Origin of the sequence: Pseudomonas sp. USHLN015, from assembly GCF_037153275.1 — a bacterium.
GTDB classification, from domain to species: Bacteria; Pseudomonadota; Gammaproteobacteria; order Pseudomonadales; family Pseudomonadaceae; genus Metapseudomonas; species Metapseudomonas tohonis.
Genome location: NZ_JBBCKP010000013.1, coordinates 114,801 through 171,776, shown reverse-complemented (window position 1 = coordinate 171,776; position 56,976 = coordinate 114,801). Strand labels below are relative to the sequence as shown.

The following is a 56,976-nucleotide window of genomic DNA, read 5'->3' as shown; positions in this document are numbered from 1 at the left end:
CGATGTAGGAGGTCAGGCTGGCCACCGCCGGGTCCTTGAGGATCACCTCGGCCGCCTGCTGCTGACGCTCGCCCATGGCGCGGAACGACACCGACTGCGGCGCTTCGGTGATGCCCTGGATGACGCCGGTGTCCTGCACCGGGAAGAAGCCCTTGGGCACCGCCAGGTACAGCACCACGGTCAGCGCCAGGGTGCCCAGGGCCACCAGCAGGGTCAGCACCTGGTGGCGCAGCACCCAGCGCAGGCCATGGGAATAGCGCTCGATCATGCCGTCGATGAAGGCGCCGCTGGCGCGGTAGAAGCGGCCCTGCTCCTTCTCCTCCGGCTCGGGCTTGAGCAGCCGCGCGCACATCATCGGCGTCAGGGTCAGCGACACCACCAGGGAGATCAGGATGGCCACCGCCAGGGTGATGGCGAACTCGCGGAACAGCCGCCCCACCACGTCAGCCATGAACAGCAGCGGAATCAGCACCGCGATCAGCGAGAAGGTCAGGGAGATCAGCGTGAAGCCGATCTGCCGGGCGCCCTTGAGCGCGGCCTCCAGCGGCGTGGCGCCCGCCTCCAGGTGGCGGGCGATGTTCTCCAGCATGACGATGGCGTCGTCCACCACGAAGCCGGTGGCGATGGTCAGGGCCATCAGCGTCAGGTTGTTCACCGAGAAGCCGGCCAGGTACATCACCCCGAAGGTGCCCACCAGGGACAGCGGCACGGCGATGGACGGGATCAGCGTGGCGCTGAAGCGGCGCAGGAACAGGAAGGTCACCATCACCACCAGGGCGATGGCCAGCATCAGCTCATGCTGCACGTCGCGCACCGAGGCGCGGATGGTCTGGGTGCGGTCGGTCAGCACCATCACGTCCAGGCCCGCCGGCAGGTTGGCGGTCATCTTCGGCAGCAGCGCCTGGATGCGGTCCACCACCTCGATGACGTTGGCGCCGGGCTGGCGCTGGATGTTCAGCAGCACGGCCTGGTTCTGGTTGGCCCAGGCGGCCAGGCGCTCGTTCTCGGCGCCTTCGACGATGGTGGCCACGTCCTTCAGGCGCAGCGCCGCGCCGTTCTTGTAGGCGAGGATCAGGTTGGCGTACTCGTCCGCCGACTTCAGCTGGTCGTTGGCATCCAGCATGGAGGTGCGCGTCGGGCCGTCGAAGTTGCCTTTGGGCTGGTTGACGTTGGATGCGGTGATCAGCGAACGCACGCTGGAAAGGTTCAGGCCGTTGGCCGCGAGCGCCTCCGGGTTGACCTTGATGCGCACTGCCTGGCGCTGGCCACCGGCGATGCTGACCATGCCGACGCCGCTGATCTGCGACAGCTTCTGCGCCATGCGTGTGTCCACCAGGGTGTGCAGCTGCGGCAGCGGCAAGGTGCGCGACATCACCGCCACGGTCAGCACCGGGGTGTCGGCGGGGTTGACCTTGTTGTAGACCGGCGGCGCCGGCAGGTCATTGGGCAGCAGGTTGGTGGCGGCGTTGATGGCCGCCTGCACTTCCTGCTCGGCCACGTCCAGCTGCACGTCCAGGTTGAAGCGCAGGGTGATCACCGAGGCGCCGCCGGAACTGGTGGAGGACATCTGGTCCAGCCCCGGCATCTGCCCGAACTGGCGTTCCAGCGGCGCGGTCACGGCGCTGGTCATCACGTCCGGGCTGGCACCCGGGTAGAGCGTCATCACGCGGATGGTCGGGTAGTCCACCTCCGGCAGCGCCGACACCGGCAGCAGGCGGTAGGCGATCAGGCCGGCCAGCAGGATCGCCAGCATGCTCAGCGTGGTGGCGACCGGCCGCAGGATGAACAGGCGGGAGATGTTCATACGCCTTTTTCAGCCTTGCCGCCCTGCTCGCCCTTGTCGGCGCCTTGCAGTTGCTCGCTCGGCGCGGCCGGCACGGCATCGCTGTCGTGCACCACCTCTACGTCGCTGCCGTCGCGCAGGCGGTCGGTGCCTTCCAGCACCACCCGCTCGCCGGCCTTGAGGCCACTGCGGATCACGGTGTGCTCGCCGTCGCTGGGGCCGGTTTCGAGCTTCTGCACGCGCACCTTCTTCTCGCCGTCCAGCACGTAGGCGAAGGTGCCCTGGCTGCCGAACTGCACCGCAGCCGAGGGCACCAGCACGGCCTGGGCCAGGGTGTCGGCCAGCAGGCGCACGTTGACGAACTGGTTGGGGAACAGGGTCTCGCTGTCGTTGGCGAAGCGCGCCTTGAACTTCAGCGTGCCGGTGGTGGTGTCGATCTGGTTGTCCAGGCTCTGCAGCACGCCCTCGGCCTGCTTCAGGGTGTCGCCCCGGTCCCAGGCCTCCACCGGCATCGCCTGGCCGCTGCGGAAGCGGCTGACCACGCCGGGCAACTGGCTCTCCGGCAGGGTAAAGGTGACGCTGATGGGGCGGTTCTGGGTGATCACCACCAGCGGCGTGGTGTCGCCGGTGCCGACCTGGTTGCCCAGGTCCACCTGGCGCAGGCCGACGCGGCCGGCCACCGGCGCGCGCACCTGGGTGAAGCTGAGGTTCAGCTTGGCCTCGGCGACGGCGGCCTGGTTGGCCTTGACCGTGCCCTTGTACTGGCCCACCAGCGCTTCCTGGGTGTCCAGGGTCTGCTTGGCGATGCTGTCCTCGGCGTACAGGCCGCGGTAGCGGGCCAGGTCGATCTCGGCGTTCTTCAGCTGCGCCTGGCTCTGCAAGAGCGTGCCTTCGGCCTGCTGCAGGGCGACCTCGTAGGGGCGCGGGTCGATCACCGCCAGCAGGTCGCCGGCCTTGACCTGCTGGCCTTCCTCGAAGGCCAGCTTGACCACCTCGCCGCTGACGCGGGCCTTGACGTTCACCGTGTTCAGCGCGGTGACCGTGCCGAGGGCCTTGTAGTAGACGGGGAAGTCACCCTGGGTGGCGGCGGCCACGCGCACCGGCACCGGGCCGCTGAACGGGCCGAAGCCCGGGCGCGCCATGCCGGCCGGCCCCGGACGGGTGCGGGGCTCCTCGGCCTTGTGGCCGGAGGCGGCGGGCCATAGCCACCAGATCAGCGCCACCAGGGCAAACAGGCAGACGAGGATGAGCGGCCAGCGCCGGGTGGGACGAGCGTGCGGGTCTTGGATCGAGGGCATGATTCTGCGGTCGGTTCGTGCGAGAGCGTGAACGATAAGCACTCGGCGTGGCCAGGCAAAGCCTCTTTACCGCCTATTTACCCATTCCTTACCCCTACGAGGGCGCGGCCTTGAGCGGTGGCGGCCCTCGGCGGCCCGCCGTGCAACTGTCACAACACCTTTCCGCGCGCGTTCTTGTCCATCCGCGCGTACCGCGCGACCATGCGCGCTCGCCTTTCCGCTTCCTGGGAGTGCCCCGTGTTCGAACGACTCAAGCAGCAGTTCTCCACCCTGCGCAGCCGCGCCGATTTCCACGCCCTGCGCATCGTCCGCCAGAGCGGCGAGCACTGCCAGGTACGGCGCAACGTCGCCGAGCCGCCGTTCTTCTCCAGCGACCTGGGCGCCATGCTCAGCGTGCGCATCGGCGGCGTCGAAGCCTATGCCGCCACCAGCGACCTCAGCACCGCCGGCCTGCAGCGCGCCCTCGACCTGGCCGAAGCGCGCGCCCGGCTGATCGCCCCGTACAACCTGGTGGACGCCCGCGTCGCGCCGCCCCAGGGCCGCGCCGACTACCGCTCCCCCGGCCTCGACCAGCCGCTGCCCGGCATCGCCGAGCGCATCGAACTGCTGCGCGAGGAATCCGCCGCGGTGCCCGCCGACCCGCGCCTGGTCAACTGGACCCTGCTGCTCAGCGTCGACCGCCACGAACAGCTCTACCTCAACAGCGCCGGCGCCGAGCACTGGCAGGAACTGCAATTCGTCTACCCCGGCGCCAGCGTCACCGCCTTCGACGGCCACGACAGCCAGACCCGCAGCTTCGGCGGCTACCACGGCGGCCAGCAGGGCGGCGCCGAGGTCATCCAGCGCCTGGGGCTGCGCGGCGCGGCCCCGCGCGTGGCCGACGAGGCGCTGCAGCTGCTGCTGGCGCCCAACACCCCGGAAGGTCCGCGCGACCTGCTGCTGATGCCCGAGCAGATGATGCTGCAGATCCACGAATCCATCGGCCACCCGCTGGAGCTGGATCGCATCCTCGGCGACGAGCGCAACTACGCCGGCACCAGCTTCATTCGCCAGGAAGACTTCGGCCACTACCAGTACGGCTCGGCGCTGCTCAACGTCAGCTTCGACCCGGGCATCCCCGAGGAGCTGGCCAGCTACGGCCACGACGACGACGGCAGCGCCGCCCGGAAGACCCTGCTGATCGAGAAGGGCCTGCTCCTGCGCCCCCTCGGCGGCGCCCTCTCGCAGCAACGCAGCGGCCTGCCGGGCGTGGCCAACAGCCGCGCCTGCAGCTGGAACCGCGCCCCCATCGACCGCATGGCCAACCTCAACATCGAGCCCGGCGACCAGCGCCTGGAGCAGCTGATCGGCGGCATCGAGCGCGGCATCCTGATGACCACCAACCGCTCCTGGTCCATCGACGATGCGCGCAACAAGTTCCAGTTCGGCTGCGAATGGGGCCAACTCATCGAGAACGGCGAGCTCAAGGGTGTGGTGAAGAACCCCAACTACCGGGGCATCTCCGCCAGCTTCTGGCGCAGCCTCGCGGCGGTGGGCGATGCCAGCACCTTCGAAGTGCTCGGCACCCCCTTCTGCGGCAAGGGCGAGCCCAACCAGGTGGTGCGGGTGGGCCATGCCTCCCCCGCCTGCGTATTCAGCCAGGTCGACGTATTCGGAGGTGCCGCCTGATGAGCGTCCATATCGACACCCGTGAAGCCGGCTTCGCCGCCCTCGCCGAATCCCTTCGCCAGGCCCTGCACCCCGGCGAGGACTTCACCCTGTGGTACAGCGCCGAGTCCTCCGACTTCATCCGCTTCAACCACGCCCGCGTGCGCCAGGCCGGGCACGTGTCCCAGGCCGGCGCCACCCTGCAGCTGATCGCCGCCGAGCGCCAGGCGCAGATGGCCGTCACCCTCTCCGGCCAGCCGGAGGAAGACCGCCAGCGCCTGGCCGACGGCCTCGAACGCCTGCGCGCAGTGATCGGCCAGTTGCCGCCCGATCCCTACCTGATGCCCGACCGCACGCCCTGGCAGCGGCGCCACGTCGACACCCAGCCGCTGCCCGACCCGGCCGCCGTGCTGCCCTGCATCAGCGCCGCCGCCGAAGGCCTGGACCTGGTCGGCATCTACGCCGCCGGCCCGCTCTACCGGGGCTTCGCCAACAGCTGGGGCGCCTTCGGCTGGCACAGCGCCCACTGCTTCAACTTCGACTTCAGCCTGTTCCACGCCAACGGCCAGGCGGTGAAGGCCGACTACGCCGGCCAGGGCTGGAACGACGACGAATTCCATCGCCGCTTCGCCGCCGCCCGCGCCCAGCTGGAGCACCTGGGCAAGCCGCTGCGCGTGCTGGCACCCGGCGGCTACCGCGCCTACATCGCCCCGGCGGCGCTGGAAGAGATCACCGGCATGCTCTGCTGGGGCGGCTTCTCCGCCCGCGCCCTGGCGACCAAGGAAAGCCCGTTGCAACGCCTCGACGGCGACGGCGCCCGCTTCAGCCCGCTGCTGGGCCTGCACGAGCAGGTGGCCGGCGCCCTGTCCCCGGCCTTCACCGCCGAAGGCTCGCCGCGCAGCGATGTCGCCCTCATCGAACAAGGGCGCCTCACCGGACGCCTGGTGGGTTCGCGCAGCGCCCGGGAATACGGCCTGGCCGGCAACGGCGCCAGCGGCGACGAGAGCCCCCAGGCCCTGGTGATGGACGCTGGCACCCTGCCCGAGGCGGACGCCCTCGCCGCCCTCGGCACCGGGCTCTACATCGGCAACCTCTGGTACCTGAACTGGTCCGACCTGCCCGCCGCCCGCATCACCGGCATGACCCGCTTCGCCACCTTCTGGGTGGAGGACGGCCGCATCCAGGCGCCGGTCAGCACCATGCGCTTCGACGACAGCCTCTTCGACCTCCTCGGCGAGCAGCTCGAAGCCCTCACCGCCGAACGCCAGCTGCGCCTCTCCGCCAGCACCTACGGCGAACGCCAGACCCTCTCCTCCCTCCTGCCCGGCGCCCTGGTCAAGCGTTTGCAGCTCACGCTATAGCGCCACACCATCCGTAGCCCGGGCTTCAGCCCGGGAGCGGACACGCCCCACGCGGGTTCCACCCGCCCTACGAATCCGACCGGTGCGTAGGGTGGACGACGCCTCACCCGTCCACCATTCGCGGCCGATCCAGGCACCGCTGGTGGAGGTAAAAAGCGACCTCCACCCTACACACGGCTCAACCCCGCAACCGGCCTTGCGGCACTAGGCACATCCCAACTCCGTCGATCGGCCCTGGCACGCCCCGTAGGAGCGAATTCATTCGCGATGGACTATCCGGCCACTCGCAGCCTGGTGCCAACGGCGGGCCTTTCGCGGCTGAAGCCGCTCCCACAGGGAGTACCTGCCACGGCCGAACATCTCCGCGTTGGGCCTCGCTACGCTCGGCGCCAACCTACGGCACCACGCCCCTCGCAGGTCGGGTGCAACCCGACACCCCGGCGCCATACCACGCGGGTTCCACCCGCCCTACGAATCCGACCGGTGCGTAGGATGGACGACGCCTCACCCGTCCACCATTCGCGGCCGATCCAGGCACCGCTGGTGGAGGTAAAAAGCGACCTCCACCCTACACACGAATCAACGCCGTGCCTGGCCAAGGAATCCCGCCCAAAGAAAAAGGGAGGCCAATGGCCTCCCTTTCGTCACCCTCGCCCGATCAGAGCGCGGCGATGGCGGCTGCGTAGTCCGGCTCGTCGGCGATTTCGCCTACCAGCTCGCTGTGCAGCACCTTGTCGTTCTCGTCCAGCACCACGACGGCGCGGGCGGCGATGCCGGCCAGGGGGCCGTTGGCGATGGCGACGCCGTAGTCCTTGAGGAACTGCGCGCCACGCATGGTGGAAAGGTTGATCACGTTTTCCAGGCCTTCAGCGCCGCAGAAGCGCGCCTGGGCGAACGGCAGGTCGGCGGAGATGCACAGCACCACGGTGTTGGCCAGCTTGCTGGCTTCGGCGTTGAACTTGCGCACGGAGGTGGCGCAGGTGGGGGTGTCGACGCTCGGGAAGATGTTCAGCACCTTGCGCTTGCCGCTCAGGCTGGCCAGGGTCACGTCCGCCAGGTTGCCGCCGACCAGGCTGAAAGCCGGTGCCTGGGCGCCCTTGGCCGGCAGTTGGCCATCGACGCTGACGGGGTTGCCCTTGAGGGTTACTTGAGCCATGGAGTTGATCCTTTTATTGATGGGTTGTTCTGTACTGCAAGCAAGAGTGCCGCAGGATAATGAATTCCGACCGGCAAGTCAGATATTTAATCCAAACGTCACACGCACCCGATGGCTCCCCCAGAAACGACAATGCCCGGCTCATCGGGCCGGGCATCTGTCACGTCGAGCGGCTGGGCTCAACCGTTGGAGCAACCATTGCCGAACACCATGTATTCGAGGCGGTGGACCTTGCCCTGGTGGTCCTCGTAGGTCAGGTAGGCCGGCACCACGCCGCAGACATCGGGGATCTCGCTGCGGGAGATGACCCGGGCGATGTCCAGCTCCATGCCGTAGTGGTACTGCTCGGCCTGGGTGGTGGCGGGTTGTTCGGGGGTGGCAGCGAAGACGAGAGGAGACAGGCCGGCCAGGGCCAGCAACATGAACGCTTTCATTGATCTGTTATCCGAATTGCCTTGGGAAGGGGCTTCGGCCCGCTCTCCACGAACGGGCCGAAGGTACAGCGCAACACCGCAAACACGGTGAGGTAGATCAGCATGTGCCTCGTCGTGGGAGGCAGGACGATTTTAAGGAGCGCCCCGCGACGCTTACAGACCGATCCAGCACAAGGACTGTGGCCGCTGGATCAACAATCGCTCAGCCCCGCGCAGCGTCCCCGCCCTGCCCCTCGTCCACCACCACGGTGCAGGTCATCCCGGCGGACAGCGCCAGCCCCTCGGGCACCTCGTCCAGGTGGATGCGCACCGGCACGCGCTGGGCAAGGCGCACCCAGTTGAAGGTCGGGTTGACGTCCGCCACCAGCTCGCGGCTTTCCGGGTTGTCGCGGTCATAGATGCCCCGCGCGATGCTGTCGACATGCCCCAGCAGGCGCTCACCGCTCATCAGGCGCATCTCCACCTTCGCGCCCACGTGGATGCGCGGCAGGCGGGTCTCCTCGAAGTAGCCGTTGACGTAGAACGACTGCCCGTCCACCAGCGCCATGCTCGCCTGGCCGGTGCGCGCGTAGTCGCCCCGGTAGACGTTGAGGTTGGTGACGTAGCCGTCCACCGGCGCACGCACCTCGGTGCGCTCCAGGTCCAGCCGCGCGGCATCACGGCGGGCCAGGGCGCGGCGGTAGCGCGCCTCGGCGCCGCTGGCGATGTGGCTCGCGTCCTCGCGGCTCTCCCGCGACACCACCAGGTCGTCCATGTCGGCGCGGCGGCGGGCGTTGAGGCGGCGCATGTCCAGCTCGGCGCGGGCGGCGTCCACCTCCGCTTCCGCCTCGCTCACCGCCAGCGCGTAGTGCGAGGGGTCGATGCGCAGCAGCACGTCGCCGGCCTTCACCGCCTGGTTGTCGCGCACCGGCACCTCCACCACCAGCCCGGCGACGTCGGGGCCAATGTTGATCACGTCGGCGCGCACGCGGCCGTCACGGGTCCAGGCCGACTCCATGTAGTGCTGCCACAGCTGGTGCACCAGGGTCACCGCCAGGGCGAGGATGAGCAGGGTCGCGCCGACACTGATGATTCGTTTCACGGACAGGGGTCTCTCAACGGTAGGTGGCCAGCGCCAGGGCGCCGTACAGGCAGGTAAACAGGCTGACCCGCAGCAGCACCGGGTGCCACGCGTAGCGGTACAGGCCGAGGCGCGCGGCGAGGCGGTCGAGCAGCCAGCCGCCGGCCAGGGCCAGGAGGAACAGCAGCGTCAGGCTCGGCAGGTAGACGCCGTGCAGGGCGATCTCACGGGGCATGGGCGAGTACCGGGGCAGGTGCCGCCTCGTCCGCCTCGGCCCAGGGCGCCAGCGGGTCGAGCAGCGAGGTGCGGATGAAGTGCAGGTAGCTCTGCAGGCGACGCAGCGGCGAGGTCTCGAACTGCGGCGCGCAGGGCTCGGGAGTGGCGCGCACCGCCTCGATGGCCTGCTCCACCGCCTGCAGCGCGCGCACGCGGTTGGCTTCGCCGGGCTGGATCAACAGGCGGATCAGCGCCCGGCCCATCACCCGCACCGCCTGGCGCCAGGGCATGGACTCGGCGTAGCACGACAGCGCCGGCAACCGCGCCTGCTCCAGGCGCAGCTCGATCACCGCGTGCCCCACTTCCTGCACCGCGTACATCCAGCGCAGCAGGCGGCGCTGCACGTCCGGGCGCCCGGCGGAGAAGGCGTAGGCCTGGGCCAGCAGGTCCCGCGTGCCGCTCTCGAAGCCGCTCACCAGCCCACGGATGCGCCCGCTCACGGTGTGCACCGCGCACAGGCGCAGGTCGTGCTCCAGGCGCCGCCACAGCCAGGGCCGGTTGGGCGGCAGGATCAGCGCCGCCGCCAGGGTGGCCAGGGTCATGGACAGCAGCACCGCCAGGTACTCGTTGAACAGCCGGTAGGGGTCGTAGTGGGTCAGGTTGGCCGGCAGCGACAGCAGGCAGAACCACACCAGCAGGCCGACGCCGTAGCCCGACCACTGGCTGCGCGAGAGCAGCAGCGCGCCCAGGGCGAAGGTGGGTGCCAGGGCGCAGCAGAGCATGGCGAAGCCATCCAGCCAGGGCAGCACCCAGAAGGTGGTGAAGATGCCGGCCAGGGCGCCGCCGGTGGCGCCGATCGTCAGTTGCAGGGCCAGGCGCTTGGGGTTGGAGGAGGACGAGGCCAGCGCCGAGATCATCCCCACGGTCATGGTGAAGGTCTCCCCGGCGGGCCAGGCGGTGGCCATCCAGAAGGTACCGAGGGCGAGGATCAGCAGGCTGCTGCGCATGCCGGCCACGGCGGCGGCCAAGGGGTTGGCGCGGGGGCTGAAGCTCTCCCGCCAGTCCTCGCGGGCGTGGCGGTGGTCCAGCAGCGAGGCCAGGGTCAGGGCGTAGCCGTGGAGGTCATCGACGAAGCGGAACAGCAGCTCGGCGGCGGTATCGAAATCCAGCGCGCCGGCCTCGTCCACCTGCTGCACGGCCAGGCGGCCCCGCCCGGCACGGATCAGCTGCATCAGCTCCTGCCGGCAGGCCGCCAGGCGCCCGGCGAACTCCGCCGCCTCGGCGTCGCTGCCCAGGCGCTCGCGCTGGGCGGCGAGCAATGCCGCCACCTCCGCCAGGGGCGGGGCCAGGGCCTCGCGCACCCGTTGCCCGCCGGCCGGCTCGGCCAGGCGATTGAGCAACTGGTGCAAGGCGTGGAAGCGCGTGGAAAGCACCATGAACTCGTTGTTCAGCCGCCCCAGCCGCCCGGCACGCAGGCGCATGTGCGGGTCTTCGAAGGCGGTGGCGTTGCGCAGGTTCTCCAGGCCCACGGCGGCGGCGGCGAAGCGCGCGTTGAGCGCCTCGAAGCACTCGCTGTCCAGGCGCCCGGCCAGCCCCTCGCAGGCGAAGGCGGCGAAGTCGCGGAAGCGCGCCTGCAAGGTGGCGCGCAGGTCGGCGCTGCTGGTCTGCGGCAGCACCAGCGCGCTGACCAGCCCGGTGCAGAGGATGCCCAGGGTGATCTCCAGCACCCGCCACAGCGCCGACATGAAGGCGCCTTCCGGGTGCAGGGTCGCCGGCAGGCCGATGATCACCGCGGTGTAGCCGGCCAGCACGCAGGCGTAGCCGCGAAAATCCCGGTAGCGCGCGGCACCGGCGGTGCACAGGCCGATCCAGATGGCCACGGCGAGCATGAACAGCACCCGCTCCTGGTTGAACAGGGCGATCAGCGCCACCATCACCGTCAGCCCCAGCAGCGTGCCGATGATGCGGTAGAAGCTCTTGGCCAATACCTGGCCGCTCTGCGGCTGCATGACGATGAACACCGTCACCAGCACGGTGCCGGGCTGCGGCAGCTCCAGGCGGTAGGCCAGCCACAGGGCGATGAAGGCGGTGAGCAGGGCCTTGAGGATGAACACCCAGGTGAGGCCTTCGGTGCGTGCCCAATGGGCCAGCTCGCGGCGCAGGGTCGTGGTCATGGTCGTCGTCTCAGGGGTGGGTCAATCGCAATGTGGGCTCGCCGGGCTCCAGCTCGCGGGGCTGCGGCCCCGAGGCCCCGGGCAGCACACCGCCGCCCAGTTGCAGCAGCAGGTCGGCCTGGGCCACCAGGCGCGCGGCGCGCACCCGTTGCTGCTGGCGCTGGGCCTGGAGCAGCGCCGGTTGCGCCTCCAGAACCGCACGCTGGTCGGTGAGGCCGCGCTGGCGGGCCAGTTGCGCGAGATCGAAGGCGTGCTGCGTCTGGTCCACCGACTCGGCGACGAGGTGCTGCTGCTCGCGCAGGGATTTCAGCCGCACCAGGGCATCGGCCACGCCCTTGATCGCCTGCACCAGCGCCTGGTTGTAGCCCTGCACCGCCAGGTCGTAGCCGGCCCCCGCCTCCGCCAGCCGCCCACGGCGCAGGCCACCGTCATACACCGGCAGGGACAGCGCCGGCCCAAGGCCCCAGGTCAGCTTGTCGTAGCGCAAGAAATCCAGCACCCCGCCCTGCACCGCCGAGCTGCCGAGGCCGCCGAGCAGGTCGACGTTGGGGTAGAAATCCGCCTTCGCCGCCTCGATGCCCCGCGCCTCGGCCGCCACCCGCCAGCGCGCGGCCACCAGGTCCGGCCGGTGGCCGAGCAGCTCCAGGGGCAGGCGCGGCGGCAGGCCCAGGTCCAGCAGCGGCGACAAGGCCGGGCGTTGCAGCGCCTCGCCCTCCCCCGGCCCGACGCCGGCCAGGGCGGCGAGCTGGTTGCGGTCCAGTTCGATGGCCTCGTGCAGCAGGTCGATCTGCCGGTGGGCCTCGGGCAGGCCCATCCCGGCGCGGGTCTCCTCCAGGCCGGTGCCGATGCCGTCGCGGCGGCGCTGGCGAACCAGTGCCAGCAGCTGTTCCTGGCGGGCCAGCTCGGCCTCGGCGATGTCCAGCTCGGCGTGGTGCAGGGCCAGGCCTATGTAGCTGCGCACCAGGTTGCCTTGCAGCTCCAGGGCCGCCAGGCGTGCCTCGCTCGCCGTCGCCTGGGCCTGGTCGAGGGCCGACTCGCCCCGGCTGCGCTCGCGGCCCCAGAGATCCAGCGGGTAGGAAAAGCCCAGTTGGCTGGTGTTGTTCCAGCTGCTGCTGCGGGCCAGGTCACCGGGGCCATAGAAGGCATCGTCGGGCCAGCGCTTGCGCTGCAGGCTGGCGTCCAGGCCCAGCTGCGGCGCCTCGTCGGCTTCCACCACGCCTGCCCGCGCCTGCGCCTGGCGCACCCGCGCGGCGGCCATGGCCAGGCTCGGGCTGCCGGCCAGGGCGCGGTCCATCCAGCGGTCCAGCTGCGGGTCACCGAAGGCACGCCACCATTGCCCGGCTGGCCAGCCGGCCTCGGCCCGGGCGGCGGCGATGGCGGCGCCCGGCGCCAGTTCATGGGCGTCGAGGGGCCGGGAGGCTGGCGCAAGGCCGGAGGAATCGATGCAGGAACACAGAAGCGGGAAGACGGCGAACAGACTGGCTCGGGTCAACCCGGGCCGACGATTGCGGGGCACGTGCGGCACATCCTGAGGCAAGGGCCGAGAGGCCCGAAACGGCGCCGATTCTATGTGCGGCCCGGGGCCAGGATAAGCGCTCGGATAGGCGATTCATTGTGTACTGATCGGCCATAATCCCCCCGGCACTTCATGCCAGAATTCGCACCCCTTCCAGGTCGGAGCCCCTCATGGACATCCTCTTCAACATGCGCGCCTTCGTCTGCGTGGCCGAAACCGGCAGTTTCACCGCGGCAGCGGCCCGCCTCGACCTGACCACCTCGTACGTTTCGCGCGCCGTGGCCACCCTGGAAACCCACCTGCGCACCCGCCTGCTGCACCGCACCACCCGTCGCATCGCCCTCACCGAAGCCGGCCAGCGCTACCTGCTGCGCTGCGAGCAGATCCTCGGCTACATCGAGGAGGCCGAGGCCGAAGCCAGCGAGGCCCACGCCCGCCCCGCCGGCAACCTCAAGGTCCACGCCATGACCGGCATCGGCCAGCACTACCTGATCAAGGCCATCGCCCAGTACAGCGAGACCTACCCGGACGTGAGCTTCGACCTGACCCTGGCCAACCGCACCACCGACATCCTCGACGAGGGCTACGACATCTCGGTGGTGATCGCCCAGGAGCTGCCCGACTCGGGCTTCATCTCCAAGCAGCTCGGCACCACCTACAGCGTGCTCTGCGCCTCCCCCGCCTACATCGCCAGGCACGGCGCCCCGCGCCAGCCGTCCGACCTCACCCAGCACCGCTGCCTGCGCCTGGTGAACTCGGTGATGGCGTTGGACAAGTGGCTGTTCGAGGGCCCGGACGGGCAACAGATGATCTCCATCAACCACACCCCCTTCCAGGTCAACACCGCGGACGCCATGACCGAGGCGCTGATGGCCGGCATGGGCATCGGCGTGCTGCCGGTGTACTCCGCCGTGAAGGGCCTGGCCGACGGCAGCCTGGTGCGCGTGCTGCCGCGCCACAGCCTGTTCCCCCTGGGCATCTATGCGCTCTACCCGTCGCGGCAGTTCCTCGACGCGAAGATCCGCACCTGGGTGGAATTCCTCCGCGACTTCCTGCCCGACCGCCTCAAGGCCGACGACGCCGTGATCACCGCCTGCAGCAACGCCTTGCCGCCGCAGCCGTAGGCTGAACCCCGCCTCACTCGCCCAACATCCGTGGTCACGCCGGGCTCCGCCGGTGGATGAAAAGAGCGCCATCCACCCTACATCCGGCCCACCTCGGTGCCCCACTCCAGCACCACGGTCGCCGCTGCGTAGGGTGGATGACGCTTCACCCATCCACCAAGCGGAACAACAGATCGCACGGAGCTGTACCCGACATCCGCCCCATCCCGGTGCCTTCAAAAAATAAACGCAGGGGCGCCCCCAACGCCGTCGTACAACCCTCGAACCCGCCCTTTTCCCGGCAACGAGGCTCCCATGAACGCCACCCTGCGCAACGCCCTGCCCCACCTGCTCTGCCTGCTCCTGCTGTGCACCGGCCTGGCCGAGGCCAGGGAACGCCAACACGCAGGCAGCTTCGTCACCGGACGTGGGCAGGCCGGCACCTGGCAGACCCAGCGCAGCGGCAACCTGGCCGACGGGCTGACCCGCCAGCGCAGCGTCACCGGCGACGACGGCCGCAGCACAAGCCGCACCAGCACCACCCGCTACGACCGCGACAGCGGCCAGTTCAGCCGCAGCAGCAGCGGTGCCGATGGCCGTGGCGTCACCCTCGAAGGCACCCACGCCGACGGCCAGAGCAGCGGCACCTGGACCACCACCGACGGCCGCAGCGGAACCTTCAGCCAGCAGTCCCAGCGCGGCGACGACGGCCTCACCCGCCAGACCCAGGTCACCAACGCAGCGGGCGAGACGGCACAGCGTTCGGCCAGCTACAGTTTCGACCGCGACAGCAACACCCTTTCGCGCAGCGTGACCGGCAGCCAGGGCGAGACCCGCAGCGGCAGCGTCACCCTCACCCCCTTGCCCTGAACCGGAGGCCCGATGAAGCGCCCCACCCCGCTGCTGCCCGATTCCCGAACACCCTCGATGCCCGGGTAGCCACGACGGATGCAGCTCGACGACGAACGCCTGATGGCCGCCGTGGCCGAAGGTGACGAACGCGCCTTCGCCACCCTGGTGCAGCGCCACCTGCCGCGCGCCTATGCCATCGCCCGGCGCGTGCTGCCCGAGCAGGCCGACGCCGAGGACGCCGCCCAGGAAGCCTTCACCCGCATCTGGACCCACGCCGCCGACTGGCAACCGGGCCGGGCGCTGTTCACCACCTGGCTGCAGCGCATCCTGGTCAACCAGTGCCTGGACCAGTTGCGCCGTCGCAAGCGCCGCCCCGAACAGGACATCGACGCCCTGCTGGAAGAACTGCTCGACCCCGACGCCGACACCGCCGCGCAGGTGCAGCGCGCCCGCGAGGCCGCCGAGGTCCAGCGGGTGGTGCAGCGGCTGCCGGACAAACAGCGCATGGCCGTGGTGCTCTGCTACTTCGAGGAGCACAGCAACCCCCAGGCCGCCGCACTCATGGGCCTCCACCTCAAGGCCCTGGAAGGCCTGCTGGGCCGGGCCCGCGCGCAACTGCGCCGCTGGTTGCCCGCAAGCCCGGCCAACCGCCCCACCGAGGAGCACGACGATGAACGATGAACAGGACCTGCGCCGGCACCTGGCCGCACAACCGAGACCGACGCCCCCGGCCGACCTCGCCGCGCGCATCGTCGCCCGCGCCACCGCGCAACCGCAGCGCCCGGGCTGGCGCCGACGCCTGCAACGGGCCCTGGAACAATGGCGCTACGGCTGGCAGCTGAAGCTCGCCAGCCTCGCCCTGTGCGGCGTGCTCGGGCTGCTCGCCGGGCATGCCGGCGCGCCGGCCGGCGACGCCGACCTGGAAGTGGCCGCCCAGGCCATGGACCAACTGCTGTGGACGGAGGAACCATGAACAGGACCTGGCTGCTCGGCGGCGCCCTGCTGCTCTCCCTGGCCGGCAATGCCTTTCTCGGCGGCTGGCTGATCGCCCGCCCGGCACCGGGCGACTCCGGCTTCCAGGGCCAGCCCATGCGCCAACTGATCGCACGGGTGCGGGAGCTGCCCGCCGAGCAACGCGGCGAGGTGCGCGCGGTGATCCGCCAGCACGCCCCGCAGTTGCGCGACCTGGCCCAGGCCAACCGCGACAACCGCCAGCAACTGCTCAATGAACTGGCCAGCGAGCCCCTGGACGCCGCCGCCGTCGAACGGCGCTTCGCCCAGCAGCGCGAGGCCACGGCAACGCTGCAGCGCGCGGCCCAGGCGATGCTGCTGGAGATCGCCGGCAAGCTGCCCGTGGAGCAGCGCCGCCGCTTCTTCGACCGCCCGCAGGCCTTCGGCGCCCCGTGACCGGCACCGGGCATCGCCGCTGGCTGGCGGGCCGGCATGCCCTGTGCTTGGCTGAACGGGCGGCATGCCGCCGCGCATGCATCGCCGGGAGAATTCGATGTCCCGATTCCGGGTCCTGCTGCTCATCTGCCTCCTCGCCCTCTCCCGCCCGCTTTTCGCCGAGGGGCACATCCGCATCGCCATCGGCGAATGGCCACCCCTGATCAGCGCCTCGCAACCCGGCAACGGCGTGATCCCCACCCTCATCAGCGAAGCCTTCGCCACCCAGGGCATCACCGTGGAATACGGCTTCTTCCCCTGGAAGCGCGCCTTCGAAGAGGTGCGCCAGGGCCGCTGGCAGGCCTCGGCGGTGTGGGGCCGCAGCCCCGAGCGCGAGGCCTGCTGCCTGTTCTCCGAGCGGGTGTACAGCGACGAGGTGGTGCTCTTCTACAACCGCGCCCACCCGGTGCGTTGGGACGGCACGCCCGCCGACATGGAGCGCCTGCGCGGGCTGACCATCGGCCTGCCCCTGGGCTCTGCGAAGACCCCGCTGCTGGAGGAAGCCGAGCAACGCGGCCTGCTGAAATACGAAGTCGGCGGCGACGAGACCGGCAACCTGCGCAAGCTGGCCGCCGGGCGCATCGACGCGGTGGACATGGTCAAGGGCACCGGGCAATGGCTGATCAACCAGCGCCTGGAGCTGGACGAAGCCGCGCAGCTGGCCACCACCGAACCCTTGCAGCGCTGGGACTACCACCTGCTCTTCGCCAGCCAGCCGGCCGATAACCGGCGCTACCTGGAAGCCTTCGACAAGGGCCTGGCCACGCTGCGTGCCAATGGCCGCGAGGCCGAACTGTGGAAGCGTTTCCTGGCCGCGCCGCGCTAGCCTACGTCCCGTGTTTTCACCGCCCCACACGGCAGCGGTGTCCATCGCACCGGTGCAACGCGTAACCTTGCCGCTCCGCTACGCTGAACCCGTGCCCTCTCACAAGGAATCCGCATGAGCCTGTCGCTTCTCAGCCGCTACGCGTTCTTCGCCTTCTGCGTGCTCTTCACCCTCGCCACCCTGCCCTTCGTCGGGCACGAGTGGCTCTGGCCCTTCACCGCCGTCACCGGCGTGCTGTCGCTGGTCGGCCTCCTCGACCTGCTGCAGACACCCCACGCGGTGCGGCGCAACTACCCGATCCTGGGCAACATCCGCTACCTGGTGGAGGGCATCCGCCCGGAAATCCGCCAGTACCTGCTGGAGGCCGACGGCGACAAGCTGCCCTTCTCCCGCGCCCAGCGCTCGCTGGTCTACGCGCGGGCCAAGAACGAGGGGGCCGACAAGCCCTTCGGCACGCTGATGGACGTCTACCAGGCGGGCTTCGAATTCATCGGGCACTCCATGCGCCCGGCACCGCTGAGCGACCCGTCGGCCTTCCGCGTGGAGATCGGCGGGCCGCAGTGCACACAGCCCTACTCGGCGTCGATCTTCAACATCTCGGCCATGAGCTTCGGCTCCCTCAGCGCCAACGCCATCCGCGCCCTCAACCAGGGCGCCAAGCTCGGCGGCTTCTACCACGACACCGGCGAGGGCAGCATCAGCCCCTACCACCGCGAGCACGGCGGCGACCTGGTGTGGGAGCTGGGCAGCGGCTACTTCGGCTGCCGCACCGCCGCCGGCCTGTTCGACCCGGAGCGCTTCGCCGCCCAGGCGCAGAACCCGCAGGTGCGGATGATCGAGATCAAGCTCAGCCAGGGCGCCAAGCCGGGCCACGGCGGCATCCTGCCCAAGCACAAGGTGACGAAGGAAATCTCCGAGACCCGTGGCGTGATGATGGGCGAGGACTGCATCTCCCCCTCGCGCCACAGCGCCTTCTCCACGCCCATCGAGATGATGCAGTTCATCGCCCAGCTGCGTGAGCTGTCCGGCGGCAAGCCGGTGGGCTTCAAGTTCTGCCTGGGCCACCCGTGGGAATTCATGGGCATCGCCAAGGCCATGCTGGCCACCGGCATCTACCCCGACTTCATCGTCGTCGACGGCAAGGAAGGCGGCACCGGCGCCGCGCCCCTGGAGTTCACCGACCATATCGGCGTGCCCCTGCGCGAGGGCCTGCTGTTCGTGCACAACGTGCTGGTGGGGCTGAACCTGCGCGACAAGATCAAGCTCGGCGCCAGCGGCAAGATCGTCAGCGCCTTCGACATCGCCAGCGTGCTCTCCATCGGCGCCGACTGGGCCAACTCCGCGCGCGGCTTCATGTTCGCCATCGGTTGCATCCAGTCGCAGAGCTGCCACACCAACAAATGCCCCACCGGCGTCGCCACCCAGGACGCCCTGCGCCAGCGCGCCCTGGTGGTGCCGGACAAGGCCCAGCGCGTGCACAGCTTCCACCGCAACACCCTCAAGGCCCTGGCCGAGATGCTCGCCGCCGCCGGCCTCGACCACCCGGCGCAGCTGGAGCCGCGCCACCTGGTGCGCCGCGTCTCCGACAGCGAAATCCGCCTGTTCTCCCAGCTCCACGTCTTCCTCAAGCCGGGCGACCTGCTCAAGGAGACGATCGAGGCCGACTTCTACGGCCGCATGTGGGAAATGGCCCGCGCCGACAGCTTCGAGGCCGCCTGCGGCTGGTAGGCCGCAGGCCGGTCAGGCGAGCGAGCGCTCCATCACCAGGGTGCGCTCCTCGCCCCGGATGATTTCCTGCACGAAGCGGAACCCCAGCCCCGCATAGAAGCCTTCGGCGGTGATCGACGAAGGCATCCGCAACAGCCTGACGCCGCGCTCGCGGGCCAGCGCCTCGATCCGCTCCATCAGCCGCCGGCCGACGCCCCGCCCCTGCTCGCCCGGCGCGACGAAGACGGTACGCACCACATCCCCATCCAGGCTGGCGGTGCCGATCACGCAGCCCTGCTCCTCGGCCACCAGCACCTCGCGCACCGCCATCAGGGCCTGCACCTGCTCCGGGCCGAAGTTCGCCCGCACCGAGGCGATCACCTTGGGCGGGTAGTCACGGGCGTTGCTCTCGGCCAGCGCCGTGATCACCACCTGGCTGATGGCCGCTGCGTCATCGGCCGTGGCCGTCCTGATCTGGTAGTGCATGTTCGACTCCTTAATTCCTGCCCGGCAAACCCGCTTGCGAAAGCGTGCCGGGCCATCCGACACAAGGCTCAAACAATTCTGCAACTCGCTCCACATCACTCCGGTCTATGGTTACCAACGATCATGCTGTCCGTCGCACAGCGGCGTCGAGCCGCAGTCGCCACGGCCAGGATCCGATTCAAGCCCGCCGTCGACCGGACAAAGGAGTTGCCCCACGTGAAGTGCTTGATCTGCGAACACGAAGCCAAAGCCCTGGATTCGGGCGGCCCCGGTCTCGCCCTGCGCTGCCGGGAATGTGGCAGCTACCAGGTGGACGACCGCCTCCTGGCCCGCCTGCGCCAGGGGCGCGACATCCTCGATGAACAACAGGCACGCATCCGCCTGCACGTGCGCCGCGCCGGCCACCATGGCCTGCCAAGGCTGGACGCCGCCGACGCCGACCTTCTGCAACCCCGCCCGCGGATCGACGATTGGATTCGCGATATCTCCAGTTGCTGAGGGCTGTAGGACATTCACCGGTCCGATGGGCCGCCCATCGTAGGCCAGCCCTGCCTCAGGGCTGCGGTGATATAGTCCGCCGCGATTTTGCGGCCAGGTCGGCACGGAAGCGGAGGACATCATGAATATCTACACAGCGGGTTATGAGGGCCTCTCCATCGACGCCTTCATCGCGCGCCTGCAAGAAGCCGGGATCGACAAGGTCCTCGACGTTCGTGAATACCCCCTCTCGCGCAAGCCTGGCTTCTCCAAGAAAGCCTTCGCCGAATGCCTGGCAAAAGCAGGTATCGCCTACGAGCACGAGCCCGCCCTCGGCTGCCCCAAACCGGTACGCAAGCGCTACAAGGAAGACGGTGACTGGGCCACTTACGAACGCGGCTTCAATGCCTACATCAAGACCCAGGATGAACGGCTCCATGGCTTGCTGGCCGACGCAGCCAGTGAGCGGATCTGCATGGTCTGCTACGAAGCGGACGCCCGGTTCTGCCACCGCAACCTGATCGCCCAGCGAGCCCACAGCCTGGACAGCGCCCTGAAGGCCGTTCACCTCCCCCTCAAAGCAACGGCAGTTGCAGACCTATTCCCGGCTGTAGCCTAGGCGGGTAGATCAGGCTGACGATCAGCCACTGGCCCGGGAAACGGTGCATGTTGCCCATCAGGAACATCAGGTCCTGGCGTGGCAGATCCCTTTCGAGCTTTTCCCTGAAGGGCACCTCCCAATCGGAACCATGACTGCGGCGCACCTTCCGGTACAACTCGCAGGCCTCCCAATCCGAAATCTTGTGGGTATGGCTGACCACCTGCCCGCCGACCAGGCATTCGTAGTCGTAGTAGAAGTCGAACGGCACCTTTTCCAGGCGCTTGATGCTGGCAACCTCGTCCTCATCGAACAGGCTGGCCTGGCGCTGCATCTGCTCCAGCTTCTCCAACTCCTCGGCCGTCCACTGTTCGGTGCCTGCCTTGCGAATCTGCAGGCCGGTTATCCGAGCGGGCCTCAACAGCCCCAGCGTGACACCCAGATCCAACCGCGCCTGCTCCAGCGCCTCGAAGCTCTCATACACATGCAACTTTTCCAGTTGGCGCCTGCGTAGCAACCAATCACCGGCGGGCAGCGTTTCCTGGGGCCGAATGGTGTCCACGCCGATCTTGTGGCTCTCGGGGCGGTGGTCTTGAGTGCTCTTTTCGATACTGGCTTCGATCCATTGCCACTTGGCGAACTGCTGCTCCTGGCCAATGAGGCGGAACGGCACGGGGAACAAACGGATCAACGCGCCGTGCTCATCCATGCCAGCCACGCAGGAGGTCTCGGCATAAGTGGCACTGGGGCTGGGGTAGGTCTTGCAGAGAATGAGAATGCGGGCCTTTCGTCTCATGGGGGCAACTCCTTTTGTCCAGCCAACTACTCTAGACAGCGCCCCAAGCGGGAACCAGGCGACACCGCCGCCGCTCCAGGCTCAGCTTTCCCATTACCGGGACAGGATTAACAGCGCGAGCGCGCAGGCGTTTGCAGCCAACCCGCTATTCGTCGCCGAACCGGGTGCCGAGCGGGCATCGGACCGGTACAATTCGCGCCCTGCACCGTGCCGGAAGCCTTTTTGCCATGTCCCTACCCAAACACCACCTCGAACTGCTCAGCCCTGCCCGCGATGTGCACATCGCCCGCGAGGCCATCCTGCATGGGGCCGATGCCGTCTATATCGGCGGGCCGAGCTTCGGCGCGCGGCACAACGCCTGCAACGAGGTGGCCGATATCGCCCAGCTGGTGGAGTTCGCCCGCCGCTTCCACGCCCGCGTGTTCGTCACCATCAACACCATCCTCCACGATGACGAGCTGGAGCCGGCGCGCACGCTGATCCACCAGCTGTACGACGCCGGCGTCGACGCGCTGATCGTCCAGGACATGGGCGTGATGGAACTGGACATCCCGCCGATCGAGCTGCACGCCAGCACCCAGACCGACATCCGCACCCTGGAACGGGCCAAGTTCCTCGACCAGGCCGGCTTCTCCCAGCTGGTGCTGGCCCGCGAGCTGGACCTCAAGCAGATCCGCGCCATCGCCGACGAGACCGACGCCGCCATCGAATTCTTCATCCACGGTGCGCTGTGCGTGGCCTTCTCCGGCCAGTGCAACATCTCCCACGCCCAGACCGGCCGCAGCGCCAACCGGGGCGACTGCTCCCAAGCCTGCCGCCTGCCCTACACCCTGAAGGATGACCAGGGCCGCGTCGTCGCCTTCGAGAAGCACCTGCTGTCCATGAAGGACAACAACCAGAGCGCCAACCTCAGCGCCCTGGTGGATGCCGGCGTGCGCTCCTTCAAGATCGAAGGGCGCTACAAGGACATGGGCTACGTGAAGAACATCACCGCCTACTACCGCCAGCGCCTGGACGGCATCCTCGAGAACCGCCCGGACCTCGCCCGCGCCTCCAGCGGCCGCACCGACCACTTCTTCGTGCCCGACCCGGACAAGACCTTCCACCGTGGCAGCACCGACTACTTCGTCACCGACCGCAAGATCGACATCGGCGCCTTCGACTCCCCCACCTTCACCGGCCTGCTGGTGGGCAACGTGGAGAAGGTCAACAAGCGCGACCTGCTGGTGGTGACCCAGGAGCCCCTGTCCAACGGCGACGGCCTCAACGTGCTGGTCAAGCGCGAGGTGGTGGGCTTCCGCGCCAACATCGCCGAGCCGAAAGGCGAGTTCGAGGAAGACGGCCAGAAGCGCTACCGCTACCGCGTCGAGCCCAACGAAATGCCCGAGGGGCTGTTCCGCCTGCGCCCCAATCACCCGCTCTCGCGCAACCTCGACCACAACTGGCAACAGGCCCTGCAGAAGACCTCCTCCGAGCGCCGCGTCGGCCTCTCCTGGGTCGCCAAGCTGCGTGAAGAGCGCCTGGAACTGACCGCCACCAGCGAGGAAGGCGTCAGCGCCAGCGTCGCCCTGGACGGCCCCTTCGGCGCCGCCAACAAGCCCGAGCAGGCCCTGGAGCAACTGCACGACCTGCTCGGCCAGCTGGGCACCACGATGTACCACGCTGACACCGTGGAGCTGGACGCGCCCCAGGCCTTCTTCATCCCCAACTCCCAGCTCAAGGCCCTGCGCCGCGAAGCCATCGAGGCACTGACCGCAGCCCGCGTCGCCGCCCACCCGCGCGGCGGCCGTAAGCCCGTCGCCGTGCCACCGCCGGTGTACCCGGAGGCGCACCTGTCGTTCCTCTACAACGTCTACAACCAGAAGGCGCGGGACTTCTACCACCGCTACGGCGTGCAACTGATCGACGCGGCCTACGAGGCCCACGAGGAAGCCGGCGAAGTGCCGGTGATGATCACCAAGCACTGCCTGCGCTTCTCCTTCAACCTCTGCCCCAAGCAGGCCAAGGGCGTGACCGGCGTGCGCACCAAGGTCGCACCGATGCAGCTGGTGCACGGCGATGAAGTGCTGACCCTGAAGTTCGACTGCAAGCCCTGCGAAATGCACGTCATCGGCAAGATGAAGGGCCACATCCTCGACCTGCCGCAACCTGGCAGCGCCGCGGCCCACGTGGTCGGCCACATCAGCCCCGACGACCTGATGAAAACCATCCGCAACCGCGCACCGCACTAAGCCCCGCCCAGTCGCACGCCCCCGTAGCCCGGGCTTCCGCCCGGGAGCGGATGCACGCAAAGCCCCCGGACTGAAGCCCGGGCTACGCCAGGCCCCTCAAGCCTGGCGGGCCTGGTGCGCTCCGCTGGCGGCCATCCGCGCACGCCGTATCGCCCTCCGCGCCCGGGGGAAATAGCCCCACTCCCCAGGCAACACACGCCAGACCAACCGCAGGAAACCGGCGAGCAAGCGCAACCGGCGCTGGTCCCACGCCGTCCACCGCAGCCCCAGCCGCTCCCGCAGCACGGGCGGCAAGGTGCCCCGCGCCACCCAGCGCACGCCGCCCACCAGCAGGGGTTGCAGGCACCACCACAACGGGCCGCGCATCCAGGGATAGGGCGCCGGCAGGCGTGCGGTCGGGCCGAAGTACCAGGTGGTGATCTCCGTGGCCTGGAGGCGCTGCTCCAGCATCTGCTGCCAGTAAACCCGGAATGCGGCGTAGCTCGCCGGCACCTGCTCCATCGGCAATCCATAGAGGGCATACCAGTGGACGGACTCCTGGTAGAGGCGCTCGCATTGCTGTTCGTCCAGGGGCGTACCGAGCCATTGCTGCAGGGCGATCTGCGCCTCGAAGAAGGTGGCGTGGGCCCAATAGAACAGCTCGGGGCTGAGGGCGTGGTAGGGGCGCCCCTGCCCGTCCTGCCCCTTGATATCGCGATGGAAGGCACGCACCTGCAAGGCGGTGCCGGCAGCCTGCTCGCCGTCGTAGACCACGCCCAGGATGGGCGGGATGGAGCGCAGCAAACGGTTCCAGGGGTTGGCGAACAGGTCGGAGTGCTGCAGCACGCCGGCCGCCAGGCCCGGGTGCATGTTCTGCAGGATACCCGTGCGCCCGATCAGCAGCAGGCCGCGCAGGTCGCCGAAGTAGCGCCAGGTGAGTGAGTCCGGCCCCAGCGGACTCGGCTGGGCGGGTTGAGCGGGTTCAAATGCGTGCATGGAAGCGGCTCCGGCAGGTGCTTGGAAACGCCCTCACGCTAATGCGACTATCCGCTCGCATTCAATTCGCGTCCGGAGCCCGCCATGCGCAAGCAGCCTCGCCAACAACGCTCGCAACAGATGGTCGCCGACCTGGTGGAAGCCTGCGCCCTGGTCATCGCCCGCGACGGCCTGGCCCGCCTGAGCACCAACCTCATCGCCGCCGAGGCCGGGGTCAGTGTCGGTTCGCTCTACCAGTACTTCGCCAGCAAGGAAGCCCTGGTCGAGGCCCTGCTCGACCGCATGAGCCAGGAGCTGGCCGGCGTGATCCGCGACAACGCCACCACCCTGCTGGCGGACGACGTACACGCCGCCGTGGAGCGCCTGCTGCAGGCGGTATTCGCGTTCATCGACCGCAACGCCAGCCTGCACCTCGAACTGGCGCGCCACTGGCAGGACTTGCGCACGCTGAAAGTGGTCGACGAGATGGAACAGCACCTGTTCGATTTCTGCCGCCTCTACCTGCTGCGCCACCTGCGGGAAATCCCCATCGACAACCCGCTGCCCACGCTCTACGTCGTCATCAACAGCGCGCTGATGACCATCATCCGCTTCATGAGCCACCCTCACCCACCGCTCACGCGCAGCGAACTGATCGGCGCCTTGAGCGACATGTTCGCGGCCTATATGGCAAGCCTGGCCAAGGCGAAGTAAGGGCGACAGGCCTTCGTTCGAACGCGGGAAACCACGTCCTCAGGGCGTGGTCATGAGCCATCGGTTCGCCTGTGACGATGCGAATTGAGAACCCGGCAGGATGAACGCGAGCCGTAGGGTGTGCCGTGCGCACCTCCGCACGGCGCTTCCGACGGGCTGCCCTTTGCCTCCGTCAGTTACACGGCTCGGTTTGCACGTCACCGCTCCAGGTTGGCTGGCGACGCAGGTTGATAATCTGCAGCAGGGCACCCAGCGCTGCGACACCGCCCGCACTGGCGGTCAGGATCCAGATAGGCATCTGCAACAGCAGCACGAAGCCACCAGCCGCCGCGCCGATGGCGCTACCCAGGTAGAGCGCCGACTCGTTCAACGCGATAGCCAGGTTGCCATCACCCTGTGCCTGACGTGCCAGGATCAGCTCGTTGTTCTGCGGTACTTGCAGCGCCCATCCAACTGCGCCCCACAGCGCGATAGGCAGCATCACCAGCCAGGTGCTGAAGGCAGCCGCAAGTGGAAGCACGAACAACGACACGGCGAGAATCAGCATGATGACGAAGGTGAGTACCGGGCCCTTGATGCGGTCCACCAGCGGGCCGATCAGGAAGCTGCTCAACACACCGCCGATTCCCCAGACCCACAGATAGGGGGTGACCGAATGCACCGCACCATAGGACGGATCAGCCAGCAGCGGAGCGATGAAGGTGTACATGCCCAAACTGGCGACGGCAGCCAGCAGCGACACCAGCAGGATGACCAGCACATGGCTGTCGCCGAGGATAGCCAGCTTCTGGCCCAGTGTGGTGGCAGCGGCTGCCGGTAAGGACGGGAGCTTCAGCAGCAGGCCGAAGAAGGCCACCAGGCCGAGAAGGGAAACCAGCCATAGGGCAGCCTGCCAGCCCAGCTGTTCTGCGATCAGCAGGCTGAGTGGAACGCCCAGCACTACACCACTGGCCATGCCACCCATGATGATTGCGATGGCCTTGCCGCGGGTTTCCGGGGTGGAGACGGAGGCCGAGGCACCGATACCCATGGCCAGATAGACGCCGGCCCCAATGCCGGCGATGGCGCGCCAGGCCATCAGCGCGGTGAAGCTCTCGGCTAGCGCACTGGCTGCGTTGGCGATGACGAACAGGCCTAGCGCCAGCAGCAGGCCGGCGCGCTGACGGTGTGCTGGCGTCAAAGCCACGAAGATCGGTGAACCCAGGCCATAGGCCAGTGTGAATGAGGTGACCAACTGTGCGGCCACCGCGACAGAGACTGCGAACGAGTCCTCGATCATCGGGATCAGCCCGGCTGTGACATAGGAGGCCATGCCGAGGGCAAAGGCCCCCAGCGCAATCAGGTATATGGGGGACTGGTTGAGTGTGCGCATGCTCGGACTCCATTGCATTGCAGGAACACGTAAATGGTTCGGCGAAGGGATGCGGCCCGCATCAGGGCCGCATCCGGTTGAGGGGCTAAAGTTCGAGGCTGACGTCGTACTCGCCAAGCCAAGTGTTGAGGCCAACCGCCAGCTCCATACCCATGCGTTCATACATGGGCGAGACGCTGCCGAGTGGCTTCGCCAAAGTCTGCTCGATGCGGCCTCTGTCGAGCAGAGGCGTCACCGGCGCGTTGCGATCCGCTTGGATCTTGGTCAATGCGTGACGTAGCGCGTGCTCATAAGCTGGGTCCTGAGTCGATGGGTAGGGGCTCTTGACCCGCTCACTGATCGACTCCGGCAACAGGTCGCGGGTAGCCGCGCGCAGGATGCTCTTTTCTCGTCCGTCGAAGGACTTCATTGCCCAGGGTATGTTGAAGGCGTACTCGACCAGGCGGTGATCGCAGAAGGGCACCCGTACCTCGAGGCCGACGGCCATGCTCATACGATCCTTGCGGTCAAGCAGGGTCTGCACGAAGCGGGTCAGGTTCACGTAGCTCATCTCCCTCATACGCTGGTCCACCGCGCTTTCGCCGGGCAGTACCGGCGCCTCTGCAATGGCCTGGGCGTAGCTGTCGCGCAGGAAGTTGTGCATGTCGAGTTGAGCCAGCAGGCCCGGGTCGAACAGGGTCTTGCCGTCGAAGTACTTGCCGGTCACCGACGTTAGCCAGGGGAAGGTTTCGGCATGGATCGCCTCCGGATCGTGAAACCAGCGGTAGCCGCCGAATACCTCGTCCGCGCTCTCGCCTGACAGCGCCACGGTCGAGTGCTTGCGCACCTCTTGGAACAGCCGGTAAAGCGACGGCCACATGTCGCCCCAGAACGCTGGCGGTAGGTCGAGGGCGCGGACGATCTGCGCCCGCAACGCCGGATCGGCCAGCTCTCGGCTATCGAGGACAATCTCCTGGTGGCTTGAGCGGATCTTCTCCACCAGGTCACGCACGAAGGGGGCATCCGGCGTACCGCGCACGGCGTCGCCGGTGAAGCCACTACCGTGGTCGACGAAATCCACCGAGAAGGAGTGAATGTTCTCCTCGCCGGCTGCTAGCAGCTTCTTCGACGCAAGCGCAGTGATGATCGAAGAGTCCAACCCACCGGAGAGCAGACTGCACAGCGGCACATCAGCGACGATCTGGCGGTCGACGATATCCTCCAGCAGCTCGCGGGTATGCCGGATGGTTTCGTCCAGCGAATGACCGTGCTCCCGCGCTTCCAGCTTCCAGTAGTGGCGACGGCCTACCCCCTGTCGACTGACACGCACAATCTCGCCGGGCATAACCTCGCGCATGCCGTCAAACACGGCGTGACCCGGCGTCTTGACCATCTCCAGGATCTCGCGCAGTCCATCAGCACGCACCTTGCGCGGTACCAGCGGATTGGTCAGCAGCGCCTTGGGCTCGGAGCCGAACACCACGCCGTCCCCAGTAGGGAAGTAATACAGCGGCTTGACGCCCATGCGGTCGCGGATTAACAGCAGCTCCTGCGAGCGGAGGTCCCATATGGCGAAGGCATACATGCCATTGAGGCGTTCGACGAAGGATTCGCCCCACTCAATATAGGCGCGCAGCACCACCTCGGTGTCACTGCGTGTTTTGAACGAATGGCCAAGTCGCTGCAGTTCGGTGCGAAGTTCGTGGAAGTTATAGACCTCACCGCTATAGGTAATCGCAGCCGCTTCACGCCGACCACCGTGCATGGCCGTCATCGGCTGGCGACCACCCTCCAGATCGATGATCGATAGACGCCGATGACCCAGGCCGACGGGGCCGTCTATCCATAAACCGCCTGCATCCGGCCCGCGCAGTGCCATGGTGTCGGTCATGCGCTGCAGAATGTTGCGTTGCATCTCCAGGTTCTGGCTGTAGGACAGCCATCCAGCAATTCCACACATAGTCATGCTCCTTATGATCAATTTATCCGAGGCTTTCCAGATCGCTGTCCTCGGCCAGCAGCACTCGCGTCTCGCCATGGACGTAGCGCGCCGGGGGTGGGGTTTGTGCATCGCTATCGAGGTCGTTGAGCAGGCGCTGCAGCTCCACAGCGGTGTCGAAGCCAGCAAAGGGTTGAGATGGCGGTTCATTGAGTTCTACGGCCCGCACCACTTGCCGACAGAGCCGCGATAGCTTGTGCAGGGTGTCCAGGCCTGGCTCGTCGGGCGCTGTTGAAAACTCGTGCAGCAGCTCCTCGGCGCCGTTAGCGCCACGCGTCCAGATACGCAACTGGTCGTGATCCCAGCGCGGGGTGTCGAACACTAGCCGCGCATGGATCATTCGGGCGTCGCGGTCGACGAAGCTGAGATCCACGGTGCGCTGGCGCACGATGTTGACGAAGCTGGCATAGCCGGTGACTCGCGCCTCACCCAGGCTGGCAGTGAGCTGAACGGTATCGAGCACCTCAGGGCCAGAAATGGAGAAGTCCGAGCGCACACCGAGCACGCCATTGAGCTGCAACTGTCCGGCACGAGGGCAGAGCCAGCCGACCAAATCCAGGGCATGGATCACCTCACTGGTCACGCCGCAGGTCGGGCGATAGTCGTTGATGCGATCCTTGCCCCAGTGAAAGCTGGCGCGCACCAATTGCCAGTTGTGACGTTCGATCCATTCGCGCAGCTGCTGGGTCGCGTCCGAATAGCGCTCCACTAGATCAAGTGCAAAACCGCTGACCTGCTCCAAGGCGCCTGACAGCTCGTCCAGGTTGTCGCACGGGGTGACCAATGGCTTCTCGCAGAGCACGAAGCCGCGGTAGCCGGTCAGCTGTTTAAGCACCGGTGCATGGCTGTGGTCATTGACGCTAACCACCACGATATCCGGCGCGAACACTCGCAACGCTTTATCGACGCTATCGAAGTAAGGCAATCCGGTGGCTTTCTGCTTGCGTCCTACGTAGGCCAGCGAAAGCGGCAGGCCAGAGCTACTGGCGATATGCTCGAATGCGCGGCGGTAGCGATTGCCGGCATAGCCGAGACCGATGATCAGTATCTTCATGCCCAGGCCTCCTGACGAAGCAGCAGTCGCTCGTTGCTAACGGCGAAGCCCAGAGTCTCGTAAAGCGTGCCGGCAGTCGCAGTGCTCTGCAGTACCACACAGCCGACGCCGCGGTTGGCAAACCAGCGCAGCAGGTGTTGCATCAGCTGCCGGGCGATACCGCGACCGCGCCACTGCGGCTCCACCACCACCGACTGCACCCAGCCGGACAGGCCGTTGAGGCAGCCAGGTGCCGGCGCACGCTGGTCGATGATTGCCGTCGCGCAGCCCAGCACCCGACCGGACTCCTTATCCTCGGCGGCGAAAATCTGCACGCAATCGCTCTCGCTTAGGCGACTGATCAGCCAGGTACGGTAGGCCGCCCGCCAGCGTGCTGCGTCCTCCGGCGTCCTGCTCGAATAGCTGGCGTCGGTACCGTCCAGCAGATACGCGCGCAACTCCACCAAACTAGCCAGGTCGGCCTGGGTCGCAGGCCGGACGTTAAAGAAAGACTGCCCCATCTCAGACCACCTCCGCAGCGAAAACCTGGGATGCCCGCGGGATGCTGAAATGGTCGAAAGTCTCGCGCAGCGACACCGCCAGGTGCTCGATCTGCTCGTCGTTGTGATTAGGCGTAGCATTGACTCGGAAGCGCTCGGTGCCCACCGGCACCGAGGGGTAGTTGATAGGCTGCAGGTACACGCCATGGCTATGCAGTAGGCGTTCTGCAGCCGCCTTGCAGCGCTTGGCCTCACCTACCAGCACCGGCAGCACATGGGTTTGTGAGCAGGGCATCACTGGTACGTCATAGTGCTTCAGGCGGTCGCGCAGCTTGGCTGTCTGGCGGTGCAGGGCATCACGCTCGCAGCTATTCGCCTTGAGGTGCTCGACGCTGGCCAAGCAGCCTGCGGTGATTGCCGGTGGCAGCGAGGTGGTGAAGATGAAGCCGGTAGCGAAAGAGCGAACCGCATCGACGATCACCCGAGTCGAGGTGATATAGCCGCCGATCACACCTATGGCCTTTGCCATGGTCCCTTGGATGATATCCACCTGGCCCGAGACGCCCAGTTCCGCAGCGATACCGGCACCGCGTGGACCGTACATGCCCACCGCATGCACCTCGTCGAGGTAAGTAAGGGCGTTGTAGCGCTTGGCGGCCGCGACGATTTCGGAAATAGGGGCGATATCGCCATCCATCGAGTAGACCGACTCAAACACCACGATCTTTGGCTGACTCAGCGGGTAACTGGCGAGAATTAGCTCCAGATGCTCGACGTCGTTGTGGCGGAAGATCTTGCGCTCGTTGGGTGTTGATCGAATGCCATTAACGATGGAGGCATGGTTCAGCTCGTCACTGATTACTACGCAATCGGGAATACGCCGCAGCAGGCACTGCAGGGTTGCATCGTTGGAGCCGAAGCCGGTGGGGAAGACCAACGCCGCTTCCTTGCCGTGCCAGTCGGCCAGGCTCGTCTCCAGGCAGGTATACACCTCGTGCGAACCGCCGATATTGCGTGATCCACCGGATCCCGCACCGTAGGTTTCCAGTGCATCGTGCATCTGTTCGCGCACTGCCGGATGTTGCGACATGCCGAGGTAGTCATTGCTGCACCACACCACCACGGGCTCCTGCTCGCGACCGCCCAGTTTGGCCAGGGGGTACTGGCCACAAATGCGGCTGAGGGTGGTGAAAGTGCGGTACTGGTTGGAGGACTTCAATGTCTCCAGTTGTTCCCGAAGAAGTGCTTGATACATCCGTTTATCTCCTTAGCGAGTAGATGACACGTCTCTGTGTGGTTCCTCAACAGATGAGAGCCCTGGCACGGGTAATTGCGGCCGCAGCGCATTTGGCCTTGAAAAGAAACGCCTGGAGCAGAGCAGCCGCCACCGATCAGCACGGGCTTCGGTCGTAATCATGAGTGCTGGAATGAGGGGGGCAGGAACAGACCCCAAGGACAATGAGTACAGGGTCGACCGCTCAGTCGAGATCCAGTCCTACGGGAAAATTCCGCGAGAATTCGGTGCCGGCAGAAGCGAACTATCCATCTACGGCGCTCTAGCATCGTGCTTCTGAAATCCTTGCCGAACGATTGGCCAGGCTCCGAGCAGGAGTGAACAGGGGTGATGTGAGGGCTTGGGGATGACAAAAAAGTGGAGTGCCGCTGATAGCGTTGTCAGTCGGTACACAAAGGGAAAGAGACAGAACTGAACGCCTGTCGCGCTCCTGATGAAGGCTTCATCATTTCGTCGCCCAACGCCCGGCGAGTCGGAACCAGCCAGCATTTGAGCACGCGCAAAGTCTGGCGTCGCACCGCTCTTGGCTTGATGCGGGGAGTTAGCCGAAACCGCGCGTCGCACCAATTTCCCACCCAACCACGCCACCCAGTAGCCCGGGAATCGATGCGCACGAGACCCCGGACTGAAGTCCGGGCTAAGTCCCAGCAGGCCACCGAAAACCGCAGGCAACGCCGCGACGGCAACGCAGGCAGGTTTCTACGGAGCGCCCAACAACAGCGTCCAATAAACCCCACCCGCCTTCGCCGCCGGTGCCTGCGCGCCGCCCAGGTCGGTGAACAGCGGGCTCATCAGGCGCGAGCACTCCTCGGGGCTGGCCAGCCAGCCCTGCACCGCACTGGCCGCCGAGCCCATCCCGGCGGCGATGCTTTCCGCCACCCGCGTGCCCATATAGCCCGCACTGCGCGCTCTATCCGCCGGCGCGCTGCCGTCGGTGCCCTGGTGGGCGAAGAAACCGTTGAGCGCCATCGACTGGCTGTGAGAGGTCGCCGCCGCAGCCAGGGCTTGGTTCCAGGTCAGCGGCGGTGCCGAGGCGAAGGGCTCGCCCCCGCAGAGACGTGGCTGCGCCCGCGCCGCGTTCACCTGCTCCAGCAGCGCCGACACCGGCGAAGGCCCGCCAGTTATGGCCGCGCTGTGCAACGGCCGGGCAAAGGTCACCCGCCACACCGGCCCCATCTGGCTGACGCCCACATCGACGAACTGCGGGTTCAGCAGCACATCGCAATACCCCTGCATCGCCGCGAACGCCGCCTGGGCATTGGCCGGGCCGGTGAGGCGGATGGTGCGCACATCGCCAATGCGGTAACCGGATTGCCCCAGCGCCGCGCGCCAGGCCTCGCCGTTCTCGGTCGGCAACACCAGGCGCGGGTCGTTGGTCAGAGGTGTAAGCGCAACGGTGGGCTGGTTGCCGCAGTTCTGCGGCTGGGCGCGGTAGGCATTGATGGCATCCACCAGCATGGCCTCCTCGCCAGCGGAAGCACCGGTGGCAAGCAGCAAGCCGAGCAGGAAGGTAAAGGCACGGAGGGGCAAGGCAGCAAATGGGCGCATGGTTCGAACCTCATATAAAGGAAGTCGGGCAACCACGGCGCCAGCCCAGGTGCCACGGCACCCGGGGTTCGCAAGCCCGTGAAGGTTGGAACCGCGACGGCGGCGCCGAGTTCAGCGGTGGCCAGGATGACGACACTCACCACCCTGCCCCGCTATCTATCAGGGCCCCGCCGCGCCAACGGCAGCCCGCCCCTCTCCACCAGCCGCAGGTAATCCTCGTAGTTGCTGCGCGACAGGTGGATCACCGCATCCATCCATGAACGCCGGGCTACAACCCTATGAAGGCATGGCCACGAAGTTGGGGTAGCATCCCGCGCTTGCCATGGAGAGTGATATGCAAAACCGATACGGAAGACTCGCCTCGTGGATTTATCACTTGGATAAACCCATCGGCCATTCATTTGGAGACCTGGAGTACTACCAGCAGCGCCTGGCGGACGTTGATGGCCCGGTACTGGAGCCCGCCGTGGGCAATGGGCGGATCTTCATACCGCTGCTGGAGAAGGGCCTGGCCATCGAGGGCTTCGATGCCTCCCACGAGATGCTCGAATACTGCCGGCAGGAATGCCGGGCGCGAGGGCTGCCCGCGCCCCTCACACAGCAGACGTTCGAGCAGTTCAGCTATGACCAGCGATTCGCGGCCATCATCATGCCCGCCGGGTCATTCCAGCTGATTACCGAAACCACCACCGCAATGGCCGTGCTCAAGCGGTTCTGGAATCACCTGCAGCCCGGCGGGCGGTTGATCATGGACATCGACCCCATCGAGAGCATCATCGGGGAGGCACAGGCGGCACGGAGCTGGACAGTGGATGGCAACAACCTCCTCACGCTGACCAGCCACCGGGCCGAAGTGGACTACCGCAAGCAGACTACGCTGTCCCATCTGCACTACCAGCATTGGCAAGACGGCACCTTGCAGTCCGCCGAACTGGATCTGTTCCACTTGCGCTGGTGGGGCGTCGACGAACTGGCATTCGCACTGCGCGAAGCGGGTTTTGTAGAGGTCGTGGCGTCAGGCGGCTACCAGCATGGCCGCTCCCCTTGCCAGAGCGATCCCATCATCAGCTTCGAAGCACGCCGCCCAGATTGACGAGGCCTTGAACAAGGGCGTGGCAAAGGTGGCGCGCAGCGGATCGAAAGCAACCACGTCCACGCCAACCGTGAAGGGCCGTGCCCCCCGGCACGTTCATCCCGAATCGAAGGGTGAACGTGCCGATCAGCCCAACCTGCAACCACACCACTGAGAGCACCCAAGGCGGTTGTTCAAGCAACCGTCTCACTCGGTCACCGGCAGATTGTGGGCTCGGCCTGACGTAACGCTTTCCGCCCCAAGACCCGCCACTTTCTCCCAGACAAGACGGCAGCCTGTCGACGTGCCGGCCCCCTCCTCCCCTTGCCCTCGGGCCCGGCCGTCCCTATCCTGCGCCGGCCACGGTCAATCCCGTGGCCGGGTTTGACAGCCCGAAAGAACATTGGCGCGAATGCGCCGCGAGGTGCATGCGAAAAACGGCGAATGTTTTTTGCAGGCATCAGCACGCATGCAGTTTTCACAACTGCTCTGCTTTATGGCAGGTCGCGCGGGGAGGTCCTCGTGGCCTGCCGGTTCCAATGTTGCCGGTCTGTCAACCCCGCGCGGCTTGCCGCCCTTCGAATGACAGCGTGGGTGGCAAGTCTTCAATTCAACATTGGAGAGCCACCATGCATGACGCATTCACCCCCATCACCTTCCAACGCCACTGCCATCAACTGCGCGCCGTGATGATCGACAACCGCCCCTGGTTCGTCGCCCTCGACTTCGCCCTGATGATCGCCGCCACCCGGCCGTATCGGCTGACCAAACGCCTCTACCCGCACCAATTCCGCTTCGCCTACCTGCGCTACAGCACCGGCCTTTGCGAAGAAGTAGAACTGATCAGCGAAGCCGGCCTCTATCGCGCCCTCTACCGCTTCGGCCACCCCGAACACTGCGCCCTCAGCCAGTGGCTCAGCGACGAAGTGATCCCCACCCTCCACGACTACCACCGCGACCCCCAGGCCAGCCCGAGGCGCATTCTCATGACCTGGGCCAACCAGCGCATCGCCGCCCTGCACTGGCAAAGCGAAACCTGGATCGCCCGGCAGGACCTGCCGCGCTTCATGGCTGCGCACGATGATCCGCGGCTGGGGGATGGGCCGAGTTGGAAGCGGTTTTTCTAGGGAGGTGGAAATGGAAACGCCGCATGGGAGTGCGGCGTTTTTAGTTGCGAAGATATCGCCACCACCCTGCCCCGCCACTGTCAGGGCACCCTGCGCCCCAGCGGCAACCCGACCATCTCCACCAGCCGCAGGTAATCCTCGTAGTTACTGCGTGACAGGTGGATCACCGCATCCATCAACGCACCCTCCCGATAACCATCGAGAAACGGCCCTGGCACGCCATCGTGCAGGGACACGTTTTCCAGAATCACCTCGGCGATCACCAGCGTGCTGTGTAAGCGTGCATCCAGGCGCTGGACCAGTTCTTGAAGGCGGCGTTGTCGTGAGTGATATCGCTCAAGCCAAAACCTCCCCGTTGGTGGGAAAGATGGGGGCGGGACTGAGCGGTGGAGAATGAGATGGGTGTCAGACCAAGCGAGGTTGACAGACCTGCAATTGGAGCCGTCAGACCACGGGGCCTGCGCGAATTACCATAAAGCAGAGCAGTAGTGAAAATTGCATGCATGATGAATCCGCTTTTGGCCGGCAATTGCCTGTCACCAGCGCCTGCTTCATGACCCAAAGCGGACTATCAGACTTGCCTATGAAATTGGGGTGATTCATATTTCTTACTCCTAGCCTCTAGAAAAGAAGCTGTTATGCATTGGTATGCATGGGCAATATAAATTGCAATATTTGCAACCAAAACTAAGCCATTTACTCACCAAGTTGATTGTTTGGTTTTAGCCGCCGAAAGGCCTCTCTAGTAGGTTGCTTAGGACAGCCGCATGACGAAGCTCTAAACCTTAAAGAGCAAGGACCTTCCCAGCCTGCTCCCGTTCCACTACTGGTGCTACTATATAGACATCATCACCTCGAAAAGGAATTCTGATGCAGCCCTTGAGCTTTCACAGCGAGCAACCCTCATCTAGAGACTTGTTCCCCGGTTCTAGCCATGAGCGCGTAGCTGAAGCGATTTTCAGGCACATTCTCCGCGATACTCAAACCCGGATCATTGGACTGGACGGTGAATTCGGCTCAGGCAAGAGCTCCATTCTCAAAATGCTCGAGATCCGAATCAGCAATCTGAATAATCACTACAAGCTATGGACTTTTGACTGCGAGCAGAACTATCAAGGATCTATAAAAAGCAACTTTATAGAGCTTTTTACAGATGAAGTAATCTCAAATTTGCGCGAGAAAAGGCAGGAAATAAAAATTCCGGACGTTGAAAAAACACGTGACATTGCACTTGGTCGCCATCTCACCTACTCAAAGGAGACAAACAGCAAAGTAAGTCCTTGGGCCATTGCGCTTCTAGCTTCGTTTTTTGTTGCATCTACATTCCTAAAAGAACTTCTTTCCGTCGTACACCAAGAAACCGCTACTGAATGGTGGTGGTACTTAATTTTTGGCTCGGGCATCGCATCTCCAGCAATAATTTTCTTTCTAGCTTGGTTTTTTAACAGGAACAGGAAATTAGGGCGAAAGAAATGGAGCTTGCTAAGTTTATTCAAAGGAACTTCAGACGATTATATTAGCGAAACAATTGAAGTTAGCAAGGACGTCAGCCCCTTAGACTTAAAGAAGGCGCTTCTCGCTCACCTAGACACTGTTGCCGACACATCCTATGTAGTTGTATTAGACAACCTAGATAGACTACCAAAGGATTCGTTACGGACAGTTTGGAGCGATCTAGAAATATTTACATCCCCGCCCGCCGACAAAAACTTTCATGTAATTGTCCCTTTCTGCTCCTCCAAGGTTGCCAAATATCTTGATGCTAGCGATAGCGCTAGCTACGACTCAAAAGATTTTATAGCCAAAAAATTTCCTGTTGTCTTCCGGGCACCGCCCATAATTACCTCCGGATGGAGGGATACATTCAAGGCTCTGTGGAAGGAAAGTTTCGGCGACGAATTTTCAAGTGAGGCCGATCACTGTGGAACTCTATTACAGCGGCATAGCCCAATGGAAAACAGGCTAGTAACTCCCAGACTTCAAAAGCGATTCTTAAATGACATCGCAACCACGGCACTTGTTACAGAAGGAAGTCCCAACCCCCTTTGTATTGCAGCCTATATTTTGTTATGCAAATACAACTCAATACCAATTGAAACAGTGCTTAATCAGTCATCTTCTGACGATAAAGATAGCACTCAGAATCAACTTAATTTAGACAAAACCAAGAGCTTCCTGACGAGTAAATTTGGTAGCGAGATGGAGTCCGGCTGGCCGATACAGTTCCTTCAGATCCACTTCCAAACATCGTCAGATATAGCTGTAGCTGAGTTACTGGATGCTCCACTGACAACAGCGATAGAGAACATTGACACTGAGAGACTCGGCCGCATAAGCACAATGTTTGGATTTCTCGATGGATTCAGGAGGGTGCTCGAGAAAGGTATATCTAGATCTCTACTGATGAGAGCAATCAGCGAGTCTAATCAAAAACTCCGGCCTGCCATTTTTTCTCAAATTATCTCAGAGCTAAATTCTAAGCTGATAAATGATCCAGAGTTGATTAGAGTACCTTTCAGCAGCGAATATACAGAAGCCATTAAGACTCTTACTAATTCAGGCCTAGACAAGTCACTATTCACTCCAAACATTACATCCCTACGCAGCTCGTTCATTAAATCCCTTGGGATACCATATGCAAAATTGAACGACGAGGAGTTAGTTCTAGAGGAGTATGATGCCTACCTTTATGCACTTGACGAGGAGCCACCAAGTGCTTCCCTAGATAGCGCGGAAGTTCTTTATCACCTAGTTCTGCCGGCCGATTGGCTACAGAGCATTGAACCGGAAAAGCTAAAATTAACTTCAAACGGCATTGAATCTGCCATTCGACAAATCTGTTCCAATGACCATGTGGACTTCGGCTTAACCCCTCTTAATGAAGATGAATGGGAGCCGGCATTATGCCATGCATTCAAAAGCAGCCTGCTCACTGCAACAAAAAGAGTTTATGGACTGAACGATGAAGAGTTCAGCTCCGTGAACAACGCTATCTCAAGCGCCCCTACCGAACCCCGACTATGGGTAGCTCTGGCACTTACTAAAAACCTGAGTGGCGACTATAGGTCCTTTTTCTCCTCATATGTCCAAGCGAAGGAAAGCCATATTAGAATGGCAATGGCTATCGTATGCTTGCGCCTAAAGGATTACAGCACCTTAGAGTCAATTCAAGGTATTGAAGACTTCCACATGTCCGACTTCTTCGTCGCCCTCATCAAAGCAGCTATCAGTTTTGAACAGTTATGTTTGGCTCTTAGAAACGAAGGCTGCGCCGAGATAATTGCACCACTTCTTGCAAAAATCATCGCAGACGACTCCGTCTACTTCATGCCCACCAACTATCTATATAGTGACTTTTCACGTATCTGTCGTAAAGTCGAGGCATACAATTTAACAGAGAGCGACGTTTGCGATTGGATAGACAAGCGATGGCCTGAATTCAAATTGGCACCCGAACTCGAGTCCACAGACAGCAATTTAGTGGCGCACATGCTATCGAGACAGTCAGGGACAATATCCAAACTTAAGCAAAATTTTCTAGATTATTTTTCAGCCGACACAACCATGGAGTACTGGACTGAGTTTTTTGAGCAAAAATCAGTCAATGCCTTGCAGGTACTACGGTACATGGCTGAAAACAGCATGCTTATAAAAAGCAAAAGCGAAGCTAGAGGTGCGATACTCAATAAACTTCAATCTATAGCTGAGCTGGAACCATATGTGCGACCCGATGAAGAGCTTAATGGAAAAATCACTGCAGTTCTCAACTGTCTAGATCGTGATGCGCAGCTAGTCATGGGAACAAGCATTCGCACTCTTGTATTAGACAGCGGAACAAGTCTAGCGGCAGCTACCTACGCAATAGAAGTTGTGGGACATCTAATCCCGGATGCGCAACCCGCAGATGTCGCGGAGGCTGGTCGCTTGTTACAAATACTTGAATTTATCCATGACCACCCAGATAGCTCCACTGCTGCGGCTACATTCTTCGACGCTCGCGCTGAAGAATTGACCCGTTTTAATTACAGCAAAGGAATGAAAGAGGCTCTAGGGTCCATTACCGCAAAAATGAAAGATCGACTCCCCAATTTATATGGAATACTTTCTGAGAAACGAGGATTCAAAACTTTGATTAGGAGATTCCTAAAAAACTGAGCCAATACTCTTTAGCAAGAGCACACGATTCCAAATACTTGGCGGCCTCTCGGCAATGAGTGCCCGAGGGGCACTCCTGCTTTTTATTTGCGTGACTGCCTATGCAGAGTTGGTTATGGACCTTGGGCTATTTGTAGAAAGTAGAAGGTCTACGCCTATGACGCCACAAACTAGGTGAATCGCCCCTCACCACGTCCCTCCCCCACAAAAAAAACCCGGCCTGGCGCCGGGGTCAGGTCGCAGTTCGCGGCCTAAGTCGGGGCCTATGCCGCACGCGGGGAAACGATGATCTTCACGTTGTGTTCCTTGTTGCGCACCAGCTCTTCGAAGCCCTTTTCGACGATCTGCTCCAGCTCGATGCGGCCGGTGACCAGGGGTGTGATGTCGAGGCGGCCGTCGGCGATGAAGGCGATGACGTCGGCGAATTCGCCGTTGTAGGCCAGGGCGCCGAGGACCTGTTTCTCGGTGGCCACCAGTTCGAAGAAGTTGAACGAGCTGGGCTCTTCGAAGATGCCCACCAGCACGCAGGTGCCGGCCTTGCGGATGGCGTCGATGGCGAGCTTGGCGGTGTGCTTGTTACCGATGCATTCGAAGCCGACGTCGGCGCCCAGGCCCTGGGTGAGCGCGCGGATTTCGGCGAGCTTGACGATCTCGCCGCAGAACTCGTGGCCGAGGATGCACTGGCCCTTGATGCCGGTGAGCGGGTGCGGCGCTTCCACGGGGTGAACACGGGGCCGGCGACTTATTCGTACAGGTCGGAGCCGCAGCGCAAGAGGAATGGCTAGAAGTAATTGAGCAAGTTGCCCATAGTATTTTCCGGCCAGGCCATCACCTCATCCTCCATCCAAGACCCGGTTCATCATGTCGAGCATTGCCATCACCGATCAAAGCGCCCCCAGGGACGTCGACAGCGTCTCGCGCCCCGTCATGGCACTGAGTGCAACGCTGGCCGGCAAGGACTGGGAAAATGCCACGCATCAGCACCGCAAGGCGCAACTGATCTACTCGGTACGAGGCATCCTCAACTGCGAAATCGAGGACGGTGTCTGGATCGTGCCGCCGCAGTGCGCCTTGTGGATCCCGGGAGACCTGCCCCACTCGGCTTGGGGCTCGGGGGAAGTCGAGTGTCACTGCCTGTTCATCGAGCCCGATGCTGCGCCAGATCTTCCAAGCAGCTGTTGCACGATATCGGTGTCGCCATTTCTACGGGAGTTGATGCTGAAGGCAACAACTGTTCCCGAGCTGTATGAGCCGGGCGGGCGGGAGGAACGGCTGCTCGCCGTATTGCTCGACGAACTGGTGGCGGCTCCAGTAGAAGATTTGCATCTGCCCATGCCGTACGACCCCCGATTGCGTCGCCTCGCAGAAATGCTCCTGGCCGCCCCTGCCGACAAGACCTCGAAAGCCGCCTGGGCCAGGCGTATCGGTATGAGTGAGCGAAGCATGAGCCGTCTCCTATTGCATGAGATTGGCATGAGCTTCAGCCGCTGGCGTCGACAGCTGCATGTGATCCTCGCGCTGCAGCGGATGACCAAGGGAGAAAGCGTGCAATCGGTGGCATTGGAACTGGGCTACGAAAACGCCAGCGGATTCGTCACCATGTTCCGCAAGACGGTGGGCAAGCCTCCAGCTCGCTACCTGTCGGATCGCACCAGCGGAGCAGGGGCTGCTCCGCTCCCCGGCGTCACGCACCCCGTCCCCATCTGCCTCTGAACAGGTCCTGCTGACTGGTATGGCCGCCGCACACCATGTGCCGCTCAGGCCGCCCATATCACTGGCGGAACTGCGCATTGCGCGAGTTTCTTTCTCAAAACGGTCAATGCGCTGAAATCGGGAATATTTGGCCTGAGCGAATAATAGTCTGGCCTGATATCGCCATCCTCCCCTCTCCCCTCTGTCGTTAAATGCGCCCTCTAAATACAAATGAGTATTGTTAATGCGCACTTTCACGACTGTAGAGAAGTCCCGCTGGGCTCTCGCCATGCACGTACGGCTAGCCGCCTGTTCTCGCCGCGAGGTCCCATATAGATATGGCTTGTGGGGCGCGCCACTCAGCCTGTTGGGCCCGACAGCTGCGGCGGCGATCCTCATCGGTGCTCAGGGCGCAGCCGCCGCCGAGGCAACTCAGCCAAAGGACAGGGAAGCGGGTACCGCCCACGAGGAAGTGGTCTTACCGGCGATCAGCGTGACGGACCGCATGAGCACGGCGACCACCGAGGGTACCGGCTCCTACACCACGGGAGAGACGGCAGCGGCGATACGCCTGCCGTTGTCGTTGAAGGAAACGCCCCAGGCGGTGACCGTGATTACGCGCCAGCGCATGGACGACCAGCAGCTCAATACGGTGCAGAGCGTGCTGGAGAACACCACGGGCGTCACCGCGCGCCAGGCCGATACCGAGCGCACCAGTTTTTATTCGCGTGGCCTGCTGATCAACAACGTGCAGTACGACGGTATCCCTACCGTGGTCGGCAACGCCGTCAACGGGAGCGGCATCAACGCCCTGGACACTGCGTTTTACGACCGTGTCGAGGTGGTGCGCGGCGGCTCGGCCTTGCTGACCGGAACCGGCAATCCTTCGGCCGCCATCAATCTGGTGCGTAAACGGCCGACACCTGAGTTCGCCGCGTCCGCCTCTCTCGGCGCGGGGAGCTGGGATACTCACCGGGGCATGGCGGACGTATCGACACCGCTTACTGAGGACGGCCGCATCCGCGCGCGCCTGGTGGGCACCTATCAGGACGGGAACTCATACCTGGACGGTTACAAGCCCGAGCGCAAGGCGTTCTACGGCATCATCGAAGCCGACCTGACCTCCGATACCACGGTGAGCCTGGGCTACGACTACCAGGACATCACACCGAAGGGCGCCACCTGGGGCGGCTTGCCGCTATGGTTCAGCGACGGTACGCAGATCGAGTACTCCCGCTCCAAGAGCTACGGACAGAACTGGAGTCATTTCGACAATACCCTCAAGACGGCGTTTGCCGAAGTCGAGCACCGCTTCGACAACGGCTGGAAGCTCAAGGCCGTGGCCAACCAGTACCGCACCGAAAGCGAAGCCCAACTGGTCTCGTTGAGCGGTCGCCCTGATCGTGCAACGGGGCTGGGTACCTTCCCCAGCGGAGCCTTTCCGGTGGCGTTGGCGTCCGAGGGGCGCAGCCGCCAGAACACGTTCGACGTGATGGCCAGCGGTCCCTTCGAACTGCTGGGCCGCCAGCACGACCTGGTGGTAGGCGCGACGAATTCACGCCGCAAGGCCGGCCAGGACGATGTGGCGCCTTTCTTCGCAGGCTTTACGCCGGTCAACGTCTATTCCCTGAGCCCAGGCCTTGCCCGGCCCGACTTCGATTCGATACCGCGTATCCCGACCCGCACCGAGGTCAAGCAGAGCGGCGTCTACAGCGCGGCCCGCCTCTCTCTGGCCGAACCGCTGAAACTCATCGTTGGCGGACGCCTGAATTATTACCAGGTCGACGACGATGCCAACGGCACGACGCTGCACTACAAGAAGAACAACGAATTCACCCCGTACGCCGGCCTGGTCTACGACATCGACGACACTTACTCGGCCTACGTCAGCTATACCGGCATCTTCAACCCGCAAACCGACTTCCGCGACACGACCGGCAACGTGCTCACCCCGTCCAAGGGCAAAACCAAGGAAGTCGGCCTCAAGGCGGCTTATCTGGAGGGACGTCTGAATGCCGCCATCGCGGTGTTCGAGACCGAGCTGGACAACGCGGCGCAGCTGATCCCCGGAGCCTTCACCCCGGGTGGAGCCAATGCCTATACCGGCACCGATGGCACCCGGTCTCGCGGTATCGAGTTCGACCTGCAGGGCGAGTTGGCCAATGGGTGGAACATCTACGCCGGTATCGCCCACTTCACCGCCGAGGATGGCGACGGTGTGCGTCTGAACGCTCAGCTGCCGCGCACCACAGCCCAGCTTTTTACCACCTACCGGCTGCCCGGCGCGTGGAACAAGCTGACCCTGGGAACGGGCGTGAAATGGCAGAGCCGCTTCTACCAGGCGCCGGGAGTCGGTACCAGCACACTGGGCGGCGAGCAGGGCGCCTATGCCCTGACCTCGGTGATGGGACGTTACGCCCTCAGCAAGAACATCGACCTGGGCCTCAACGTCAACAACCTGTTCGACAAGAAGTACGCCCTGCAGAAGGGTGACTTCGACACCGTGACCTATGGCGCCCCGCGCAACCTGATGGCCACGCTGGACTACCGGTACTGATCGCCCACGAGACGCGAGTCACCTGCAGTGACTCGCACCTGGCCTTGCACATCGAGAATGCGCTCATGCACACCCAAAACCCGTTTCAAGCACTGGAGTTACACAACCCGAACAAGGTCACCCTGTTCTGGTTGACGACCGCCGTTGGCGCAGTGCTGTTCGTGACCTTCCAGTTGTTCTTCTACGTAAACGACTTCGTGAGGGCGCATGGCTCGGCCCCGACGATCACCTTCGAGCCCGGCGTGCTGTGGGTGTTTCCGGTTTTCTACGGCTCCTGGATCGTCACGGTCCTCCTCGCCCAGATCGAAACCCGCAAAGCCAAGTGGGCTGTCCTGGTCGTAGGCAGCCTGCTCGTCGTACTCAATACCCTCGGGGGAATCAGCGATGGATTGCGCGACGGCTGGCACGTCGCCTTCTCGGCGGTTTTCTTCATCACGCTGCCCGGCGTATTCGCGATCACCGCCAGTTGGCGTCAACTCAACAGCAAAGGAACCCACCATGTCGATGAATAGCACTGACTTCCCCTTGGTCTGGATGAGTTTCGCCCAAGAGCCCGGGCACGACCCCCAGGAGGACTTCGACAAGTTTGCGGCCAACCTGCAGCGCGGCGAGCCCTTCGTGCTGCTGAGCGATACACCACCCGGCGACGACCACGACCACTCACCGGAAGAAAAGAAACGCACCGCGCTCTGGATGAAGAAGCACAAGGCGCAATTACGCAGCCTGGTTCTGGCCCTGATCATGGTCGAACCCAGCGTGGCAAAACGCCTGGGCTTCAAGGCATTCGCAGGGCTGTTCGCCAAAGTCTGGGGCTACCCGCTGCTGTTTGCCGCCTCACATGAAGAGGCCATTGAAATGGCCAACGAACTGCTTCGGAAGGATGGCAGGTCATCCTGCTGAGTCGCTCCAATTTGAACTGCATCCACGCCTGGATTCGGAACCGCGTGGCAAGCCGCCACACGCCTGTGGCAGCTTCGCGCCGATAACAGCCCTTCTCCCTCCCCATAAAAAAACCCCGGCCTGGCGCCGGGGTCAGGCCGCAATTCGCGGCCACAGTCGGGGCCTATGCCGCACGCGGGGAGACGATGATCTTCACGTTGTGTTCCTTGTTGTGCACCAGCTCTTCGAAGCCCTTTTCGACGATCTGCTCCAGCTCGATGCGGCCGGTGACCAGGGGTGTGATGTCGAGGCGGCCGTCGGCGATGAAGGCGATGACGTCGGCGAATTCGCCGTTGTAGGCCAGGGCGCCGAGGACCTGCTTCTCGGTGGCCACCAGTTCGAAGAAGTTGAACGAGCTGGGCTCTTCGAAGATGCCCACCAGTACGCAGGTGCCGGCCTTGCGGATGGCGTCGATGGCGAGCTTGGCGGTGTGCTTGTTACCGATGCATTCGAAGCTGACGTCGGCGCCCAGGCCCTGGGTGAGCGCGCGGATTTCCGCGAGCACGTCGCATTCGTTCGGGTCCAGCACGTGGCTGGCGCCCACTTCGCGGGCCTTGGCCTTGCGCGCGCTGGACATCTCCAGGGCGATGACCTGGGCGGCGCCGGCAGCCTTGGCGCACATGATGGTGCACAGGCCGATGGTGCCCGCCCCCACGACCACCACGTTGCGCCCGAGCAGGCTGCCGGCCTTCTTCACCGCGTGCATGCCCACGGCCAGGGGTTCGATGAGGGCGCCGGCCTCGGCGGGGAAGCCGGCCGGGAGCTTGTACAGCAGGTTGGCGGGGACGTTGACCCATTCGGCGAAGGCGCCGTTGTTCATCAGCCCGGTGAAGGCGAGGTTCTCGCAGATGTTGTAGAGGCCGTGGCGGCAGTAGTAGCAGGTGCCGCAGTGCTGGCAGGCGTCGGCGGCGACCACCTCGCCCGGGGCGAAGCCCTGCACGCCGTCGCCGAGCTTGACGATCTCGCCGCAGAACTCGTGGCCGAGGATGCACTGGCCCTTGATGCCGGTGAGCGGGTGCGGCGCTTCCACGGGGATGAACACGGGGCCGGCGACGTACTCGTGCAGGTCGGAGCCGCAGATGCCGCACCAGTGCACGCGGATCTGCACCCAGCCGGGGGCCGGGTCGCCGGGCAGGGGCACGTCTTCCACGCGGATGTCGTTGCGGCCGTGCCACACCGCGGCACGCATGCTGTTGGGGAGGATGCTCATGGGGTTCTCCTGGGGCCCGGCGGGTGCCGGGCCCGGTGATCGTCAGTGGCGTTGGAGGAAGGCCTGCAGCAGCGCGTTGACCGCCTCGGCGGCCTCCATCTGCAGCATGTGGGCCTGCCCCGGGAGGATGTGCACGTCGGCCGGCAGGCCCTCGGCGTGGTGGGCGGGGATGATGGCGTCGGCCTCGCCCCAGACCACCAACACGGGGTGCGCGCCGCTCTCCACCACGCTGCGCAGGTCGAGCCGCTGGCGGCCCGCCTCGTTGAGGGTGTCGGCGAGCTGGCGCAGGGCGGCGTCCACCCCTTCCAGGCGCTTGAAGCGGAGCATGTCTTCGAGCATCTGCCGGGTGACCAGCGCGGGGTCGGAGAACAGCTGCACCAGCTGCGGCTTGAGGGCGTTGCGGTTGCCGGCCTCGACGAAGCCCTGGAGGTAGGCGCCGTTGATCTCGGCGCCGAGCCCGGCGCTGGCCAGCAGGCTGAGGCTGCGCACCCGCTGCGGGGCCAGCCGCGCGGTGTTGAGGGCGACGGCGCCGCCCATGGAGTGGCCGGCCAGGTGGGCGTGCTGGATGTCGAGGTGGTCGAGCAGTGCGAGCACGGCGCTGCTCAACTCGTCCAGGTCGCCACGGGCCAGTTGCTTGGCGGATTCGCCGTGGCCGGGCAGGTCGAGGGCGATGACGCGGCGCTCGGCGGCCAGGGCCTCGTGGTTGAACAGCCAGTTGTTGAGGTCGCCACCGAAGCCGTGGATCAGCACCAGCGGCACGCCGCCCTCTCCGCGCTCGAAGTAGCGCAGGGTGCGGCCGTCCAGCTCGACCTTCTGCGGGCTGGGGCCGCTGTCGGCCTCGCCGTCGCCACCGGGCACGAACTCGGCGAGGAAGCGCTCGACCACGGCGTCGATCTCCGCCTCGCTGGCCTCCCCTTCCACCACGATGCCGAGCAGCGCGCCCACCGGCAGCACCTCGTCAGGCCGCGCCACCTGGCGCCGCAGCACGCCGGAGAACGGCGCCTCGACGCTGCTGCTGATCTTGTCGGTCTCCACGTCGAGCACTTCGTCGCCCTTCTCGATGGTGTCGCCGTCCTGCTTGAGCCAGTCGGCCACGCGGCCTTCGGTCATGGAGAGGCCCCACTTGGGCATGGTCAGGGTATGGATGCGGCTCATGCGGCGTTTCTCCCTTGCAGCAGCGCCAGCACGGCGGCTTCGATCTTCGCGGCGCTGGGGATGTAGAGGTCCTCCAGGGCGTCGGAGAACGGCACCGGGGTGTGCGGGGCGGTGACCTGGCGGATCGGCCCCTTGAGGGCGTGGAAGGCCTGCTCGGCGACCAGCGCGGCGATGTCGGTGGCCAGGGAGCAGCGCGGGTTGGCTTCATCGATGACCACCAGGTGGCCGGTCTTCTCGACGCTTTCGAGGATGCTGTCGGCGTCCATCGGGCTGGTGGTGCGCAGGTCCAGCACCTCGCAGGAGATGCCCTGGCGGGCGAGGCTGGCGGCGGCGTCCATGGCCAGGTGGACCATGCGGCCGTAGGTCACCAGGGTGACGTCGTCGCCGTCGCGGAGGAAGTTGGCCTCGCCGAAGGGCACGGTGTAGAGCTCTTCCGGCACCTCGCCCTGCATGGAATAGAGCAGCTTGTGCTCGCAGAAGATCACCGGGTCGTTGTCGCGGATGGCCTGGATCAGCAGGCCCTTGGCGTCGTACGGGGACGAGGGGCACACCACCTTGAGGCCGGGGATGTGGGTCCACAGCGCGGTGAGCATCTGCGAGTGCTGGGCGGCGGCGCGCAGGCCGGCACCGACCATGGTGCGGATCACCAGCGGGGTGACGGCCTTGCCGCCGAACATGTAGCGGAACTTGGCGGCCTGGTTGAGGATCTGGTCCAGGCAGCAGCCGGCGAAGTCGACGAACATCAGCTCGCACACCGGGCGCAGGCCCCGGGTGGCGGCGCCCACGGCGGCGCCGACGTAGCCGATCTCCGACAGCGGGGTGTCCAGCACGCGGCCGGGGAACTGGTGGTAGAGGCCCTTGGTGACCCCGAGCACGCCGCCCCAGGCGTCATCCTCGCCGGGTGCGCCGGCGCCGCCGGCATTGTCCTCGCCCATGATGAAGACGCTGGGATCGCGGCGCATTTCCTGGGCCAGCGCCTCGTTGATGGCCTGCTGGTAACTGATCTTTCTGGCCATGATGGCTCTCCTTTGATTGTTCTTCTGGCGGCTCGCCGGCTAGTTACGGGTAGGCGACGTAGACGTCGCTGAGCAGGTCGCCGGGGGATGGCTTGGGGTCGGCCTTGGCGCGCACCACGGCCTCTTCGATGCAGGCCTCGACCTCGGCATCGATGGCGTCCAGCGCGCTGGCCTGGAGCAGCCCGGCACGGGTGGTGCGCTCGCGGAACTGCATGAGGCAGTCGCGGGTTTCGCGGTAGTGCCTGACCTCGTCGGGGGCGCGGTAGGTCTGGGCGTCGCCTTCGAAGTGGCCGTAGTAGCGGGTCAGCTTCACTTCGATCAGCGAGGGCCCCTCCCCGGCCCGGGCCCGCTCGATGGCGGCGCCGGCGGCTTCGTGCACGGCGAAGAAATCGAAGCCGTCGACGGTGACGCCGGGCATGCCGAAGCCGGCGGCGCGGTCGGCGATGTGGTCGCAGGCGACGGACCAGTTGGAGGCGGTGGCCTCGGCGTAGCCGTTGTTCTCGGCGACGAAGATGCACGGCAGGTTCCACACCGAGGCGAGGTTCATGGCCTCGAACACGGCGCCCTCGTTGGAGCCCCCGTCGCCGAAGAAGGCCACGGCCACCGCGCGGTTGCCCTTGAGCTTGGCGGCCAGGGCGGCACCGGCAGCCAGCGGCGCGCCGGCACCGACGATGCCGTTGGCGCCGAGCATGCCCTTGGACAGGTCGGCGATGTGCATGGAGCCGCCCTTGCCGTGGCAGACGCCGGTCTTCTTGCCGTAGATCTCGGCCATCATCCCGTACACGTCCACGCCCTTGGCGATGCAGTGGCCGTGGCCACGGTGGGTGGAGGCGATGCAGTCCTCGTCGTCGAGGTGCGCCATCACCCCGGCGGCGGAGGCTTCCTCGCCGGCGTACAAGTGGACGAAGCCGGGGATCTCGCCGGTGGCGAACTCCACGTGCAGGCGTTCCTCGAAGGCGCGGATGGTGCGCATCACGCGGTAGGCATGGAGCAATTGCTCAGTCGAAAGCGTGGACATCTTCTTGTTCTCCAGGGTGGTTCACGGGCTTGCCAGGGACGGCCAGCAGGCGATGGCAGGCGGCGAAGGCCAGGGCGGCCTCGACGTCAATGCTCAGCGGGCCGTCGAGTTCGAGGGTGATGCTGGGGCGGTCGGCGGCGGCGAACTCGATCTCGCGTTCGCCGTCCAGGGCCAGGGTGCCGGCGGCCAGGCGCGGCAGCCGGGGGATGCCGGGTTCCAGGCTGCCGCTGGCGACGATGCCGCAGGCCTGCAGCAGGCCGGGCGCGAGCGGCGCCAGCAGGGTGTGTTCGGCACCGGGGGCGAGGCGCACCCAACTGCCACGGGGGTAGCTCCGCGACACCGGGTTCCACAGCCCGCAGAGGGACGAGAGGCCGATGGCGTGGGGCTCGGCGAAGGCGGCGTAGACCTCGGCCAGGTCCTCCGCGCGGCTGATGGCGCGGGCCCCGGTGAAGGTGAGCGGCGAGACGGCCACCTCCACCAGGGCGGTTTCGTCGATGCCACGCGTGGCGATGCGCACCCGCAGGCGCTTGTTGCGGCGCAGCGCCACCTCCGCCGGAATGCGGCCGCTGGCGTAGAGCCCGCCGGCCAGGCCCGCACCGGTGGCTTCGCGCAGCTCGGGGAAGGCGTTGTTGGTGCCGGTGGAGAGGCACAACAGCGGGATGTCGCCCACCTCCCCCGCCACGGCCTTGTGGGTGCCGTCGCCGCCGAGCACCGCCACCAGGGCGACGCCGCGCTGGACCATCAGGCGTGCGGCGTGGCGGGTGTCTTCCACGCTCTGGCGCAGCGGCAGGTCGAGGAACTCCAGGCGCGGCCAGCGGCTGTCGTGGGCGTGGCGGCTGGCGCTGGCCTTGAGCACGGCGGCGGCGATGCCGGTCATGTCCGGCGGCATCAGCACCTCGTCCACCCCGGTGGCGCCGAACGCGCCGAGCAGGCGCTGCACCACGGCGGCCTTGTCGGTGCTGGAGTACAGCCCGGCATTGGCGGTGAGGCGGCGTACGTCACGGCCGGAGGCCGGGTTGGCGATGATGCCGACGCGCAGAGTCATGACGCACCTCTGAATTGTTGTTGTGGGTGCGGGACGGCGTCCCGGTGTCGCCAGGACAGGAGCAAGGGCGGTGCCAGGACGGCGCAGGCGGGGCGCAAAGGTGCGGGCCAGAGCGGCCGCGAGGGGTTTGTCGACGCGCCGTGGGAAGCGCGATCTGAGACGCGCCATGTCAGCCTGCACGGGTGCGGGCGAGACGCTGAGACGCGGCGTCTCATCCGCCGGGCGGCGCGCTGCCGCGCTTGTCCGCCTTCCGGGCCGGCGCTTAAATGGCCGGCACAAGAACAACGACACGAGCCGTGGAGGCCCCATGCTGCCTGCCAACTCGAAAGCCCATGTGGACTGCATCAGCCGTGTGCTGCGCCACGCCGAACGCCTGCCCGAACCACCGGTGCCGGACCTGATCCTGGACTCCTGGCGCCGCTCCATGGACCAGCACCGCCTGGACCCGGGCTCGCTGCAGGGCCCGCGCATCCTCAGCGAGACGCTGCTGAAGGAATGCCGCGAACGCGCGGAAAGCTTCCTGCGCATCGCCGGCGAGGAGGTCTCGCGCCTGCACGGGCGGGTGCGCGATGCCGACTACTGCGTGCTGCTCACCGATGCCCAGGGCCGCACCATCGACTACCGCGTGGAAGCCTCCATCCGTGGCGAGTGCCGCCGGGCGGGGCTGTACCTGGGCACCTGCTGGTCGGAGGGCGAGGAAGGCACCTGCGGGGTGGCGGCGGTGCTGACCAACCGGGTGCCGGTGACGGTGCACAAGCGCGACCACTTCCGCGCCGCCTTCATCGGCCTGACCTGTTCGGCGGCGCCGGTGTTCGACCCCCAGGGCCAGTTGCTGGGGGTACTGGACGTGTCCGCCGTGGAGTCGCCGGACGACCGCCGCAGCCAGCACCTGATCCGCCAGATGGCGGTGCAGAGCGCCCGCGATATCGAGAACGCCTTCTTCATGCACAGCACCCGTGGCCACTGGGTGCTGCGCGCCCATTCAGCCCCCGGCTACGTGGACAGCCAGCCGGACTACCTGTTCGCCTGGGACGCCGACGGCCGCCTGCAGGCGCTGAATCCGGCGGCGCGGCACTACCTGCTGGAACGCCACGGGCGCCTGCCGCAACACATCGGCGAAGTATTCGACCTGGACCTGCTGCGGGCCGCCGCCGACGAGCACCCGCGCCATGTGCCCGAGCAAGGCCTGCACATCCGCCTCAGCGTGCCGCGCCGAGCGGTGAGCGTGGCGCTGCCGAGCCGCGATGCCACGCAGCTGGACCCACGCATCGCGGAGAGCCTGCGCCTGGCGGTGCGGGTGAAGGACCGCCACCTGCCGGTGCTGATCCACGGCGAGACCGGCGCCGGCAAGGAGGTGTTCGCCCGCCAGCTGCACGAAGCCAGCGCACGCCGGGGCAAGCCCTTCGTGGCGCTGAACTGCGCGGCCATCCCGGAGAACCTGATCGAGAGCGAGCTGTTCGGCTATGTGGCCGGCGCCTTCACCGGGGCGGAGCGCAAGGGCATGCGCGGGCTGTTGCAGCAGGCCGATGGCGGCACGCTGTTCCTCGACGAAATCGGTGACATGCCCCTGGCCTTGCAGACCCGCCTGCTGCGGGTGCTGGCCGAGGGCGAGGTGGCGCCGCTGGGCGCGGCACGCCGGCAGGCGGTAGACATCCAGGTGATCTGCGCCAGCCACCGGGACCTGGCGGCGCTGGTGGCGGCGGGCGAGTTCCGCGAGGACCTGTTCTTCCGCCTCAACGGCGCGCGCTTCGAGCTGCCGCCCCTGCGCGAGCGCACGGACAAGCTGGCGCTGATCAACCGCCTGCTGGACGAGGAAGCGGCCCGCTGCGGGCTGCGCCTGGGGCTGTGCGAGGCGGCGCTGGAATGCCTGCTGGGCTATCGCTGGCCGGGCAATGTGCGCCAGCTGCGCCATGTGCTGCGCTATGCCTGCGCCATCTGCCCCGGCGACACCCTGCGCCTGCAGGACCTGCCGGAAGAACTGCGCGGCGCAGCGCCGGAACCCCGGGACGAGACGCCCGCCAGCCCGGAACGCCAGGCCCTGCTGGACGCCCTGGTGCGCCACCGCTGGCAACCGCTGCCCGCAGCGCGGGCCCTGGGCATATCCCGGGCGACCCTGTACCGGCGGGTGAAGCAGCACGGCATCGAGATGCCGCGCATGAAGAGCGAGCCGGCGAGCCCGCTGGAGGGCGCGCCGGGGGCCTCCGACGGAGCTACTTGAAGAGCGCCGAGACCACCTTGGCGACGTGTTCGGCGCCCCGGCTGATCTCGCCCATGATGGTGGCGACGGTGGAGATCTGTGCGTTGTTGTCCTTGGCGCTGGCTTCGATCTTCTTCATGTAGTCGTCGATCTGCTGGGTCATCTTCACGTTCTCGGTGACCACGCTCTTGATCTCGACGGTGGCACCGCTGGTGCGCCCGGCCAGTTGCCGCACTTCGTCGGCCACCACGGCGAAGCCGCGCCCCATGTCCCCCGCCCGCGCCGCCTCGATGGCGGCATTGAGGGCCAGCAGGTTGGTCTGCTCGGCGACGCCCTGGATGGTGGTGACGATGTTCTCGATGTCCTTGGCCTGCAGGCTCAGCTTGGAGATGAGCTCCACGGCGGTGTTCACCATGGTCAGGGTGGTGGCGGAGATCGCCACTGACTGGTCGAGCGAGCCCATGCCGCGGTTGGAGATCTGCGCGGTCTCCTCGGCGGTGGAGAAGGACAGTTCGGCGGCACGCCTGACCTCTTCGTTGCGGCGCACCTGTTCGGTGACGTCGATGGCGAACTTGACCACCTTGAACACAGTGCCGGACTCGTCCTTCACCGGGTTGTAGCTGGCCTCGATATGCACGGTGCTGCCGGAGGCGGTCTTGCGCTCGAAGTGGCCACGGTAGAAGTTGCCAGCCTTGAGGTTGGCCCAGAAGTCGGGGTTCTCCTTGTAGAACTCGTCGAGGCACAGCATGCGGTGGTGGCGGCCCTTGAGGCTGCCGAGGCTGTAGCCCATCAGGCGCAGGAAGTTGTCGTTGGCGTCGATGATCTCGCCGTCGGGGGTGAACTCGATCATGGCCATGGAGCGGCGCAGCGCATCGCTCAACGCGGCCAGCACCAGCAGGTCGGAGTGTTTCTGAGTGACGTCGCTGGCGATCTTGAGGACTTCGATCACGCGGCCGGACTCATCCTTGACCGGGAAGTAGGTCGCCTCCAGCCAGATCACCGCGCCGTTCTTGGCGATGCGCTTGAACACCCCGCGCTGGGAGATGCCGTTGGCCAGGGATGCCCAGAAGCGCTCATAGGCGCTGGAATTGCGGAAGCTGTCCTCGCAGAAGATGCGGTGATGCTTGCCGACGATCTCCTGCTCGGAGTAGCCGACCACCTGGAGGAACAGGGGGTTGGCGGTGATGATCTCGCCCTGGGGGGTGAAGCAGATGGACGCGACGTTGTCCTCGACGGCACGCAGGCGCTGGAGGTTTCCCTCGTCCTGGGGTGTCTTGGTGGCAGGACTGACTCGGCTCTTTCTGAACAGCATGATGAGCTCCTCGCGGTATTGGGTAGGAACGTTTTGCCCTTACTGCCTGCGGTGGTCGTCCAGTCGCCGGAGCGGCCTTCCTCAGAGTAGCCAAGCCAAACGGAATTAGAGGTTGATGCAACACCGATTCCATTAGCTTCGGGTTGTCTTCAGTTCCGCTTCATCTTCCTGTGATCCGGACTCAATGGTTATCGGCACTTCCCTATTTTCTGTAGGGAAATCCTTAGCGACCCAAATGCCGCTGCGCTTGATGAATGCTCAAGGCAGGGGGTCGAGGGACGCAAAGTCCCCATCTGAAGCCTCCCTTACGTTCGGGTCAGGCGAATGAGAGGTCCCGAGATGGGCGAGGCGCCAGCAGCAAGGCCAGGCAGAACCAGACGAACGGCACCGCCACCAACATGAGCATGGGCGAGGCGTACCCGCTCAGCGAGAAGGCGCAGATGCTGGCAGCCAGCAGGGCAAGCCCCCAGAGCACGCCGGCCCGCACGCGCCGGCTCACGCTGCGGGCCAGGGCGTGGGCGATGAGACGCCCGATGATCGAGGCAACGACGAGCACCTGCGCGACGCCCAGGATGGCGATGCCTGCCAGGAAGGCGGGCCCTTCGGTCGCCTCCTGCTCCACGGCCCAGAAGAACCAGGCGACTTGCGCCCCGTAGAGCACGGCCACCCCGGCCAGGGCCACCAGAAACGCTCGCCGCCCGGGAAGCAGCGCGGGCAGCGTGCCCACCAGCAGCATCCCGTTCAATGCCATGCCCTGCATATTGCCGACCTCCTTGTATTAGTCATTCTCGATGCCCGGCGAGGCGGCTTCCCTGCCTGCGGATGGACGTGCCCAGGGCGCCATCATCGACGGGGCGCGGGCCGGGTCAAATCCCCAGGATGAGTTCCTGTCGAAGGGTTCGCAGATGGGAGGAGCACGGCTCACCTACAGTCACCCTCGGCGTATCTCGGCCCCCTTCACAGTTCCGCACCGCCTCGATTTCCAACCCGCATCCGCAGTGGCACTATCCGCCAACCACCGGAAATGGATGTCGCCGTGCACGCCTCGCCAGCCCTTCCTGCGCACTCATCCCACGCGTTCTCTTTCACCTGGCCGCTCGGTTGCCGAGATAAGGACATCTCATGAATACCCTCGCCCTGATTACCGACATCCTGCGTAAAACCAAGGCTTTCTCAGGCCGAGTGCCCAACAGTGCCAAGGACAAGGCCGGTATCGTGGAGATATTCCGCGAGCTGATTCCGGCGAACGTTGCCTCGCTGGACCCCGACGTGATCGATGAGCCGCAGGACTACGAGGTGCTTCTCGCTCGCCTGGCGGCCATCAGCAATGGCGACCTGGCGCCGGAGAGCGTGCAGATCAAGGCCGGTCGCACTGGCAAGCTCACCCTGAGCTTCACCCAGCAGCAGGAAACCTACGCGCTGAAGTTCACCCACGAGGGTGGCACCTACATCGATCAGAGCTTCCTCGATGCGCTGCACAAGCACTGCAGGAAGAAGCTTCCCGGCACCTTTCTCTTCACCTCGGAAGCGGAGAGCATCGAGGCGGTTTACCTCCCCTTGAAAGCGTTCAAGCGGGTGAACAACGAACTGCTCAGCACGCAAAGCACCGATGCCCTGGCCACGCTGATCCAGGCAGGCAATGTTTTTTCCATCGGCTGGGACAACATCCCGTACGACGTGGTGGAAGGGTTCACCCGGGACGGAGAGACCCTGATCACCGCGCTGATCAAGGCACCGTTCGCCGAGAAGCCCGGCAGTTGGGGCGCGACCCGGCGCATCGAGATCCTCGAAGGGCTCCAGGGCATGGTGAATGTGTTCCGGGCCAATGCCCACGGCGAAACGCCCCGCGATATCGCACTGGCCAAGGGCTGGGATCACCTGGTGCCGGAACTCAGCGGCTGGCCCGTGAAGACCGTACCCGTCACGACCATCCGCGAGCGGGCCGGCAAGGGCCACGCGTGCTTCGAGGATGATCTCAAGGAAGCATTCGAACGGCTGGATGAGAAGGGCCTGTTCGAATCGATTCACTTCGACCCCAACAACCCCTTCCAGCACCTCCACATCTCCCACAGGCCCGACTTCATCTATGGCGAAGACACGCTGCTCGTCTCCCGCTATCGATTTGGCGGCGCCGTGGTCGGCTATGACGTTTTCAGCCAGAAGCGCGGCGAGAACGGCTGGTCGCTAAGCCAGTTCGTGCCGTTGGGCGATGTCGATCAACTGTGCGAGGTAATCGAGCGCTACTGCACGCACTCCTTGGTCTGAAGAGAACGGATATCTCCCATGCAACGCATTGCAATCGCTGCACTCTCAGCCCTGATCTCCATGGCGACGGTCGCGGGCACCCTCGAAAGCGAACTTCAAAAGAACGGCCTGGTAGCCCAGGCCGTACCGAAAAGCGGCATCACCGGGAAAACACTGGACCTTGGCGCTTATCAAGTTACTGCCGAAGGTGGCGGGCTCCTCATCAGTCACGATGAACAGAGCCTGGAGCGGCCCCTGACCGAGTTGCAGGTCGGTGGCGTGAAGATCAGGGGTACGGATCAGGGTGAATGGGGTGGTGAGCTGACCGTCACCTCGCAGGATGGAACGACCAGAACCTTGCTGAAGGAAAATGTCGTCAGCATCCAGAAAGTCGGAGACTCGATCTTCGTGTTTACCGGGCTCAGCCACATGGGGATTAACGTTGGCGCCATGTATGAGCTGACGGATATCGCAAGCGAACCGAAGTTGACCAAGGTCACCCTGCTCCCCTCCGCCCCGGAGAAGATCCTCTTTGAACAGGGCGTTGCCTATATTCTGACCTCCGACAGCCTGATTGCCGTAAACCCATCCCCTGAGCAGGCGTCGATGGAAATCATTGCCTACAAAGCGCCTTGGTCGCGCTTTGCACCCAATAGCCTGGTCAAGCAAGGCGACACCTTTGTAGTGGGCATGCACGCAGGCGTTACGGTGGTCAAAGCCAGCAGGTTTGGAGTTCAAGACGTGAGGTTCTATGGGCCACAGGGGGCAGAAGAACTGCTCAAACCGGAGAGGATCAGTCATCGCCTCCGCTGAGCAGTGCTCGCCAGAAGCACCGTGCGGCGGCTCGCACGGCACGCCCTACGGTACGCGTCCGTCCTGGCAGGCAGAGCGGGCGACGACGGGTGCTCGCCTGATCACTCCCTGACATAAACCCCATCGAAGCTCACATTCATGCCGCCGCAATTGTTGTTGTCATCGACGATCAGGAAGCGGCCGATCCGGGTGTATTCGACCGCGCAGTCGTACTTGCCGTCGCCGTCCCGGGTCATCGCGTAGCGGCCTTGCGGCTTGAGGGTGCCGTCGATCTGCCCGACGTGGGTGCTGGCGCCGCTGCCCCAGGTCGCATCGCCCGTCACGTGCAGGCCCGGTTCCTGCCCTTGCTGCTCGATGGTGATGGAGCCCGCCCGGGCCTTCCAGGTGCCCAGCCAGTCGGTGGATGCGGGCAAGGGGTCGGCCGCCGGCGCTAGGTTCTCCAGCACGATCCAGCCCACGGTTTCGCGCTTCTTGCCCTGGTACCAGGCGCAGGCCCAGTCCCCTTCGATCTTGTTGACCAGCACCTCGTCGCCCTCGATGACGTAGGCCTTGCGCATGCACCCTTCCGATTCGGGGCAGCGCTCGTCGTCCTTGAAGAAGTGCGTCTGGTGCTTGCCCACGACGGTGTAGAGCTGGCCGAACTTGCCCTCGGAGGGGAAGTAGCCGGCGTCGCAGCTGTAGACCTCGTTGTCCTGTGCGTGGCTGGGCAGGCAGGCGAGCGCCAGGGCGCTGGTGAGAAGAAAGGGGGTGATCTTGTGCATGAAGGGCCTGTCCTTGCCACTGTTGGCGCTGCGGGGCGAGGGGCCCTGCGGCGAAGAAGGGCCGGAATCTAGCGACGGGCGCGAGTGAGGGTCAACTAGCACA

At 65.2% G+C, this 56,976-nt stretch carries 49 protein-coding genes and 2 pseudogenes (1 of these 51 cut by a window edge); 23 read left to right on the top strand and 28 right to left on the bottom strand.

Going from position 1 to position 56,976, the window contains the following annotated elements; translation table 11 throughout:
- Positions 1-1,804, bottom strand: the 5' portion of a protein-coding gene (locus WFQ67_RS25505) for an MdtB/MuxB family multidrug efflux RND transporter permease subunit (protein WP_337058558.1). The gene continues 1,292 nt to the left of window position 1, outside the view; 1,804 of the gene's 3,096 nt are visible here — the first part of the coding sequence; its start codon is at positions 1,802-1,804; its stop codon lies beyond the left edge, outside the window.
- Complete coding sequence (locus WFQ67_RS25500) at positions 1,801-3,081, bottom strand: MdtA/MuxA family multidrug efflux RND transporter periplasmic adaptor subunit (protein WP_337058557.1); 1,281 nt, start codon at positions 3,079-3,081, stop codon at positions 1,801-1,803. The genes WFQ67_RS25505 and WFQ67_RS25500 overlap by 4 nt, the downstream gene beginning before the upstream one ends.
- Before the next feature lie 201 nt (positions 3,082-3,282).
- On the opposite strand from WFQ67_RS25500, the gene WFQ67_RS25495 reads away from it, so the two are divergent.
- A complete protein-coding gene (locus WFQ67_RS25495; RefSeq protein ID WP_243899300.1) occupies positions 3,283-4,749 on the top strand; it encodes a TldD/PmbA family protein in 1,467 nt (488 codons plus the stop codon).
- The gene (locus WFQ67_RS25490; RefSeq protein ID WP_337058556.1) at positions 4,749-6,089 is read left to right on the top strand and encodes a TldD/PmbA family protein; all 1,341 of its coding nucleotides are present in this window, start codon (positions 4,749-4,751) and stop codon (positions 6,087-6,089) included. The genes WFQ67_RS25495 and WFQ67_RS25490 overlap by 1 nt, the downstream gene beginning before the upstream one ends.
- Before the next feature lie 658 nt (positions 6,090-6,747).
- Here the strand turns inward: WFQ67_RS25490 and tpx are convergent.
- From tpx to WFQ67_RS25460, 6 genes are all read right to left on the bottom strand, one after another.
- The gene (gene tpx, locus WFQ67_RS25485) at positions 6,748-7,245 is read right to left on the bottom strand and encodes a thiol peroxidase (RefSeq protein ID WP_043244675.1); all 498 of its coding nucleotides are present in this window, start codon (positions 7,243-7,245) and stop codon (positions 6,748-6,750) included.
- Positions 7,246-7,424: 179 nt separating this feature from the next.
- A complete protein-coding gene (locus tag WFQ67_RS25480; protein ID WP_173174408.1) occupies positions 7,425-7,679 on the bottom strand; it encodes a DUF2790 domain-containing protein in 255 nt (84 codons plus the stop codon).
- Positions 7,680-7,881: 202 nt separating this feature from the next.
- On the bottom strand, positions 7,882-8,766 hold the full coding sequence (locus tag WFQ67_RS25475; protein WP_337058566.1) for an HlyD family secretion protein: 885 nt from the start codon (positions 8,764-8,766) through the stop codon (positions 7,882-7,884).
- A gap of 7 nt (positions 8,767-8,773) precedes the next feature.
- Positions 8,774-8,974 carry a DUF1656 domain-containing protein gene (locus WFQ67_RS25470; RefSeq protein WP_213629539.1) on the bottom strand — a complete coding sequence of 67 codons (201 nt, stop codon included), beginning with the start codon at positions 8,972-8,974 and terminating at the stop codon, positions 8,774-8,776.
- Entirely contained in the window at positions 8,964-11,129 is a 2,166-nt protein-coding gene (locus WFQ67_RS25465; RefSeq protein ID WP_337058555.1) for an FUSC family protein, read from the bottom strand. The genes WFQ67_RS25470 and WFQ67_RS25465 overlap by 11 nt, the downstream gene beginning before the upstream one ends.
- Positions 11,130-11,139: 10 nt before the next feature.
- Positions 11,140-12,645 (bottom strand): efflux transporter outer membrane subunit, encoded by a 1,506-nt coding sequence (locus tag WFQ67_RS25460; RefSeq protein ID WP_442969627.1) that lies wholly within the window; start codon positions 12,643-12,645, stop codon positions 11,140-11,142.
- Between the two features lie 170 nt (positions 12,646-12,815).
- Here WFQ67_RS25460 and WFQ67_RS25455 point away from each other — a divergent pair, with 170 nt between their 5' ends.
- The 7 genes from WFQ67_RS25455 to WFQ67_RS25425 all read left to right on the top strand — a co-directional run bounded on the left by WFQ67_RS25455 (position 12,816) and on the right by WFQ67_RS25425 (position 18,600).
- The gene (locus WFQ67_RS25455; protein ID WP_173174416.1) at positions 12,816-13,769 is read left to right on the top strand and encodes a LysR family transcriptional regulator; all 954 of its coding nucleotides are present in this window, start codon (positions 12,816-12,818) and stop codon (positions 13,767-13,769) included.
- Between the two features lie 294 nt (positions 13,770-14,063).
- Positions 14,064-14,618, top strand: a complete 555-nt coding sequence (locus WFQ67_RS25450) for a hypothetical protein (protein ID WP_337058553.1) — start codon at positions 14,064-14,066, stop codon at positions 14,616-14,618.
- Positions 14,619-14,696: 78 nt separating this feature from the next.
- Positions 14,697-15,281 (top strand): sigma-70 family RNA polymerase sigma factor, encoded by a 585-nt coding sequence (locus WFQ67_RS25445; RefSeq protein WP_213629531.1) that lies wholly within the window; start codon positions 14,697-14,699, stop codon positions 15,279-15,281.
- Positions 15,271-15,573 (top strand): hypothetical protein, encoded by a 303-nt coding sequence (locus WFQ67_RS25440; protein WP_213629529.1) that lies wholly within the window; start codon positions 15,271-15,273, stop codon positions 15,571-15,573. The genes WFQ67_RS25445 and WFQ67_RS25440 overlap by 11 nt, the downstream gene beginning before the upstream one ends.
- Positions 15,570-16,007, top strand: a complete 438-nt coding sequence (locus WFQ67_RS25435) for a periplasmic heavy metal sensor (RefSeq protein WP_337058552.1) — start codon at positions 15,570-15,572, stop codon at positions 16,005-16,007. The genes WFQ67_RS25440 and WFQ67_RS25435 overlap by 4 nt, the downstream gene beginning before the upstream one ends.
- 97 nt (positions 16,008-16,104) lie before the next feature.
- Complete coding sequence (locus WFQ67_RS25430; RefSeq protein ID WP_337058551.1) at positions 16,105-16,872, top strand: substrate-binding periplasmic protein; 768 nt, start codon at positions 16,105-16,107, stop codon at positions 16,870-16,872.
- Positions 16,873-16,986: 114 nt separating this feature from the next.
- The gene (locus WFQ67_RS25425; RefSeq protein WP_337058550.1) at positions 16,987-18,600 is read left to right on the top strand and encodes an FMN-binding glutamate synthase family protein; all 1,614 of its coding nucleotides are present in this window, start codon (positions 16,987-16,989) and stop codon (positions 18,598-18,600) included.
- Between the two features lie 12 nt (positions 18,601-18,612).
- Here the strand turns inward: WFQ67_RS25425 and WFQ67_RS25420 are convergent, their stop codons facing one another.
- A complete protein-coding gene (locus tag WFQ67_RS25420; RefSeq protein WP_337058549.1) occupies positions 18,613-19,065 on the bottom strand; it encodes a GNAT family N-acetyltransferase in 453 nt (150 codons plus the stop codon).
- A 216-nt stretch (positions 19,066-19,281) separates the two neighbouring features.
- Between WFQ67_RS25420 and WFQ67_RS25415 the strand changes: the two genes are divergently transcribed.
- Positions 19,282-19,563, top strand: a complete 282-nt coding sequence (locus WFQ67_RS25415) for a hypothetical protein (protein WP_337058548.1) — start codon at positions 19,282-19,284, stop codon at positions 19,561-19,563.
- 121 nt (positions 19,564-19,684) lie between these two features.
- The gene (locus WFQ67_RS25410) at positions 19,685-20,161 is read left to right on the top strand and encodes a DUF488 domain-containing protein (protein ID WP_213629521.1); all 477 of its coding nucleotides are present in this window, start codon (positions 19,685-19,687) and stop codon (positions 20,159-20,161) included.
- Here WFQ67_RS25410 and WFQ67_RS25405 read toward each other — a convergent pair.
- Positions 20,118-20,936 (bottom strand): hypothetical protein, encoded by an 819-nt coding sequence (locus WFQ67_RS25405; RefSeq protein WP_337058547.1) that lies wholly within the window; start codon positions 20,934-20,936, stop codon positions 20,118-20,120. The genes WFQ67_RS25410 and WFQ67_RS25405 overlap by 44 nt on opposite strands.
- A gap of 227 nt (positions 20,937-21,163) precedes the next feature.
- On the opposite strand from WFQ67_RS25405, the gene WFQ67_RS25400 reads away from it, so the two are divergent.
- A complete protein-coding gene (locus WFQ67_RS25400; protein WP_337058546.1) occupies positions 21,164-23,167 on the top strand; it encodes a peptidase U32 family protein in 2,004 nt (667 codons plus the stop codon).
- A 96-nt stretch (positions 23,168-23,263) separates the two neighbouring features.
- On the opposite strand, the gene WFQ67_RS25395 is transcribed toward WFQ67_RS25400, so the two are convergent.
- Positions 23,264-24,142 (bottom strand): oxygenase MpaB family protein, encoded by an 879-nt coding sequence (locus WFQ67_RS25395; protein ID WP_213629515.1) that lies wholly within the window; start codon positions 24,140-24,142, stop codon positions 23,264-23,266.
- A gap of 84 nt (positions 24,143-24,226) precedes the next feature.
- Here WFQ67_RS25395 and WFQ67_RS25390 point away from each other — a divergent pair, with 84 nt between their 5' ends.
- Complete coding sequence (locus tag WFQ67_RS25390) at positions 24,227-24,835, top strand: TetR/AcrR family transcriptional regulator (protein WP_173174440.1); 609 nt, start codon at positions 24,227-24,229, stop codon at positions 24,833-24,835.
- 172 nt (positions 24,836-25,007) lie between these two features.
- Here WFQ67_RS25390 and WFQ67_RS25385 read toward each other — a convergent pair whose 3' ends face one another.
- The 6 genes from WFQ67_RS25385 to WFQ67_RS25360 form a co-directional block, all read right to left on the bottom strand.
- A complete protein-coding gene (locus WFQ67_RS25385) occupies positions 25,008-26,207 on the bottom strand; it encodes an MFS transporter (RefSeq protein WP_337058545.1) in 1,200 nt (399 codons plus the stop codon).
- Between the two features lie 85 nt (positions 26,208-26,292).
- Positions 26,293-28,146 carry an asparagine synthase (glutamine-hydrolyzing) gene (gene asnB, locus WFQ67_RS25380; protein WP_337058544.1) on the bottom strand — a complete coding sequence of 618 codons (1,854 nt, stop codon included), beginning with the start codon at positions 28,144-28,146 and terminating at the stop codon, positions 26,293-26,295.
- A gap of 22 nt (positions 28,147-28,168) precedes the next feature.
- Positions 28,169-29,239 carry a Gfo/Idh/MocA family oxidoreductase gene (locus WFQ67_RS25375; RefSeq protein ID WP_337058543.1) on the bottom strand — a complete coding sequence of 357 codons (1,071 nt, stop codon included), beginning with the start codon at positions 29,237-29,239 and terminating at the stop codon, positions 28,169-28,171.
- Positions 29,236-29,739, bottom strand: coding sequence for a GNAT family N-acetyltransferase (locus WFQ67_RS25370; RefSeq protein WP_337058542.1), 504 nt, complete (start codon positions 29,737-29,739; stop codon positions 29,236-29,238). Before WFQ67_RS25370 ends, WFQ67_RS25375 begins: the two co-directional genes overlap by 4 nt.
- A 1-nt stretch (position 29,740) precedes the next feature.
- The gene (gene hemA, locus WFQ67_RS25365; protein WP_337058541.1) at positions 29,741-30,973 is read right to left on the bottom strand and encodes a 5-aminolevulinate synthase; all 1,233 of its coding nucleotides are present in this window, start codon (positions 30,971-30,973) and stop codon (positions 29,741-29,743) included.
- A 738-nt stretch (positions 30,974-31,711) separates the two neighbouring features.
- Entirely contained in the window at positions 31,712-32,560 is an 849-nt protein-coding gene (locus tag WFQ67_RS25360) for a CAP domain-containing protein (protein WP_337058540.1), read from the bottom strand.
- Positions 32,561-32,936: 376 nt separating this feature from the next.
- Here WFQ67_RS25360 and WFQ67_RS25355 point away from each other — a divergent pair, with 376 nt between their 5' ends.
- Both WFQ67_RS25355 and WFQ67_RS25350 read left to right on the top strand, forming a co-directional pair.
- Complete coding sequence (locus WFQ67_RS25355; protein WP_337058539.1) at positions 32,937-33,653, top strand: class I SAM-dependent methyltransferase; 717 nt, start codon at positions 32,937-32,939, stop codon at positions 33,651-33,653.
- Positions 33,654-34,261: 608 nt separating this feature from the next.
- Positions 34,262-34,759, top strand: a complete 498-nt coding sequence (locus tag WFQ67_RS25350; protein WP_337058538.1) for a BRO-N domain-containing protein — start codon at positions 34,262-34,264, stop codon at positions 34,757-34,759.
- Between the two features lie 80 nt (positions 34,760-34,839).
- Here WFQ67_RS25350 and WFQ67_RS25345 read toward each other — a convergent pair whose 3' ends face one another.
- Entirely contained in the window at positions 34,840-35,022 is a 183-nt protein-coding gene (locus WFQ67_RS25345; protein WP_337058537.1) for a hypothetical protein, read from the bottom strand.
- Positions 35,023-35,629: 607 nt separating this feature from the next.
- Between WFQ67_RS25345 and WFQ67_RS25340 the strand changes: the two genes are divergently transcribed.
- The gene (locus WFQ67_RS25340) at positions 35,630-38,914 is read left to right on the top strand and encodes a P-loop NTPase fold protein (protein WP_337058536.1); all 3,285 of its coding nucleotides are present in this window, start codon (positions 35,630-35,632) and stop codon (positions 38,912-38,914) included.
- Positions 38,915-39,177: 263 nt separating this feature from the next.
- On the opposite strand, the pseudogene WFQ67_RS25335 reads toward WFQ67_RS25340, so the two are convergent.
- Positions 39,178-39,555: pseudogene (locus WFQ67_RS25335) on the bottom strand (zinc-binding dehydrogenase); the annotation flags it as partial.
- A 220-nt stretch (positions 39,556-39,775) separates the two neighbouring features.
- On the opposite strand from WFQ67_RS25335, the gene WFQ67_RS25330 reads away from it, so the two are divergent.
- From WFQ67_RS25330 to WFQ67_RS25315, 4 genes are all read left to right on the top strand, one after another.
- Positions 39,776-40,627 carry an AraC family transcriptional regulator gene (locus WFQ67_RS25330; RefSeq protein WP_236211047.1) on the top strand — a complete coding sequence of 284 codons (852 nt, stop codon included), beginning with the start codon at positions 39,776-39,778 and terminating at the stop codon, positions 40,625-40,627.
- A gap of 223 nt (positions 40,628-40,850) precedes the next feature.
- The gene (locus tag WFQ67_RS25325) at positions 40,851-43,163 is read left to right on the top strand and encodes a TonB-dependent siderophore receptor (protein WP_337058535.1); all 2,313 of its coding nucleotides are present in this window, start codon (positions 40,851-40,853) and stop codon (positions 43,161-43,163) included.
- Between the two features lie 65 nt (positions 43,164-43,228).
- On the top strand, positions 43,229-43,675 hold the full coding sequence (locus WFQ67_RS25320) for a hypothetical protein (protein WP_337058534.1): 447 nt from the start codon (positions 43,229-43,231) through the stop codon (positions 43,673-43,675).
- Positions 43,662-44,063, top strand: coding sequence for a hypothetical protein (locus WFQ67_RS25315; RefSeq protein ID WP_213629500.1), 402 nt, complete (start codon positions 43,662-43,664; stop codon positions 44,061-44,063). Before WFQ67_RS25320 ends, WFQ67_RS25315 begins: the two co-directional genes overlap by 14 nt.
- Positions 44,064-44,226: 163 nt before the next feature.
- Here the strand turns inward: WFQ67_RS25315 and WFQ67_RS25310 are convergent, their stop codons facing one another.
- The 5 genes from WFQ67_RS25310 to WFQ67_RS25290 all read right to left on the bottom strand — a co-directional run bounded on the left by WFQ67_RS25310 (position 44,227) and on the right by WFQ67_RS25290 (position 49,546).
- Complete coding sequence (locus WFQ67_RS25310; RefSeq protein ID WP_233473638.1) at positions 44,227-45,291, bottom strand: 2,3-butanediol dehydrogenase; 1,065 nt, start codon at positions 45,289-45,291, stop codon at positions 44,227-44,229.
- A gap of 63 nt (positions 45,292-45,354) precedes the next feature.
- Positions 45,355-46,467, bottom strand: coding sequence for an acetoin dehydrogenase dihydrolipoyllysine-residue acetyltransferase subunit (locus WFQ67_RS25305; RefSeq protein ID WP_337058533.1), 1,113 nt, complete (start codon positions 46,465-46,467; stop codon positions 45,355-45,357).
- Positions 46,464-47,483, bottom strand: coding sequence for an alpha-ketoacid dehydrogenase subunit beta (locus tag WFQ67_RS25300; protein ID WP_044400480.1), 1,020 nt, complete (start codon positions 47,481-47,483; stop codon positions 46,464-46,466). The genes WFQ67_RS25305 and WFQ67_RS25300 overlap by 4 nt, the downstream gene beginning before the upstream one ends.
- A 43-nt stretch (positions 47,484-47,526) precedes the next feature.
- The gene (locus WFQ67_RS25295) at positions 47,527-48,501 is read right to left on the bottom strand and encodes a thiamine pyrophosphate-dependent dehydrogenase E1 component subunit alpha (RefSeq protein WP_337058532.1); all 975 of its coding nucleotides are present in this window, start codon (positions 48,499-48,501) and stop codon (positions 47,527-47,529) included.
- On the bottom strand, positions 48,482-49,546 hold the full coding sequence (locus WFQ67_RS25290; protein ID WP_337058531.1) for an ATP-NAD kinase family protein: 1,065 nt from the start codon (positions 49,544-49,546) through the stop codon (positions 48,482-48,484). Before WFQ67_RS25290 ends, WFQ67_RS25295 begins: the two co-directional genes overlap by 20 nt.
- Before the next feature lie 307 nt (positions 49,547-49,853).
- Here WFQ67_RS25290 and WFQ67_RS25285 point away from each other — a divergent pair, with 307 nt between their 5' ends.
- Positions 49,854-51,764 carry a sigma-54-dependent Fis family transcriptional regulator gene (locus WFQ67_RS25285; protein WP_337058530.1) on the top strand — a complete coding sequence of 637 codons (1,911 nt, stop codon included), beginning with the start codon at positions 49,854-49,856 and terminating at the stop codon, positions 51,762-51,764.
- Here WFQ67_RS25285 and WFQ67_RS30545 read toward each other — a convergent pair.
- From WFQ67_RS30545 to WFQ67_RS25275, 3 genes and pseudogenes are all read right to left on the bottom strand, one after another.
- Positions 51,757-52,158, bottom strand: a complete 402-nt coding sequence (locus tag WFQ67_RS30545) for a methyl-accepting chemotaxis protein (RefSeq protein WP_442969628.1) — start codon at positions 52,156-52,158, stop codon at positions 51,757-51,759. The genes WFQ67_RS25285 and WFQ67_RS30545 overlap by 8 nt on opposite strands.
- A 126-nt stretch (positions 52,159-52,284) precedes the next feature.
- Positions 52,285-53,055, bottom strand: a pseudogene (locus WFQ67_RS30540) (PAS domain-containing protein); the annotation flags it as partial.
- Between the two features lie 316 nt (positions 53,056-53,371).
- A complete protein-coding gene (locus WFQ67_RS25275) occupies positions 53,372-53,815 on the bottom strand; it encodes a hypothetical protein (RefSeq protein WP_337058529.1) in 444 nt (147 codons plus the stop codon).
- 362 nt (positions 53,816-54,177) lie between these two features.
- Here WFQ67_RS25275 and WFQ67_RS25270 point away from each other — a divergent pair, with 362 nt between their 5' ends.
- Positions 54,178-55,320, top strand: coding sequence for a hypothetical protein (locus tag WFQ67_RS25270; protein ID WP_337058528.1), 1,143 nt, complete (start codon positions 54,178-54,180; stop codon positions 55,318-55,320).
- Between the two features lie 18 nt (positions 55,321-55,338).
- Positions 55,339-56,112: a hypothetical protein gene (locus WFQ67_RS25265; RefSeq protein WP_213629485.1), complete on the top strand. Its 774-nt coding sequence runs from the start codon at positions 55,339-55,341 to the stop codon at positions 56,110-56,112.
- 101 nt (positions 56,113-56,213) lie between these two features.
- On the opposite strand, the gene WFQ67_RS25260 is transcribed toward WFQ67_RS25265, so the two are convergent.
- Positions 56,214-56,873, bottom strand: a complete 660-nt coding sequence (locus WFQ67_RS25260; RefSeq protein ID WP_337058527.1) for a hypothetical protein — start codon at positions 56,871-56,873, stop codon at positions 56,214-56,216.
- Positions 56,874-56,976: the final 103 nt, after the last annotated feature.

Coding starts and splice junctions, on each gene's coding strand:
- hemA (WP_337058541.1), bottom strand. CDS start 30,973: ATGTATCAAGCACTTCTTCGGGAACAACTGGAGACATTGAAGTCCTCC.
- WFQ67_RS25305 (WP_337058533.1), bottom strand. CDS start 46,467: ATGAGCCGCATCCATACCCTGACCATGCCCAAGTGGGGCCTCTCCATG.
- WFQ67_RS25340 (WP_337058536.1), top strand. CDS start 35,630: ATGCAGCCCTTGAGCTTTCACAGCGAGCAACCCTCATCTAGAGACTTG.
- WFQ67_RS25375 (WP_337058543.1), bottom strand. CDS start 29,239: ATGAAGATACTGATCATCGGTCTCGGCTATGCCGGCAATCGCTACCGC.
- WFQ67_RS25370 (WP_337058542.1), bottom strand. CDS start 29,739: ATGGGGCAGTCTTTCTTTAACGTCCGGCCTGCGACCCAGGCCGACCTG.
- WFQ67_RS25445 (WP_213629531.1), top strand. CDS start 14,697: ATGCAGCTCGACGACGAACGCCTGATGGCCGCCGTGGCCGAAGGTGAC.
- WFQ67_RS25315 (WP_213629500.1), top strand. CDS start 43,662: ATGTCGATGAATAGCACTGACTTCCCCTTGGTCTGGATGAGTTTCGCC.
- WFQ67_RS25275 (WP_337058529.1), bottom strand. CDS start 53,815: ATGCAGGGCATGGCATTGAACGGGATGCTGCTGGTGGGCACGCTGCCC.
- WFQ67_RS25440 (WP_213629529.1), top strand. CDS start 15,271: ATGAACGATGAACAGGACCTGCGCCGGCACCTGGCCGCACAACCGAGA.
- WFQ67_RS25390 (WP_173174440.1), top strand. CDS start 24,227: ATGCGCAAGCAGCCTCGCCAACAACGCTCGCAACAGATGGTCGCCGAC.
- WFQ67_RS25350 (WP_337058538.1), top strand. CDS start 34,262: ATGCATGACGCATTCACCCCCATCACCTTCCAACGCCACTGCCATCAA.
- WFQ67_RS25465 (WP_337058555.1), bottom strand. CDS start 11,129: ATGACCACGACCCTGCGCCGCGAGCTGGCCCATTGGGCACGCACCGAA.
- WFQ67_RS25320 (WP_337058534.1), top strand. CDS start 43,229: ATGCACACCCAAAACCCGTTTCAAGCACTGGAGTTACACAACCCGAAC.
- WFQ67_RS25435 (WP_337058552.1), top strand. CDS start 15,570: ATGAACAGGACCTGGCTGCTCGGCGGCGCCCTGCTGCTCTCCCTGGCC.
- WFQ67_RS25285 (WP_337058530.1), top strand. CDS start 49,854: ATGCTGCCTGCCAACTCGAAAGCCCATGTGGACTGCATCAGCCGTGTG.
- WFQ67_RS25400 (WP_337058546.1), top strand. CDS start 21,164: ATGTCCCTACCCAAACACCACCTCGAACTGCTCAGCCCTGCCCGCGAT.
- WFQ67_RS25385 (WP_337058545.1), bottom strand. CDS start 26,207: ATGCGCACACTCAACCAGTCCCCCATATACCTGATTGCGCTGGGGGCC.
- WFQ67_RS25405 (WP_337058547.1), bottom strand. CDS start 20,936: ATGAGACGAAAGGCCCGCATTCTCATTCTCTGCAAGACCTACCCCAGC.
- WFQ67_RS25300 (WP_044400480.1), bottom strand. CDS start 47,483: ATGGCCAGAAAGATCAGTTACCAGCAGGCCATCAACGAGGCGCTGGCC.
- asnB (WP_337058544.1), bottom strand. CDS start 28,146: ATGTGTGGAATTGCTGGATGGCTGTCCTACAGCCAGAACCTGGAGATG.
- WFQ67_RS25490 (WP_337058556.1), top strand. CDS start 4,749: ATGAGCGTCCATATCGACACCCGTGAAGCCGGCTTCGCCGCCCTCGCC.
- WFQ67_RS25470 (WP_213629539.1), bottom strand. CDS start 8,974: ATGCCCCGTGAGATCGCCCTGCACGGCGTCTACCTGCCGAGCCTGACG.
- WFQ67_RS25295 (WP_337058532.1), bottom strand. CDS start 48,501: ATGTCCACGCTTTCGACTGAGCAATTGCTCCATGCCTACCGCGTGATG.
- WFQ67_RS25265 (WP_213629485.1), top strand. CDS start 55,339: ATGCAACGCATTGCAATCGCTGCACTCTCAGCCCTGATCTCCATGGCG.
- WFQ67_RS25450 (WP_337058553.1), top strand. CDS start 14,064: ATGAACGCCACCCTGCGCAACGCCCTGCCCCACCTGCTCTGCCTGCTC.
- WFQ67_RS25455 (WP_173174416.1), top strand. CDS start 12,816: ATGGACATCCTCTTCAACATGCGCGCCTTCGTCTGCGTGGCCGAAACC.
- WFQ67_RS25500 (WP_337058557.1), bottom strand. CDS start 3,081: ATGCCCTCGATCCAAGACCCGCACGCTCGTCCCACCCGGCGCTGGCCG.
- WFQ67_RS25430 (WP_337058551.1), top strand. CDS start 16,105: ATGTCCCGATTCCGGGTCCTGCTGCTCATCTGCCTCCTCGCCCTCTCC.
- WFQ67_RS25395 (WP_213629515.1), bottom strand. CDS start 24,142: ATGCACGCATTTGAACCCGCTCAACCCGCCCAGCCGAGTCCGCTGGGG.
- WFQ67_RS25270 (WP_337058528.1), top strand. CDS start 54,178: ATGAATACCCTCGCCCTGATTACCGACATCCTGCGTAAAACCAAGGCT.
- WFQ67_RS25290 (WP_337058531.1), bottom strand. CDS start 49,546: ATGACTCTGCGCGTCGGCATCATCGCCAACCCGGCCTCCGGCCGTGAC.
- WFQ67_RS25330 (WP_236211047.1), top strand. CDS start 39,776: ATGTCGAGCATTGCCATCACCGATCAAAGCGCCCCCAGGGACGTCGAC.
- WFQ67_RS30545 (WP_442969628.1), bottom strand. CDS start 52,158: ATGGTGAACACCGCCGTGGAGCTCATCTCCAAGCTGAGCCTGCAGGCC.
- WFQ67_RS25325 (WP_337058535.1), top strand. CDS start 40,851: ATGCGCACTTTCACGACTGTAGAGAAGTCCCGCTGGGCTCTCGCCATG.
- WFQ67_RS25410 (WP_213629521.1), top strand. CDS start 19,685: ATGAATATCTACACAGCGGGTTATGAGGGCCTCTCCATCGACGCCTTC.
- WFQ67_RS25260 (WP_337058527.1), bottom strand. CDS start 56,873: ATGCACAAGATCACCCCCTTTCTTCTCACCAGCGCCCTGGCGCTCGCC.
- tpx (WP_043244675.1), bottom strand. CDS start 7,245: ATGGCTCAAGTAACCCTCAAGGGCAACCCCGTCAGCGTCGATGGCCAA.
- WFQ67_RS25360 (WP_337058540.1), bottom strand. CDS start 32,560: ATGCGCCCATTTGCTGCCTTGCCCCTCCGTGCCTTTACCTTCCTGCTC.
- WFQ67_RS25310 (WP_233473638.1), bottom strand. CDS start 45,291: ATGCGTGCCGCGGTGTGGCACGGCCGCAACGACATCCGCGTGGAAGAC.
- WFQ67_RS25480 (WP_173174408.1), bottom strand. CDS start 7,679: ATGAAAGCGTTCATGTTGCTGGCCCTGGCCGGCCTGTCTCCTCTCGTC.
- WFQ67_RS25425 (WP_337058550.1), top strand. CDS start 16,987: ATGAGCCTGTCGCTTCTCAGCCGCTACGCGTTCTTCGCCTTCTGCGTG.
- WFQ67_RS25420 (WP_337058549.1), bottom strand. CDS start 19,065: ATGCACTACCAGATCAGGACGGCCACGGCCGATGACGCAGCGGCCATC.
- WFQ67_RS25495 (WP_243899300.1), top strand. CDS start 3,283: ATGCGCGCTCGCCTTTCCGCTTCCTGGGAGTGCCCCGTGTTCGAACGA.